The organism is Myxococcus sp. AB036A (assembly GCF_006547355.1).
Classification (GTDB): domain Bacteria; phylum Myxococcota; class Myxococcia; order Myxococcales; family Myxococcaceae; genus Myxococcus; species Myxococcus virescens.
Genome location: NZ_VHLC01000057.1, coordinates 1 through 54645, shown reverse-complemented (window position 1 = coordinate 54645; position 54645 = coordinate 1). Strand labels below are relative to the sequence as shown.

Annotated in this window: 54 protein-coding genes, 1 tRNA gene and 3 pseudogenes; 34 read left to right on the top strand and 24 right to left on the bottom strand. The window is 67.5% G+C overall.

Going from position 1 to position 54645, the window contains the following annotated elements:
* From FL344_RS22735 to FL344_RS22705, 7 genes and pseudogenes are all read left to right on the top strand, one after another.
* Nucleotides 1-474: pseudogene (locus FL344_RS22735) on the top strand (DNA primase); the annotation flags it as partial.
* Between the two features lie 92 nt (nucleotides 475-566).
* On the top strand, nucleotides 567-2693 hold the full coding sequence (gene rpoD / locus FL344_RS22730) for an RNA polymerase sigma factor RpoD (RefSeq protein ID WP_011555174.1): 2127 nt from the start codon (nucleotides 567-569) through the stop codon (nucleotides 2691-2693).
* A gap of 120 nt (nucleotides 2694-2813) precedes the next feature.
* Nucleotides 2814-3161 carry an MGMT family protein gene (locus FL344_RS22725; RefSeq protein ID WP_228565286.1) on the top strand — a complete coding sequence of 116 codons (348 nt, stop codon included), beginning with the start codon at nucleotides 2814-2816 and terminating at the stop codon, nucleotides 3159-3161.
* A 78-nt stretch (nucleotides 3162-3239) separates the two neighbouring features.
* A tRNA-Ile gene (locus FL344_RS22720) sits at nucleotides 3240-3312 on the top strand.
* 524 nt (nucleotides 3313-3836) lie between these two features.
* On the top strand, nucleotides 3837-4583 hold the full coding sequence (locus tag FL344_RS22715) for a 3-oxoacyl-ACP reductase family protein (RefSeq protein WP_141619986.1): 747 nt from the start codon (nucleotides 3837-3839) through the stop codon (nucleotides 4581-4583).
* 23 nt (nucleotides 4584-4606) lie between these two features.
* Entirely contained in the window at nucleotides 4607-4924 is a 318-nt protein-coding gene (locus FL344_RS22710) for a multidrug efflux SMR transporter (RefSeq protein WP_141619985.1), read from the top strand.
* Complete coding sequence (locus tag FL344_RS22705; RefSeq protein WP_141619984.1) at nucleotides 4921-5547, top strand: TetR/AcrR family transcriptional regulator; 627 nt, start codon at nucleotides 4921-4923, stop codon at nucleotides 5545-5547. Before FL344_RS22710 ends, FL344_RS22705 begins: the two co-directional genes overlap by 4 nt.
* A gap of 108 nt (nucleotides 5548-5655) precedes the next feature.
* On the opposite strand, the gene FL344_RS22700 is transcribed toward FL344_RS22705, so the two are convergent.
* Both FL344_RS22700 and FL344_RS22695 read right to left on the bottom strand, forming a co-directional pair.
* Nucleotides 5656-7116, bottom strand: a complete 1461-nt coding sequence (locus tag FL344_RS22700; protein WP_141619983.1) for a HAMP domain-containing sensor histidine kinase — start codon at nucleotides 7114-7116, stop codon at nucleotides 5656-5658.
* Nucleotides 7113-7787 carry a response regulator transcription factor gene (locus FL344_RS22695; RefSeq protein WP_141589235.1) on the bottom strand — a complete coding sequence of 225 codons (675 nt, stop codon included), beginning with the start codon at nucleotides 7785-7787 and terminating at the stop codon, nucleotides 7113-7115. Before FL344_RS22695 ends, FL344_RS22700 begins: the two co-directional genes overlap by 4 nt.
* Before the next feature lie 159 nt (nucleotides 7788-7946).
* Here FL344_RS22695 and FL344_RS22690 point away from each other — a divergent pair, with 159 nt between their 5' ends.
* Nucleotides 7947-9104: an alpha/beta fold hydrolase gene (locus FL344_RS22690; RefSeq protein ID WP_141619982.1), complete on the top strand. Its 1158-nt coding sequence runs from the start codon at nucleotides 7947-7949 to the stop codon at nucleotides 9102-9104.
* 23 nt (nucleotides 9105-9127) lie between these two features.
* On the opposite strand, the gene FL344_RS39820 is transcribed toward FL344_RS22690, so the two are convergent.
* The 3 genes from FL344_RS39820 to FL344_RS22680 form a co-directional block, all read right to left on the bottom strand.
* Nucleotides 9128-9253 carry a hypothetical protein gene (locus FL344_RS39820; RefSeq protein ID WP_255508240.1) on the bottom strand — a complete coding sequence of 42 codons (126 nt, stop codon included), beginning with the start codon at nucleotides 9251-9253 and terminating at the stop codon, nucleotides 9128-9130.
* A gap of 5 nt (nucleotides 9254-9258) precedes the next feature.
* Entirely contained in the window at nucleotides 9259-10176 is a 918-nt protein-coding gene (locus FL344_RS22685; protein ID WP_141619981.1) for a M14 family metallocarboxypeptidase, read from the bottom strand.
* 207 nt (nucleotides 10177-10383) lie between these two features.
* Complete coding sequence (locus FL344_RS22680) at nucleotides 10384-11886, bottom strand: glycosyltransferase family 39 protein (RefSeq protein WP_141619980.1); 1503 nt, start codon at nucleotides 11884-11886, stop codon at nucleotides 10384-10386.
* Between the two features lie 391 nt (nucleotides 11887-12277).
* Here FL344_RS22680 and FL344_RS38605 point away from each other — a divergent pair, with 391 nt between their 5' ends.
* On the top strand, nucleotides 12278-12580 hold the full coding sequence (locus FL344_RS38605; RefSeq protein WP_194863212.1) for a hypothetical protein: 303 nt from the start codon (nucleotides 12278-12280) through the stop codon (nucleotides 12578-12580).
* 302 nt (nucleotides 12581-12882) lie between these two features.
* On the opposite strand, the gene FL344_RS22670 is transcribed toward FL344_RS38605, so the two are convergent.
* The 6 genes from FL344_RS22670 to FL344_RS22645 all read right to left on the bottom strand — a co-directional run bounded on the left by FL344_RS22670 (nucleotide 12883) and on the right by FL344_RS22645 (nucleotide 18823).
* Nucleotides 12883-14382, bottom strand: coding sequence for a DUF488 family protein (locus FL344_RS22670; protein WP_141619979.1), 1500 nt, complete (start codon nucleotides 14380-14382; stop codon nucleotides 12883-12885).
* 18 nt (nucleotides 14383-14400) lie between these two features.
* Complete coding sequence (locus tag FL344_RS22665) at nucleotides 14401-14760, bottom strand: cupin domain-containing protein (protein WP_228565285.1); 360 nt, start codon at nucleotides 14758-14760, stop codon at nucleotides 14401-14403.
* A complete protein-coding gene (locus tag FL344_RS22660) occupies nucleotides 14757-15569 on the bottom strand; it encodes a succinate dehydrogenase/fumarate reductase iron-sulfur subunit (protein ID WP_141619978.1) in 813 nt (270 codons plus the stop codon). Before FL344_RS22660 ends, FL344_RS22665 begins: the two co-directional genes overlap by 4 nt.
* Before the next feature lie 79 nt (nucleotides 15570-15648).
* Nucleotides 15649-16122: a carboxymuconolactone decarboxylase family protein gene (locus tag FL344_RS22655; protein ID WP_141589229.1), complete on the bottom strand. Its 474-nt coding sequence runs from the start codon at nucleotides 16120-16122 to the stop codon at nucleotides 15649-15651.
* Between the two features lie 83 nt (nucleotides 16123-16205).
* Nucleotides 16206-18119, bottom strand: coding sequence for a fumarate reductase/succinate dehydrogenase flavoprotein subunit (locus FL344_RS22650; protein WP_141619977.1), 1914 nt, complete (start codon nucleotides 18117-18119; stop codon nucleotides 16206-16208).
* Between the two features lie 2 nt (nucleotides 18120-18121).
* Nucleotides 18122-18823: a succinate dehydrogenase cytochrome b subunit gene (locus FL344_RS22645; protein ID WP_141619976.1), complete on the bottom strand. Its 702-nt coding sequence runs from the start codon at nucleotides 18821-18823 to the stop codon at nucleotides 18122-18124.
* A gap of 958 nt (nucleotides 18824-19781) precedes the next feature.
* Here FL344_RS22645 and FL344_RS22630 point away from each other — a divergent pair.
* Nucleotides 19782-20525, top strand: a complete 744-nt coding sequence (locus FL344_RS22630; protein WP_228565284.1) for a hypothetical protein — start codon at nucleotides 19782-19784, stop codon at nucleotides 20523-20525.
* A 120-nt stretch (nucleotides 20526-20645) separates the two neighbouring features.
* On the opposite strand, the gene hflX is transcribed toward FL344_RS22630, so the two are convergent.
* Nucleotides 20646-22076: a GTPase HflX gene (gene hflX / locus FL344_RS22625; protein WP_141619973.1), complete on the bottom strand. Its 1431-nt coding sequence runs from the start codon at nucleotides 22074-22076 to the stop codon at nucleotides 20646-20648.
* A 168-nt stretch (nucleotides 22077-22244) separates the two neighbouring features.
* Here hflX and FL344_RS22620 point away from each other — a divergent pair, with 168 nt between their 5' ends.
* The 5 genes from FL344_RS22620 to FL344_RS22600 all read left to right on the top strand — a co-directional run bounded on the left by FL344_RS22620 (nucleotide 22245) and on the right by FL344_RS22600 (nucleotide 28917).
* Entirely contained in the window at nucleotides 22245-23516 is a 1272-nt protein-coding gene (locus FL344_RS22620) for a DEAD/DEAH box helicase (protein ID WP_141619972.1), read from the top strand.
* 213 nt (nucleotides 23517-23729) lie between these two features.
* The gene (locus FL344_RS22615) at nucleotides 23730-24638 is read left to right on the top strand and encodes a CPBP family intramembrane glutamic endopeptidase (protein WP_141619971.1); all 909 of its coding nucleotides are present in this window, start codon (nucleotides 23730-23732) and stop codon (nucleotides 24636-24638) included.
* Between the two features lie 126 nt (nucleotides 24639-24764).
* Nucleotides 24765-25664, top strand: a complete 900-nt coding sequence (locus tag FL344_RS22610; RefSeq protein ID WP_141619970.1) for an RluA family pseudouridine synthase — start codon at nucleotides 24765-24767, stop codon at nucleotides 25662-25664.
* 552 nt (nucleotides 25665-26216) lie between these two features.
* On the top strand, nucleotides 26217-27950 hold the full coding sequence (locus FL344_RS22605) for an FG-GAP-like repeat-containing protein (RefSeq protein ID WP_194863211.1): 1734 nt from the start codon (nucleotides 26217-26219) through the stop codon (nucleotides 27948-27950).
* Between the two features lie 376 nt (nucleotides 27951-28326).
* Nucleotides 28327-28917: a GrpB family protein gene (locus tag FL344_RS22600; RefSeq protein WP_194863210.1), complete on the top strand. Its 591-nt coding sequence runs from the start codon at nucleotides 28327-28329 to the stop codon at nucleotides 28915-28917.
* Between the two features lie 416 nt (nucleotides 28918-29333).
* On the opposite strand, the gene FL344_RS22595 is transcribed toward FL344_RS22600, so the two are convergent.
* Entirely contained in the window at nucleotides 29334-30008 is a 675-nt protein-coding gene (locus FL344_RS22595; RefSeq protein ID WP_228565283.1) for a hypothetical protein, read from the bottom strand.
* A gap of 497 nt (nucleotides 30009-30505) precedes the next feature.
* Here FL344_RS22595 and FL344_RS22590 point away from each other — a divergent pair, with 497 nt between their 5' ends.
* Both FL344_RS22590 and FL344_RS22585 read left to right on the top strand, forming a co-directional pair.
* Entirely contained in the window at nucleotides 30506-31156 is a 651-nt protein-coding gene (locus tag FL344_RS22590) for a LysM domain-containing protein (protein ID WP_228557745.1), read from the top strand.
* Nucleotides 31157-31762: 606 nt separating this feature from the next.
* Nucleotides 31763-32302 carry a hypothetical protein gene (locus FL344_RS22585; RefSeq protein ID WP_141619967.1) on the top strand — a complete coding sequence of 180 codons (540 nt, stop codon included), beginning with the start codon at nucleotides 31763-31765 and terminating at the stop codon, nucleotides 32300-32302.
* A gap of 68 nt (nucleotides 32303-32370) precedes the next feature.
* On the opposite strand, the gene FL344_RS22580 is transcribed toward FL344_RS22585, so the two are convergent.
* Nucleotides 32371-32601, bottom strand: a complete 231-nt coding sequence (locus FL344_RS22580) for a transposase (RefSeq protein WP_228565289.1) — start codon at nucleotides 32599-32601, stop codon at nucleotides 32371-32373.
* A gap of 141 nt (nucleotides 32602-32742) precedes the next feature.
* A pseudogene (locus tag FL344_RS22575) lies at nucleotides 32743-33033 on the bottom strand (ferritin-like domain-containing protein); the annotation flags it as partial.
* A 35-nt stretch (nucleotides 33034-33068) separates the two neighbouring features.
* Here FL344_RS22575 and FL344_RS22570 point away from each other — a divergent pair.
* Both FL344_RS22570 and FL344_RS22565 read left to right on the top strand, forming a co-directional pair.
* A complete protein-coding gene (locus tag FL344_RS22570) occupies nucleotides 33069-33263 on the top strand; it encodes a hypothetical protein (RefSeq protein WP_141619966.1) in 195 nt (64 codons plus the stop codon).
* A gap of 107 nt (nucleotides 33264-33370) precedes the next feature.
* Entirely contained in the window at nucleotides 33371-33979 is a 609-nt protein-coding gene (locus FL344_RS22565; RefSeq protein WP_141589213.1) for a DUF417 family protein, read from the top strand.
* 5 nt (nucleotides 33980-33984) lie between these two features.
* Here FL344_RS22565 and FL344_RS22560 read toward each other — a convergent pair whose 3' ends face one another.
* Nucleotides 33985-34515, bottom strand: a complete 531-nt coding sequence (locus FL344_RS22560) for an RNA polymerase sigma factor (RefSeq protein WP_228565282.1) — start codon at nucleotides 34513-34515, stop codon at nucleotides 33985-33987.
* Nucleotides 34516-35113: 598 nt separating this feature from the next.
* Between FL344_RS22560 and FL344_RS39270 the strand changes: the two genes are divergently transcribed.
* A complete protein-coding gene (locus FL344_RS39270; RefSeq protein WP_228565281.1) occupies nucleotides 35114-35821 on the top strand; it encodes a hypothetical protein in 708 nt (235 codons plus the stop codon).
* A 220-nt stretch (nucleotides 35822-36041) separates the two neighbouring features.
* On the opposite strand, the gene FL344_RS22550 is transcribed toward FL344_RS39270, so the two are convergent.
* On the bottom strand, nucleotides 36042-37490 hold the full coding sequence (locus tag FL344_RS22550; protein ID WP_228565280.1) for a glycoside hydrolase family 43 protein: 1449 nt from the start codon (nucleotides 37488-37490) through the stop codon (nucleotides 36042-36044).
* Nucleotides 37491-38309: 819 nt separating this feature from the next.
* On the opposite strand from FL344_RS22550, the gene FL344_RS22545 reads away from it, so the two are divergent.
* From FL344_RS22545 to FL344_RS22525, 5 genes are all read left to right on the top strand, one after another.
* Entirely contained in the window at nucleotides 38310-39389 is a 1080-nt protein-coding gene (locus FL344_RS22545; RefSeq protein ID WP_228565279.1) for an MYXO-CTERM-anchored inactivated metalloprotease, read from the top strand.
* A gap of 322 nt (nucleotides 39390-39711) precedes the next feature.
* The gene (locus tag FL344_RS22540) at nucleotides 39712-40287 is read left to right on the top strand and encodes a putative immunity protein (RefSeq protein ID WP_228565278.1); all 576 of its coding nucleotides are present in this window, start codon (nucleotides 39712-39714) and stop codon (nucleotides 40285-40287) included.
* Nucleotides 40284-40691, top strand: coding sequence for a DUF1684 domain-containing protein (locus tag FL344_RS40080; RefSeq protein WP_228565277.1), 408 nt, complete (start codon nucleotides 40284-40286; stop codon nucleotides 40689-40691). The genes FL344_RS22540 and FL344_RS40080 overlap by 4 nt, the downstream gene beginning before the upstream one ends.
* A gap of 34 nt (nucleotides 40692-40725) precedes the next feature.
* Nucleotides 40726-41466, top strand: coding sequence for an alpha/beta hydrolase (locus FL344_RS22530; protein WP_141619963.1), 741 nt, complete (start codon nucleotides 40726-40728; stop codon nucleotides 41464-41466).
* Nucleotides 41463-42230: a glutathione S-transferase N-terminal domain-containing protein gene (locus FL344_RS22525; RefSeq protein WP_141619962.1), complete on the top strand. Its 768-nt coding sequence runs from the start codon at nucleotides 41463-41465 to the stop codon at nucleotides 42228-42230. Before FL344_RS22530 ends, FL344_RS22525 begins: the two co-directional genes overlap by 4 nt.
* A gap of 17 nt (nucleotides 42231-42247) precedes the next feature.
* Here FL344_RS22525 and FL344_RS22520 read toward each other — a convergent pair whose 3' ends face one another.
* Nucleotides 42248-42715 carry a hypothetical protein gene (locus FL344_RS22520; RefSeq protein WP_255508238.1) on the bottom strand — a complete coding sequence of 156 codons (468 nt, stop codon included), beginning with the start codon at nucleotides 42713-42715 and terminating at the stop codon, nucleotides 42248-42250.
* 33 nt (nucleotides 42716-42748) lie between these two features.
* Nucleotides 42749-42937, bottom strand: a complete 189-nt coding sequence (locus FL344_RS22515) for a hypothetical protein (RefSeq protein WP_194863209.1) — start codon at nucleotides 42935-42937, stop codon at nucleotides 42749-42751.
* 72 nt (nucleotides 42938-43009) lie between these two features.
* Here FL344_RS22515 and FL344_RS22510 point away from each other — a divergent pair, with 72 nt between their 5' ends.
* Entirely contained in the window at nucleotides 43010-43447 is a 438-nt protein-coding gene (locus tag FL344_RS22510; RefSeq protein WP_141619961.1) for a YciI family protein, read from the top strand.
* A gap of 166 nt (nucleotides 43448-43613) precedes the next feature.
* Nucleotides 43614-44402, top strand: coding sequence for a DUF4163 domain-containing protein (locus FL344_RS22505; RefSeq protein WP_228565276.1), 789 nt, complete (start codon nucleotides 43614-43616; stop codon nucleotides 44400-44402).
* Nucleotides 44403-45028: 626 nt separating this feature from the next.
* Here the strand turns inward: FL344_RS22505 and FL344_RS22500 are convergent.
* Nucleotides 45029-45388: a DUF3175 domain-containing protein gene (locus FL344_RS22500; protein WP_141619988.1), complete on the bottom strand. Its 360-nt coding sequence runs from the start codon at nucleotides 45386-45388 to the stop codon at nucleotides 45029-45031.
* Nucleotides 45389-45848: 460 nt separating this feature from the next.
* Between FL344_RS22500 and FL344_RS39810 the strand changes: the two genes are divergently transcribed.
* Nucleotides 45849-45983 (top strand): hypothetical protein, encoded by a 135-nt coding sequence (locus FL344_RS39810; RefSeq protein WP_255508237.1) that lies wholly within the window; start codon nucleotides 45849-45851, stop codon nucleotides 45981-45983.
* 130 nt (nucleotides 45984-46113) lie between these two features.
* Here FL344_RS39810 and FL344_RS22495 read toward each other — a convergent pair whose 3' ends face one another.
* The gene (locus FL344_RS22495; protein ID WP_141619959.1) at nucleotides 46114-47034 is read right to left on the bottom strand and encodes a hypothetical protein; all 921 of its coding nucleotides are present in this window, start codon (nucleotides 47032-47034) and stop codon (nucleotides 46114-46116) included.
* Nucleotides 47035-47275: 241 nt separating this feature from the next.
* Between FL344_RS22495 and FL344_RS39265 the strand changes: the two genes are divergently transcribed.
* Together FL344_RS39265 and FL344_RS22490 are read left to right on the top strand one after the other, a co-directional pair.
* Nucleotides 47276-47506, top strand: a complete 231-nt coding sequence (locus FL344_RS39265; protein ID WP_228565275.1) for a hypothetical protein — start codon at nucleotides 47276-47278, stop codon at nucleotides 47504-47506.
* Nucleotides 47507-47539: 33 nt separating this feature from the next.
* Nucleotides 47540-48538: a hypothetical protein gene (locus FL344_RS22490; RefSeq protein ID WP_228565274.1), complete on the top strand. Its 999-nt coding sequence runs from the start codon at nucleotides 47540-47542 to the stop codon at nucleotides 48536-48538.
* A 261-nt stretch (nucleotides 48539-48799) separates the two neighbouring features.
* Here the strand turns inward: FL344_RS22490 and FL344_RS22485 are convergent, their stop codons facing one another.
* A complete protein-coding gene (locus FL344_RS22485; RefSeq protein WP_141619958.1) occupies nucleotides 48800-49129 on the bottom strand; it encodes a hypothetical protein in 330 nt (109 codons plus the stop codon).
* Nucleotides 49130-49725: 596 nt separating this feature from the next.
* On the opposite strand from FL344_RS22485, the gene FL344_RS22480 reads away from it, so the two are divergent.
* Together FL344_RS22480 and FL344_RS22475 are read left to right on the top strand one after the other, a co-directional pair.
* Nucleotides 49726-50277 (top strand): RNA polymerase sigma factor, encoded by a 552-nt coding sequence (locus FL344_RS22480; protein ID WP_225887953.1) that lies wholly within the window; start codon nucleotides 49726-49728, stop codon nucleotides 50275-50277.
* Between the two features lie 56 nt (nucleotides 50278-50333).
* A complete protein-coding gene (locus tag FL344_RS22475; protein ID WP_141619957.1) occupies nucleotides 50334-51275 on the top strand; it encodes a cation diffusion facilitator family transporter in 942 nt (313 codons plus the stop codon).
* A 411-nt stretch (nucleotides 51276-51686) separates the two neighbouring features.
* Here the strand turns inward: FL344_RS22475 and FL344_RS40075 are convergent, their stop codons facing one another.
* Nucleotides 51687-51896 carry a hypothetical protein gene (locus tag FL344_RS40075; RefSeq protein ID WP_368667446.1) on the bottom strand — a complete coding sequence of 70 codons (210 nt, stop codon included), beginning with the start codon at nucleotides 51894-51896 and terminating at the stop codon, nucleotides 51687-51689.
* A gap of 50 nt (nucleotides 51897-51946) precedes the next feature.
* A pseudogene (locus FL344_RS22465) lies at nucleotides 51947-52159 on the bottom strand (acyl-CoA dehydrogenase family protein); the annotation flags it as partial.
* Between the two features lie 151 nt (nucleotides 52160-52310).
* Here FL344_RS22465 and FL344_RS22460 point away from each other — a divergent pair.
* Both FL344_RS22460 and FL344_RS40070 read left to right on the top strand, forming a co-directional pair.
* Nucleotides 52311-53831 carry a M20/M25/M40 family metallo-hydrolase gene (locus tag FL344_RS22460; RefSeq protein WP_141619955.1) on the top strand — a complete coding sequence of 507 codons (1521 nt, stop codon included), beginning with the start codon at nucleotides 52311-52313 and terminating at the stop codon, nucleotides 53829-53831.
* 13 nt (nucleotides 53832-53844) lie between these two features.
* Entirely contained in the window at nucleotides 53845-54162 is a 318-nt protein-coding gene (locus FL344_RS40070; RefSeq protein ID WP_368667445.1) for an alkaline phosphatase family protein, read from the top strand.
* Nucleotides 54163-54645 lie beyond the last annotated feature (483 nt).

Here is a 54645-nt window from a genome sequence, read left to right as displayed (position 1 = left end):
CCCCTGGAGAAGCCGCCCCCCGCGCTGGAGTGCTTCTACGTGGGCGCGGTGTTGAAAGAGCCACGGTTGATGGCGCGGGACACCTTCCGCGTGTGTGACGAGCTGTCCCACATGGGCCTGCGCATGGCGCTGGCGCATGCGACGTCGGGACACGGCGCAAACGATGCGCTCTTTGAATCCTCGGAAGCCGTGAAGCGCGGCATTGAAAGCGCGCTGCGGCAGCTCCCCTCGGAACCTGTTCCCCTGGAGGCGGCGTTCCTCTCCATCTGCAGGGAAATCATGGTGCGGCGCATCGACGAGCGGCTCGTTTATATAAAGCGGGCGACGGAGCAGACGCCGGGGGCGTTCGACCTGACAGAGGAGACGCGCCAGCTCCTGGCGGAGCGCGTGGAACTGTTGGCGCTCAAGAAGCGTGTCCTGGAGGAGCTCAAGCCTGCCTCCTCGGGAACAAAGGCGCCCATGCAACCGGTTTGAGTTCGCGTTTGTAAGAAACCCTGACTTTGCGGTAGATCGGCCGGCTCGCCCAGGCCTCAAGCCCCTGAATTTGCTCAAGGAGAAGTACCCGAATGCCGACGCAGAAGCCCTCGAAGGCGTCCGTGAAGCCGACCAAGAAGAAGGTGGATCCGGTGATCCGCAAGAAGAAGGCTCCGGACGGTGCCGCGGCGAAGGGGGCCAAGACGGGCGCCGAGGAGAAGGAAGAACTCGTCGCGAGGGACGTCGTCGCCGAGGCGACGGAGAAGCTCAAGAAGAAGAAGAAGGGCGTGGCGCCGGCCATGGGCGATGACGTGGACCCGGAGGAGGCCGCGGAAGAGGCCGCCGCCGCCGTCCAGGTCGACCCCGACGCCGTCGAGGACGACATCGAGGAGGATCCGGTCGCCGAGCGCAAGGAGGTCAAGGACCTGCTCGCCGCGGGCCGTGAGAAGGGCTTCCTCACGTACGACGAGGTCAATGACGCGCTCCCCGCCGACATCGTGTCGTCCGATCAGATCGACGACGTGATGAGCATGTTCGGCGACAACGACATCGAGATTGTCGACGCGCAGAAGGCCGCTCAGAACAACGAAATCAAGCCCACCGTCACCGTCGAGGAAGAGAAGGAAGACGCCGACGAGGACGAGAAGGACGAAGACGACGAGCCGGGCGGCAAGTCGAACGACCCGGTGCGCCTGTACCTGCGCAAGATGGGCAGCGTCAGCCTGCTCACCCGCGAGGGCGAGGTCGAAATCGCCAAGCGCATCGAGGATGGCGAGAAGGAAGTCCTCCGCGCGCTGCTGGCGTGCAAGGTGGCCGTCGAGGAGATACTCGACATCGGCAACAAGCTGAAGACGGCCAAGCTGCGCGTGCGCGACGTCATCAAGGACGCGCCGGAAGAGACGCAGTCCGAAGGTGCCGAAGAGGCGCCCGAGGAGGTCGGCGAGGGCGACGCTCCGGCGCAGCTGGCGCAGAGCGAGCTCAACAAGATTGAGCAGATCTGCAAGCAGATCGAGCGCTTCCGCAAGTTCGCCCAGGACTGCGACGTCTTGGAGGAGGAGCTGTCCTCCAAGAAGAAGCTGACCGAGGTCCGCAAGAAGGAAGTGAAGCAGGAGATCAAGGACCTCCGGACCAAGATGATGGAGGTCCTGGAGGAGATGCGGCTCAACAAGAAGCAGGTGGACCGCATCGTCATCAACCTCAAGGCCCTCATCGAGCGCGTCGACAAGGCCGAGGACGAGCTGCGTGATTTGGAGCGTCGCTACGACTGCTCCATGAAGGAGCTGCGCCCGCAGCTGAAGGAGTCGCGGGAGAACCCCAACATCGGCAAGAAGCTGCAGAAGCAGCTCAACCTCACGCCGGAGCAGTTGGAGGTCCTGGATCGCGACGTGCGCACGGCGGTGCGGAAGATCAAGAAGGTCGAGGAGGAGGCCAACCTCCCCGTCGAGTCGCTGCGCCGCAACTACGACGCCATCCGTCTGGGTGAGCGTCGCGCCGAGCGCGCCAAGAGCGAGCTGGTGGAGGCCAACCTGCGCCTCGTGGTGTCCATCGCGAAGAAGTACACGAACCGCGGCCTGCAGTTCCTGGACCTCATCCAGGAGGGCAACATCGGCCTGATGAAGGCCGTGGACAAGTTCGAGTACAAGCGCGGCTACAAGTTCTCGACCTACGCCACCTGGTGGATTCGTCAGGCCATCACCCGCGCCATCGCGGACCAGGCCCGCACCATCCGCATCCCGGTGCACATGATCGAGACCATCAACAAGCTCATCCGCACCAGCCGCTACCTGGTGCAGGAGATTGGCCGCGAGCCGACGCCGGAGGAGATCGCGGAGAAGATGGAGCTGCCGCTCGACAAGGTCCGCAAGGTCCTGAAGATCGCCAAGGAGCCCATCTCCCTCGAGACGCCGATTGGCGAGGAAGAGGACAGCCACCTGGGCGACTTCATCGAGGACAAGAGCCTCGTGTCGCCGGCGGACGCGGTCATCAACATGAACCTGGCGGAGCAGACCCGGAAGGTGCTCGCCACGCTGACGCCGCGCGAGGAGAAGGTGCTCCGCATGCGCTTCGGCATCGGCGAGAAGTCCGACCACACGCTGGAAGAGGTGGGCCAGGACTTCGAGGTGACGCGCGAGCGCATCCGTCAGATTGAGGCCAAGGCGCTGCGCAAGCTGCGCCACCCGAGCCGCTCCAAGCGCCTGCGCTCCTTCGTGGAGAGCTGAGCTGGGCTTGAGCTGAGCCGAAACGTGGGCCCCCGCTCCATTCGTGGACCGGGGGCCTTCGTGTTTCTAGAGTCCGGGGCCGTGGCGCTCCGAGCGAAGACGAAGACACCAAGGGCAGAAGTGAAAAAGGCTCCCCTCCCCTTCTCCAAGGCGGTGTGGAAGGCGGTCCGGGCCATTCCGCGCGGGCAGGTGCGCTCCTATGCCCAGGTGGCGCTCTATGCGGGCCGTCCTGGGGCCGCCAGAGGTGTGGGCCGGGAGATGGCCACCCTGCCCCAGCAGCCCGAGCTGCCGCTGCCCTGGTGGCGCGTCACGCGCTCGGACGGGACGCTGGCGCCCCAGGTGGCGCAGGAGCAGGCACGGCGACTGAGGACCGAGGGTGTGGAGGTGACGCAGCGTGGGGACACCTTCCGCGTGAAGGTGCCCCGCGAGGCGCCGGCCCCTGGACTGGCAACGAAGCGGAAGCGCTGAAGCCGGGTAAACGACGCCACTTGCCAGGACTGCGCGCCCGGCGATATGCAATCCGTCACGCGGTTGGTTGGCACATGAGGGCCCTTAGCTCAGCGGTTAGAGCTGTCGGCTCATAACCGATTGGTCCCTGGTTCGAATCCAGGAGGGCCCATTTCCCTCAATGCCTCTCAATTCCTTGGGAATCTCTTCAAGGGCGTCTGTCCATTGAGCGGCATCCGCGGTGTTCCGCACCACCGGCGCCACCACCTTGGCATTGAGATAGGACGGGGCGCGCTTGGACACCTTGCGCCGGGCGGACGGCAGCCGCAGGGTTGCCGCCCTTCCAGAGCCCGCGCTGGATGGCCTTGGAGAAGAGGCCCTGTGCGAAGCCGCACAGGTTGTTGATCGGCTTGGGCGAGAGCTCGGCGGGCTGCGGTTCACCTCGGGGAGCGTCAACGCACCCAGGCGGGGCCGAAGGTGAGCATCACCCGCTTCTTCCTAGTCGCTGCCTCAAGCCCCTCGCTCGCCTCCTCCTCACCTGCTTGAGGGACCTGGCTCACTCACCTTGGCGGAGAGAGCGCGGGCTCTTTCCCCCAAAGGGCTCTGCTGGGGACATATGAACCGGTCATTAAGAAAGTCTTGACGAAGACACCCTCGCTGCGTAGACATTTTAAACGACCGGTTTCAAAGTAGAGGGTGGACATGATGGCGTTCAGTGGCAAGGCGGCGTTGGTGACAGGTGGCACGCGTGGCATCGGCGCCGCCATCGTTCGGCATCTGGCAAAGGGGGGGGCGGACGTAGCCTTCACCTATGCGAACTCTGGCGACAAAGCGGCCACGCTGGTCGGTGAACTCAAGGCACTCGGCCGACGGGCCGTGGCCATCCAGGCGGACAGCGGAGACCCCGACGCCGTCCGTGGCGCAGTCGACCGCGCGGCGTCCGAGTTGGGCCGCCTGGACATCCTGGTCAACAACGCCGGCATCTTCCCTTCCGGACCGTTCGAAAAGGTCACACTCGAGGAACTCGACAGGACGCTGGCAATCCACGTTCGAGGCGTGTTCGTCGCGTCTCAAGCCGCGCTCGCGCACATGCCGCAGGGTGGCCGCATCATCTCGATTGGTTCCTGCTTCGCGCAGCGCGTGCCCTATGGCGGAGTCACGCTCTACTCGATGAGCAAGTCCGCCTTGATCGGCCTGACGAAGGGCCTGGCACGGGAAGTCGGCGAGCGCGGCATCACAGTGAACGTGATCGACCCCGGGTCGACGGATACCGACATGAATCCGGCGACCGGGCCCGCCGTCGCGGCCGAGTTGGCGCTCATGTCCCTCAAGCACTACGCGCAGCCCGAGGACATCGCCGCCACCGTCGGGCACCTGGCGGGTGCCAGCGGGCGATTCATCACAGGCACCTCCATCGCGGTCGATGGTGGCTTTTCGGCTTGAAGCCGCGACATCAAGAGCCGTTCATGGCATGGATTGTGTTGATAGTGGCCGGGTGTCTGGAGATCGCCTGGGCGCTCGCGCTCAAGCGAGCCGACGGCCTGACCCGGTTCTGGCCCAGTGTCATCGGCATCGGCCTCGCCATGGTCAGCCTGGTGCTGCTGTCGCTCGCCTTGAAGCAACTGCCCGTCGGAACGGCCTACGCTGTCTGGGTGGGGATGGGCATGTGCGGCGTCGCGATCTTCGGCATGCTATTTCTCGGCGAACAGGTCTCGGCACCACGTATCTTCTTCCTGATGATGATCGGTATCGGCGTCGCTGGCCTGCGGGCAATCGAGCGATGACTCCGCGCAAGGTGAAGACGAAGAAGCCCTCCGCTGTGATGGGCCGCCCCCGCGGGTTCGACCGCGACGAGGCACTCGTGGAGGCGATGCGGGTGTTTTGGGCGCGCGGCTACGAGGGCACGTCCATCCAGGATCTGGTCGATGCGATGGGCGTCAACAAGCCCAGCCTCTATTCCATCTTCGGCTGCAAGGAAGAGCTCTTCCGCGAAGCCGTTGAACTCTACGACCGGCTCGAAGGCATTCACACCACCCGCAGCCTGGAGGATGCTCCGTCCGCACGCGCGGCGGTGGAGGAGATGCTGCGCGCCAATGCGCGGGCCTACACCGCCAGCGACAAACCTCGGGGGTGCATGATCGTCCTGTCTTCGCTCCTGGGCTCGCCGGAGAACGAGCAGGTCAGGACCTTCCTCGCGGAGAATCGCCTCAGGGGTGAGCGTGCGCTGAAGCAGCGACTCGAGCGAGGCATTCTCGATGGAGACCTCCCTGCATCCGCCGAGGTGGGGAAGCTCGCCGCGTTCTACACCACGGTGCTGGAGGGCTTGTCGATACAGGCTCGCGATGGCGCCTCCGCGAAGAAGCTCGCCGCCATCATTGATGCCGCGATGCTCGCTTGGCCGACATGAGAGAAGACATCTCACGCTTCTTTGCCCCAACGAAGCTCACGCGCAGTACAGGGGGACGCCCCACATTCTGAAGGCCATCAATCCGCCAGGAAGACCCGCGCCTGACTTCTATAGCCAAGGGTCGATGCTTCTTCCTGCGGGAGCTCTTCGCACCCGCATCCGGAATGTCGCGCCGCCGCCTTCTGTGGGCAGGTGCTGCAGGCTACCGCCGTGGCCTTCCGAGATGCGGCGGGCGATGGCCAGACCCAACCCGGTTCCACTCCACTGACCTTCCCGGCGCCAAAAGGGCTCGAAGATGTTCTCTCGGTCGGACTCCTCGACGCCGGGGCCGTGATCGACGACGTCGACCGTGACGCTGGACGTGCTGGCTTCCATCCTGACGATCACCGTCCCGCCAGCGGGCTCGGCGCGCAGCGCATTGTCGAGCAGGTTGGCCAACGCCGACCGAAGGCCATCGGCCTGTCCCAGCACCATCTCGGAGGGCGATGCGGCTTCCAGGGCGATGGCTCGTCCGCTCCGCAGCGCCAGCGGCGCCATGTCGCTGATCAGATCACGCAGCTGCTGGACGAGATCCAGCGCTCTCCAATCCGCCGGGGTCTGTCCCTGCATGCGGAAAGCCGCGAGCAGTTGGTCGACCATCAGCCCCAACCGCGTCGCATCGCGCCGCAGGTCGCGCGTGGCGGGGCTGTCGCCCAGGGAGTCGAGCCGGGCGCAGAGAATCGCCACAGGGGTGCGCAACTCGTGCGCGGCATTGGCGACGAACAGTTGCTGGCGGGAGACGCCGCGCTCGAGCCTTTCCAGCAGCTGATTGATGGCCGTGACGAAGGGCTGGATCTCCTTGGGCACGCCATCGGGCGACAGCCGCTGGTCCAGCGTCTCGAGGCCGATGCCGGATGCGGCGTTGGCGGCCCTCGTGAGGGGTCGTAGCGCGCGACGCAGCATCAGTGGCAGCACGAGGACGGTGGCTAGGACGGCCGAACCAAACAGCTTCATCACGCGCGGAATCAGCGTCAGCAGCGCGGTTGGCAGGTCATCCAGTCCGAGGCGATTGCCGCTCGTCACGACGACCGCGGTCCCGATGCCGTGGACCGGGAACATCGAGACGTTCGCGCGCTGGCCCTCTCCGAGGGCGATCACCGGATCTCCGCACTCAGCGAGCAACTGCACACACTGCAGGTCGGGGAAGTACCGGTACAGGTCGGCGAGGGTGGGCGCCGGTTCGAGGTTCGCGCCAAGTACGGCCCAGCCGCGTGGAGCGATCGCGTGGGCAAGCTGCTGCGATGATCCGGGCACCAGGCGGCCGTCCAGGTACACGGCGTAGGCCAGCTGCGGACGTCGTGCCTGATAGGCGCGCAGAGCGCTCGAAGGCTCGATGCGAGGGGCGCCTGCCGGGTCCAGCGTGATCGACTCGGCAACGCGACGTTGGGAGGTCGCGGCGGACAGATCGTCGTGCGAGACGGAGTGGGAGAACACCATCCAAAACAGCATCAGCCCGGTGATGACGATGAGCTGCGTTGCGAGGACGGCCGCGATCAGGCGCGGCGCCAGGGAGTCCGTGAGACGCTTCATGGCTCGTCGATAAGATAGCCGACGCCCCGGACCGGGTGCAGCACCACGCCCGCGCCACAATCCTCGAGCCGCCGTCGCAGCCTGGAGATGTGTGCTTCCAGGGTGTTGGCACTGGGCTCCTCGTCGAACCCGTAGACCTCCTTGATGAGGGTGTCGCGCTGGACGACCCGCCGCGCGCGGCGCATCAGGGCGGCCAGCAGCGAGGCCTCGCGCCGGCGAAGCAGCAGCGGCCTTCCCTGCACCGTCATCTGCCTGGAGCCGAGGTCGTACTCGATGGCGCCGCAGCGCACCGGCTGCAGCTGTCGCGCCTGTGCAGGCCGTCGCAGCACCGAGCGGATGCGCGCCCGCAGCTCGTCTGCATGGAAAGGCTTTTCCATGTAGTCATCCGCACCCGCATCCAGGCCTGCGACTCTCTCCGGGACATCTCCCATCGCGCTGATCACCAGCACGCCCGCCTCCGGCTGCATGGCACGGAGTTCGGGAATCAGGCACAGGCCGTCGCCATCGGGCAGGCGGCGGTCCAGAAGCACGATCGCGTAGGCGCCCAGGTGGATCGCGCTACGGGCCTCGGTGACCGAAGCCACGGCGTCGACCGAGAAGCCCTGGGACGTCGCTTCATTTGCCACCAGCCGCGCGAGTTCCGGCTCATCCTCGACAAGGAGCGCACGCATGAGTCCCCTCCGTGTCGGCGGACGCTACTCCTCCCGGGGCGAAGGCGCCGCGACAATCAGCGACTGTCAGGCTCGTGCAAGCCTGCGCTGCCAGAAGGGAATGGAAGGAGGTGGGCGATGCCCCCTATGCGAGCACCTGCGTACTGTCCCGGGACCGAGATGACGAACCTCTTCCGTAATTGCTGCCTGGCCGTCCTCCTGACGAGCTGTGCGGGCACCCCTACGGCCAGGGAGCAGGCTGGACCCGGCAGCCGGCGCGAAGCGACCGCCATCGTCGCCAACCTGCGCCGGATCGTGACCCCCATGGGTGTGGAGCGGCTGGAGAAGGTCCACATCGGCGGGATCGACCAATGGGTCTCGATCCGCGGCGTCGACCGGGCGAATCCCGTGTTGCTGATGCTCCACGGAGGTCCCGGCTTCGTGTCGATGCCGACGAGCTGGTACTTCCAGCGGGGGTGGGAGGAGTACTTCACCGTCATCCAGTGGGATCAGCGCGGTGCTGGAAAAACCTACCTGGCGAATGACCCCTCCGCGGTCGCGGCGACCATGACGGCGGAGCGGTTGATCGCCGATACCGAGGAGATGATTCGCTGGGCACGCAACGAGTTCGGCAAGGAGAAGATCTTCCTGCTCGGACATTCATGGGGCAGCTACCTCGGCCTGTCCGTAGCGCAACGTCACCCGGAATGGCTGCACGCGTATATCGGAATGGGACAGGCGACCGATGTTCTGGAGAGCGAACGGCGCGGATGGCGCTTTGCCATGGACAGGGCACGCGCAGCCGGAAACGAGGAGGCGATCAGGGAGCTGCAATCGATTGCGCCGTACGCGGCGCATGGCGCTGCGCTCGAGCTGCCCGTCGTCGCGATCCAGCGCAAGTGGCTCGGCTTCTATGGCGGCCAGGTGCACGGGAGGACGGGTGGCCAGGCCGAAGCGGAGGGCTTCGCACTCTCTCCGGAGTACACGGATGCCGAGCTGGCCTCGGTGTGGACCGCCAACGAGCTCTCCGAGGAGAAGCTGTTCCCCGCCGTGTTGCGGGCCGACTTCAGCAACGTGACCCGGCTCGAGTGCCCGATGCTCCTCTTCAATGGCCGGCACGACTACAACGTGTCGGCAAGCGTCGCGGCCGAATGGTTCGAGCGCCTTCACGCCCCCATCAAGCACCTGGTCTGGTTCGAGAACTCGGCTCACGAGATCATGAACGAAGAGCCGGGCAAGATGCTGCTGTCGCTGGTCAGGTACGCCCGGCCCATCGCCGAGGCGGCAGGCGATGCACCGAAGCCGGCCCCCCGGGACGCGGCCACCGGGGCGCGATAGGCACGACATGCCACCCTGAAGTCCTACTCCCACGCCAGCGGGCCCTGCGCCGCGGCCACCGGCGCCGCCTGCGTCGGCTCGCCCACATGAGCCGTGACGGCCACGAGGTCGAGCGTGGCGTGCGCTCGACGTCGAGATTGGATTGGCACGTCCCCTACGGATGCGCCAACGCGTAATCGAGCGCCGCCGTGACCGCCGCCACCTGCGCGTCGCTGCACTGGGCGGGCGTCGCACGCGGGCTGTCGGGGTAGACCTCGGTGGTCGTCACGTAGCGGGCGCGCGTGATGCCAGCGCACAGTCCGAGCTGGCGGAGTGCGTAGTGGATGACGCCCGGGGCGACGACGGGAGAGCCAATGATATTGCCGTCGGCATCGGGCGGGGCGATGTGGGTGACCTTCGCGACCGCTGCGATGACCGCCTGCTGGAAGTCGAGCCGCGGGTTCTCGGTGTCGCCCACGACGTAGAATCCGTCGGGGGTGTGGCCGGGCTCGAAGGGCTTGCCGTCGCGCGCGGCCAAGGCGGGGCGGAACTCCGCCTCGTCCGAGTCGGTGGTCTCGTGCAGGTCCACGTGCACGAGCACGCGGTCGCGCAGCGGGGCGACCAGCCGCATGAGGGCCGCCGACTCCTCCGCGGGGCTGGGCTCGCGGAAGGAGCGGTTCGGGTCGATGGCATTCATGTTCCAGCGGTGGATCCGCTCGTAGGCCCACGGGCTGACGCACGGGACGACGAGCAGGTTGAAGCGGCCCGCGTAGCCAGCCGCATGCCGCTCGACGAACTGCAGCGCGCCGTGGACGCCGCTCGTCTCGTAGCCGTGTACTCCACCCGTGACCAGCGCCACCGGCAACCCGTCGCGCCAGTCGCGGCTCGCGAGCGCGAACAGCGGGTACGTGTCCGGCGAGTAGTCCAGCAGGCCGTACTGCACCACGTCGAAGCGCGCGCGCAGGCGCTCTATCGCGCTCAGCACGTCGGCCGCGTAACTGCGCTTGCGGGTCTGGCGGGACCGCCAGGCCGTGACTTCCGCCTCACCCCAGGGGCTTCCGGGGGAACCAATCGGGTACGGTGCAGTGCTCATATCGGCGATTCTAGAGCAGGTTGCGGGCCGCTACCCGGGCTTCTCGTGTGTGACATCAGGCATAAGACGGATAGGGACCCTCAACACCGCGCGGCCTTGGGTGGCCGTCGCGCCAGGGGCAGCCTTGCACCCGCAGTGGGCAGTCCCGGTGCTTGAGAGTCGCTCGCCCCTTCCAGCTTCCTTCCGGCTTGGGGAATCCGCGAGACTTCACTCAGAAGCACGCCGCCAGAAGAGCCCTTCTCGCACGAAGTGCTCATGGACCCAGCGCTCGCTGGCGGAGGACAGCTGCCATTCGCCACGTCCCTCAAGGACCAGGATGTCACAGCGCGCAAGCATGGGGAGCATGGTCCGCTGCGAGCGCTCATCCTCGAAAGCGGCTCCTGCGTGAGCGAAGCGCCCCGGGGTGCCCAGTGCATCATTCAGCATGAGGCCATAGGGGTCGACGAGGATGGGAGTCCCCTCTGGGATTCCGGGAAGCCGCCCGGCGGCGATTGCCCAAGCCGGTTCGAAGGTGCAAAGGGCAGAATCCGGGGGGACGGAGGCCCGGAGTGAGCTCCCGAGCGTGAGCAGGAAACGGTCTCGCTGATTCGCAGAGCGGATGGCCGCCGGCAACGGAGAGAGTGCGATGAGCATCACCGTGGCGGTGATGAGCGCGGCTTGCGTGCGCGAACGTGTGTCCGCCCAACTCAACACCACGGAGGCCCCCAACCCCGCGAGGACCGCCATGGTGGGCGCCAGGTGGGCGTTGTACTGGGCCCAATAGCTCTTCGACGACAAGAAGGTCACGACCGTCAGGACCCAGGCGGCCGCGAAGAGTCGCTCGGCGACGGCCTCCCTTCGACGAGTTCGGGCCAGGGCCACGACCAAGCCCCAGACACAGAGGACGGAGAGGCCCAAGCGCCCGTCTCCCAGAATCATGAGAAGCCGGCGCCAGACGTCTGACTCGCCATCGGGTGGGCGGAGCAACTGGAACCGAAGAAGGCCATCGAGCATCGCGGCGGGGGCGAGCGCGAAGAAGGGGCCCAGCCAGACCAGCCCCACGGCTGCCGCGACAAGCACGACGCGTAGGGCACGCCGTCCCTGGCCCGCCATGCCGCGAGCCCACACCGCAGCGATGACCCAGGCGCCGGCTGTCAGCTTGATGGCGCACGCGGTGGCAAGTAGGGCTCCGGCCAGCAAATCCCCCTTCCACCGAGAGGCATCGGCCCCATGCCGCAGCCAAACCCATGCCATGCCAAGACAGGCGAGGTTGAGCAGTGGCTCCAAGAAGGGCCCGCGCTCGGTGGCGGCTGCTTCTGGGAAGACGGCATAGGCGAGCGCGGCCACGACGCCTGCCCTGACGCCCCATTGCTCCTGAGCGATGCGTCCGCACAGGAGCGTGCTCAGTGCCCCGATCCCGGGGACGAGCCAACGGACCACCGCGAATGCCAGCGCTGCGTCGAAGCCACGCGCGAGCGCGGCCACTGGCGCCAGCAACATGGCAATCCCAGGAGGGTGGACGAAGAAGTAATCACGGTAGGGCAATACACCATGGGCGAGAAGTGCGGCGGCACTGAAATAGACGCCCTCGTCGTAGTCCACGGGATGCCCGAAAGCGCCTCCCCGGTGGAAGAAGCCCGCGATGCGCAGCAGCCACGCCCCTGAAGCGATGAGCACCAGGGGCCACCAGGGCAGTTGGAGACGGGGCGTGGAGAGATTCGAAGAACGCACCCGGACACGCGTACTAAAGGCATCCCGGCGTGTCGAGAAGGCGCAAGTCAGTTCATGCGGCGCGCATCGCCAGTCGAACTCCTGACTTGACTCACTGAATCATCCGGAGACATGACTCTTTTTAATACTGACAGGTTCCGTGTGTGGCGATTCAGGCGTCCCCATTCATGGGAAGTGCTCATGCACAGCCGATGCATCGGCCTCGTCTTTGCGCGTCTCATTCAAGGAGACTGCGCACTGACAACCCTCGTCCGCTTCTCCGTCCAGGAGACTCGACGCCTGTTGCTGGCACTCTGGCGACGTCACCACCAAGCCGGCGCCAGGCAATGCCACTACCGGGCACGCGGCGCCAGACTCAAACTCCACCTGTAGGTTCTCCGCCTCCCGCGGAATGCGGACCCTCTGCTCCTCGGTAAACCTGCTCTTCCTCACGACCGACCTGCCTCCTGGCCGCGAGGACTCTCACGCGTCAACGTGTCCGAAAGTTGGGGAGCAGACCATCGAGGAGCGCGCCCATTCCTTCGCACCCGACTCAGATCGACTGACGATACCCGAAGAACTCGTGATCTTCATCGTAACCGCCGTACCCACCTCCCACTTCGAGGAAGTCAGCGACGAACTCGATGCCAGCAATCCACTTCACTTGCTTGAAGCCGAGCTGAACCTCGTTGCGCAAGCAGCCAGACCAGGTTGAACCAACGGTTCGCGCCGATTCGCAGGCGAGGGGCGATACCGAAGGCGGCCGGAATGGAGCCGGCCCAGGTCTTCGGATCGACGACGTCCTCGCCCTTGGTGAGGCGCTCTCGCAGCTCCTTCACCAGCTCCGGTGAGACGCGGTCGGCTCCAGAGGGCGGTGGTGGCGTGGCGGTCGGTTTCGGTGGGTCTGCCATTTCACGGGCTCCTGAGCGGCGACTCGGCTTCGCGCGGCGCCCCTAGAGCAGAGCGACCCGCCTCCTCTGCATAAGTTGCACATCGGCAGGCATCGCTGCGTTGACCTCAATGGTGCGACTCCGACGCGCTGATAAGGCTTCGCCGTGGCCCAGCGTCGGCGACATGAATGAGGCCTCGGGCCAAGAGCGCGCTACCGAGCGAGCAGAAATACAAATATCCACGCTGCTCGCCGAAGCGGCGGATCAGGCGCTCGAGAGCAGGTCCCGGCTCGACATGCATCAATCCCGAGAGCCCGCGAATGACCCCGACATCGCCCTCCGGGAACACGTCCAGCCGGCCCAAGCCGCGCAGGAGAACCAAGGCCGCGCTCCAGGGACCAATACCGGGGAGCCCCGTGAGCATCCGCATCGCCTCGGCGCTGCTCATTCGCGTGAGCATGGCCTCTGTCACATCGCCCGCTTGGACGGCGGCGGCGGCCGCGCGGAGCGCCTCGGCCTTCCTCGCGCTCAAGCCACAGGAGCGAATCGCATCGAGCCGCGCCTCGGCGAGCGCAGCAGCAGTCGGAAAGGCGTACCGTTCTTGCCCCTCGTGCGGCAAGGACCGGCCGAAGCGCTCTACCAAACGGCGAACGACTGCGACCCCGGCGTCCAGGCTGACCTGCTGGAACGGGATGACGTTCGCGAACGTCTCGAAGAGGCTGGGGAACCGTGGCGGCCGCATACCGCGCAGCGCGAGCGCAATGGGGCCGAGCTTACGCTCGGCTTGGAGCAGCCGATCGAGCGGCTCCGGGTCCACATCGAGTCCGAGCACCACCCGCAACACCCGAGAGATCTCGGCATGCGCGCCGCGCGAGTCATCCCCATCGAGCACGCGGAACCGGACCTGCGGCTCGTCCACCGTCCCCTGATTCGAGACCTCGACCAGCACGAGTCCATCGGAGACCGTGAGCGCTCGCAGGTACCGTCCGTCCTCCCAGACGTTGACGAGGTTCGTCGGCCGCCGCTGCAGCACGCGCACGGTCGCCTCGAGGTGAAACGGCGCGCGCGTATCGAGGGATGAGCCGAGTCCCGCCGGATACGTGAGCCGCGTGCCATCGACATGAGCGAAGTCGGTCATCCGGTGCGGCGTCGACCGGGTTCGGCTGGTGATGTGCTCGACCTTCGTACCGCGAACTGTCAGGGCGTCTGCGACCAGGGATCGATGGCAACGCCAGGGCACGGATTCGGCGCACATCAACGCGACCGTGCCTTCCACGACCAGCTCACGCAGCTCGGCCAGCCCAGACTCGAACTCGTCCGTCAGCATGTAGTCCGCGTACCCGCGGAAGCTCGCATTGCGCCACCCCGTGTTCGGTGAGTCACCGCGCGCGTGCCGCAGCCCTCCGAGCGCGGGGAGATGGACGTAACGGAGCTGATGCCGGCGAAGCGCGGAGCGAAGCGCCTCGCGTTCGAATTGCGGATTGTGGCGCGAGCGCGGGATCGTCCTGATATCAGCCACGGTGGAGACGCCGAACGGTCGAAGGAGCGCGACGAGCTCATCGAGCGTTCGCGTCGAGTGGCCGACGGTATAGAGTTGGAGGCCTCGCCAGCTCTTTGCCCCGCGCATCGACTTTCTACGCCTCCCTCATGGGCTCTTCCATCCGAGCGTGAGCAGGAACGCGCTCTCCTCGATCGCCTCCACGTCATGGCGCAGGCCTTTCTCGAGGACGAGCAAACGCCCGAACGGCAGCTCCACAATCTTGTCGGGCAGGCGCAGTCGCACGTGCCCGGAGAGCGCGTGGACCGACACGGTTTCGCTGGCGCGATGCTCGGCCATCCGTGCGCCAGCCTTCATCGCGATGAGGACGATGCGCAGGTCGGGCTCGCGCACCAGCGTCCGCGCCGTGTGGCCCTCCCGCAGGTAGGCGTCTTCTCGCCGCATTTCACGCTCGACTGCCGCCAGGTCGAACGTGGCCCCACCCCCGAGATGTGTCGGTTTGGTCATGCCGTTCCTCCTCTTTCTGGGTCTTGGCTCTGGGCGTCCGCCTCGGGCTCGCGCCACACTTCGCGTTGGGATGCGATCGATGCCCGGAGCCATTCATGGTTCATGAGCGCGATGGCATCGATGCTGATCGACTTCGGGCACGCCGCCTGGCACTCGCCGTGCCAGGTGCAGTTGCCAAAGCCCTCCTCATCCATGCGCGCGACCATGGAGAGCACCCGCCGCTCCCGCTCCGGTCGCCCCTGAGGCAGGAGCGCCAGGTGAGAGACCTTCGCGCCGGTGAAGAGCGCGGCCGAGGCGTTCGGGCAGGCGGCGACACAGGCCCCACAGCCGATGCAAGCCGCGGCGTCCATCGCCCCGTCGGCGTTCTGTTTCGAAACGGCCCGCGTGCTCGCCTCGGGCGCGGCCCCCGTTGGCACCGAGATGAACCCGCCAGCGCCGATGATTCGGTCGAGCGCGCTGCGTTCGACGATGAGATCCTTGAGCACAGGAAACGCCCGCGCGCGCCAGGGCTCGATCACGAGCAGCGCGCCGTCCGGAAAGCGGCGCATGTGGAGCTGACACACCGCCGCGCCGCCGAGGGGACCATGCGCCGCGCCATTGATCATCACGCCGCACGTCCCGCAGATGCCCTCGCGACAGTCGCTCTCGAACGCGACCGGGGCCTCGCCTTTGGCGGCGAGTTGCTCGTTCAGGACATCGAGCATCTCGAGAAAGGACATGTCGGCGGTGATGTCAGAGACCTCGTAGCGGCGAAAGGCGCCCTGGGACCGCGACCTTTCCTGTCTCCAGATCTGCAGAACGAAGCGCACGCTGTTCTCCTTCCCCCCTTCGCCCACGAGCGCCTCGGTATGGAGGTACTCGTCGCGCGGGTGTTCAGCAGATTTCCCATCACGGATGCGACGCCGCGCGAGCCGGCGGTTGGTAGCTGCCGGGCACGGAGCGGAACGGGATGGCGATCCGGTTCCAGCCGTTGATGGTGATGACCGCCATTGTGAGGCTGACGAGCTCTTCTTCGCTGAAGTGTTGGCGCACGCGGTCGTACAGCTCATCCGTGACATCGCTCTGCGAGATGAGCGTCAGAGCTTCCGTCCATTCGAGCGCGGCGCGCTCGCGTTCGGTGTAGAACGGCGTCTCGCGCCAGGCCGACAGCGCGTAGAGCCGCTGCTCGGTTTCCCCAGCGACGCGGGCGTCCTTCGTGTGCATGTCGATGCAGTAGGCGCAGCCGTTGAGCTGCGACGCCCGAGTCTTGACCAGATCGAGCAGGGGGTGCTCGAGCCCACAGTTGCGGACGAAGCGTTCCAGGCCGAGCATCGCCTGATAGGCATTGGATGATTTCTGGAGGAAATCGAGTCGCTGTTCCATGTCGAAGGTCTCCTATCGGTTCCGGCGGCAGAGAACACGCGGGCGGCTGCGCACCCAGGTCCGGGCCACCTTTCGGTTCGTGCTCATTTGTAGCTCCTGGTCTCGGCCGCGACCGACTCGAAGGAGAGTGGCTCCTTGTGGAGCTCGGGAGGTCGATCCTGGCCGCGGTATTCCCATACCGACACATGGCAGTAGTGCGCGTCATCTCGGCGAGCCTCACCTTCCGCCGTTTGAAACTCCTCGCGGAAGTGCGCTCCGCACGATTCGCGCCGCTCGAGCGCGTCGCGGCACATCAGCTCCGCGAGCTCGTAGTAATCGGCGAGCCGCCCTGCTCGCTCGAGCGAGTCGTTCAGCTCGACGCCGGTGTCCGGCAACCGGAGATCTCGCTCGAACTCGCCCTGAAGCGCCTGGATGCTCTCGAGCGCGGAGGACAGCCCGCGCTCGCTGCGCGCCATGCCGCATTGTTCCCAGAGGAGGCTACCCAGCGCGCGGAAGTGGTCCTCGACGGTTCTCGTTCCTCGCGAGGCGAGCAGGCGCTCGAGCTTCACCTGCACGATGCGCTCGGCGTCTCGAAACGCGGGATGGTCAAGGTCGACCGGCCCTGGCCCGAAACGCGCCAGCTCGTCAGCGATGGTGTTCGGGACGATGAAGTAGCCATCGGCGAGCCCCTGCATGAGGGCGCTCGCGCCGAGGCGGTTCGCGCCGTGGTCGGAGAAGTTCGCCTCGCCGAGCACGTAGAGGCCCGGCAGGGTGCTGCGCAGGTCGTAGTCCACCCAGAGCCCGCCCATGGTGTAGTGGACGGCGGGGTAGATCCGCATCGGCGCCCGGTACGGGTGCTCGCCCGTGATGCGCTCGTACATCTCGAGGACGTTCCCGTAGCGTTCGCGAATGGTTCCGGCCCCGAGACGCGCAATGGCATCACCGAGGTCCAGATACACGCCGCGCCCGCCAGGGCCGACGCCCCTGCCCTGGTCACAGATTTCCTTGGCCGCGCGCGAGGCGATGTCACGCGGCGCGAGGTTGCCGTAGGTTGGGTACCGCCGCTCGAGGAAGTAGTCCCGTTCGCTCTCCGGGATATCGCGCGGTGTTCGCTGGTCCCCCTTGAGCTTCGGCACCCAGACACGCCCGTCATTGCGCAAGGACTCACTCATCAGTGTGAGCTTGGACTGATGGGGCCCGCTGACCGGGATGCAGGTCGGATGGATCTGCGTGAAGCAAGGGTTGGCGAAGCCGGCGCCCCTTCGGTACGCGCGCCAGATCGCGGTCGCGTTCGAGCCTCGCGCGTTGGTCGAGAGATGGTAGATGTTGCCGTAGCCTCCTGTCGCGAGGATCACGGCATCGCCGGCGAACGCCCTCAGCTCGCCCGTCCGGAGGTCGCGCGCGATGATTCCCCGCGCCCGTCCCTCGACCATGACGAGATCGAGCATTTCGGTCCTCGGATGCATGCGAACCTGGCCCGCGCTGATTTGCCGCTCGAGCGCCTGATAGGCGCCGAGGAGAAGTTGCTGCCCGGTCTGTCCACGCGCATAGAAAGTGCGCGAGACGAGCGCGCCCCCGAAAGAGCGTGTGGCGAGGAGCCCTCCATATTCGCGGGCGAAAGGGACTCCCTGGGCCACGCATTGGTCGATGATGCGGTTGCTCACCTGGGCAAGCCTGTAGACATTCGCCTCGCGGGAGCGGAAGTCGCCGCCTTTCAGCGTGTCGTAGAACAGCCTCCACACGCTGTCGCCGTCGTTGCGGTAGTTCTTCGCGGCATTGATGCCGCCCTGCGCGGCGATGCTGTGCGCGCGCCTCGGCGAGTCGTGGAAGGAGAAGCAGTGCACACGGTAGCCAAGCTCGGCGAGCGTCGCCGCGGCCGAAGCTCCCGCCAGCCCGGCGCCAACCACGAGCAGTGTGTACTTGCGCCGGTTGCTCGGACCGACCAGGCGTCCTTCGCGCAGTCGGCGCTCCCACTTTTGCTCGAGCGGCCCGCTCGGAATCCTCGCGCCGAGATCCATGGCTAGCGCACACCGACGAGCCAGATCGTGAGCGGAACGCTGCTGAAGCCGCCCCAGAGCACCAGGGCGAGGATCCACGCCACTGGTCGCCGTTTCGGCCGAGGCGAGGGACGCGACCTCCCGAGGCTCCGCAGCGAGGCCCATGCACCATGCCAGACATGCATCCCGACGAAGGCCAGCGCGCCGAGATAGATGGCCACCACCCAGGGGACGCGGAAGCCCTCCACGACGTTGTGGTAGACGTCATGCTTCTCGAACGGCACCGGCGCGATGGTCCCAGTGGTCAGATGGAGAATGTGGAAGACGATGAACCCCGCGAGCACGACGCCCGTGAGGCGCATCGTCCGAGCGGGCACGGTCGTGGCTCGTGGCCTGAGCCGGCGGTAAGCCACTGGGCGCGCGAAGCGGTCACGATTCCAGAGCAGCGCCGCCGCGCCGATGTGGATGACGGCGGAGGCAAGGAGCACCGCGCGAGCGGCCCATAGGAGCGGGGGCTCCCGAACGAGAAACGCGGAGTATTCGTTGAGGGCATCCCGCCCTCGGTAAACGAGGAGATTGCCGAGCAGGTGGAAGATGAGGAACACGACCAGCACGATGCCAGTCGCGGCCATGAGCACCTTCAGTCCGACTGTGGACCGCCACGGATGCCGGCGTCGCGAGGCGTCATGCGGGCGATCTTCAGTGAACTCACCGATGGATTGCATGCGCTCCCCTTCGCAAGGCTCGGCGGCCCGTGTCTCGCGGGCGGCTCCAGCGGCTGGCGAACATCAATCATCCGGCACCTTCCGCAGGCGTTGGTCCGCGCCCCTGGCAAAGAGGTGAGTTGGGCACGCAGGCCACTCACTGCAAGCCCAACGCCCCGTATGTCCCGCGAGTGCACAACGCCCATGTCGAGTCTGCGACGTAGGTGTGGCGTAGCGCCTCATCGAGCGCGATTTGAACGTCACAGAAGCGTCCGCGCGAGCGCGGCAAGAGCTCTCGGGTGACGATGCCCACCGCGTCCCCTGCTTCATGCGCTGCATGCACGGCCTTTCCTTGAAGGTGGGACCTGCGCCAACGGCCGTTGCGTGGATCCGCCCAGTACATCAGGCTCGCATCAAGACGAATTGAGACTCAGTTGAGGGTGGCGTGCAGGAGCAGAGTGGACGAGGAGGGCAGCTGACGGGGGGCGTCCGAGCTGTGTGCCAGGCCGGTGGAGAGGCCGAGCAGCCCCCTTGGGGTACACGCCTGTCCAGGCCGCCCTCCCACGAGGGGCGCGGCAGGGGCCTGGGTCTGTTGGCGATGGCTTGAGCCTCAACACCACGCGGCCTGGGGTGGTCCTCGCGCCGGGACCAGCCTTGCACTCGCCGTGGGCAGTCCCACGTGCTCCAGAATCGCTCGCACCCCGCCCTCCTCCTTCACGTTCGCCAGCACCCTCAAACCTGCCTCCACACCTCACGCAGGCCAAGACCTCGAAGTTGAAGGTCCTCCTCAGCAGTACCTCCTGCTTGGGGGAGAAGCAGTCCCAGGTTTCGAGAAACGCCCGCGACAGGCCCGTCCCGAGACTTCCGAGGGCGGGCCTTTTCGTGTCAGGATTGAATGAGCAACCGGCGCACGCGTCGATGCGCCACTCCGCCGGACTTCACCAGCGCGGACCCATTCCTCTTCCTAGGAGCAAACCTCATGAAGCGGCTCATCCAGGGGCTGTCCCTGACGTCTCTGTGTCTCTCTCTGGCGGCTTGTGGTGCCAACAAGTACTACACGCTGCCCGTCGACTCGCATGACGCCTCGACGACCAAGACGTCCATCGGCGTCTGCGCCCTGGAGAGCGGTCTCGAGTCGCAGTCCATGGACAACACGGCCATCGCCGTCACCTACGACGCGACCTCCATGATGTATTTCCGTTACAATGGGATGGACGCGTACACCTTCCATGTCTCCGTGGACGACAAGCAGGTTCCTCCGGAGGAGCTGGAGGCGAAGCTCGCCACGGTGCGCAAGAAGGGCGAGGAGCTGTACCTCTGCGCCCAGGACCGCATCAACCCGCGCTTCGTCGCCGCCCCGCCCCACGCGCCCGCGCAGACGAACGTCACCATCAACCTGAACGCCCCGGACGCGAACTCGCGGGACTCCCTGTCCGCTGGCGCGTCGGTGTCGACGAACACGAACACGGCCTCTGCCTCGACGACGTCCTCCTCCGCGTCGGTGGACCTGGGCGAGGGCACCTGCGCCCGCGCCGTAGACTGCTATGCACGGCTGGCCAAGACGGTCTGCGAGGGCGCGCAGGACTGCAGCTTCAAGGTGGAGATGTCCGGCAACGACGAGGCGGGCTGCCGTGACGCGCTGCTCCGCGTCCCGGACCTGATTCAGCCGTTCAAGATGATTCGCCCCAACCTCTCCGCGCCGGCCGTCTGCCGCGCCGAGTAGTCCGCTGGAACAGCCCGCCTCCGGTGCCGTGCCGGAGCGCGGGCGTCAGCGGCCTCCGGTTTTCCAGCCCGTGAGGCAGGCGGAGTGGACTCCCTTGGCTGGGGTGGCGCCGGGGAAGGCCTACTCCTGGAACGCCTGGGTGAGCTTCGCGATGGCCCCTGGTAGGCCCCGCACGCGCAGTCGGCTGCCGCTCTCGTCGTAGGCCTGGGACACCACCGTGGTGTGCTCGTACACCTCGCTGATGCGCCCCTGCCGGGAGTAGGGAATCACCAGGTCCGCCTCCACCATCGAGGACTCGAAGTAGGCGATGATGTTCTTGCGCAGCATCGCCACGTCGTCCGGCAGGTGCGCGGAGAGCATCAAGGCGTCCGGGTGCTTCGCGAGCAGCGCTTCCTTCGCCGCCGCGTCCAGCCGGTCCGCCTTGTTGAAGAGCAGCTTGCTCGGTACGGCGTCCGCGCCGATATCCCGGAGCACCGTGCGGGTGACCTCCAACTGCGCGGCCCACGTGGGGTCCGACGCATCCACCACATAGAGCAGCAGTGACGCTTCCAGGGCCTCGTCCAGTGTGGAGCGGAAGGACGCGACCAGGTCGTGCGGCAGCTTCTGGATGAAGCCCACCGTGTCGGAGACCAGGATGCGCGGACGGGTCTCCGGCTGCATCGCGCGCACCGTGGTGTCGAGCGTGGCGAAGAGCTGGTCCGCGACCAGCACCGTGCTGCCCGTCAACGCACGCATCAGCGAGGACTTGCCCGCGTTCGTGTAGCCCACCAGCGCCACCCGCAGCAGGTCCCTTCGCGCGTAGCGGCGGTGGTCCTGGTCCTTCTGGATGGCCGCCAATCCCTCGCGCAGCTCCGCCAGCCGGTCGCGAATCTTGCGGCGGTCCAGCTCCAGCGCCGAGTCACCCGCGCCACGCCCCTGCTGCCGCTCGCGGCCTCCGGTGGATTCGCGCAGCCGGGGGGCCAGGTAGTTGAGCCGGGCGATCTCCACCTGCATCCGCGCTTCGTGGCTCTTCGCGTGCCGGTGGAAGATGTCGACAATCACGCCCGCGCGGTCCAGCACCATCGCGCCAGTGGCCTTCTCCAGGTTGCGCAGCTGGCCGGGCGACAGCTCGTGGTCCACGACCACCACGGTAGGCCGAGGCCCCGCCTTGTCGTTTTCTTCCGAAGGCGGAGGCAGCAGCGCGTCCTCCGCCTCCACGTCGTCGGCCTCCTCTTCGACGGCCTCGCCCTCGGCGTCGGGCTCCGTGTTGGCGGCGGCCTCCCACTTCTCGCGAGCCTTCGACGTCCGGTCGCTCGCCCCGGACGTAATCACGCCCGAGCCTCCGGTGAGGGCCGCCAGCTCCTTGAGCTTGCCCGTCCCGAGCACCGTGCCTGTGGCCAGCCGTGTCCGCTTCTGGGACACGGTCGCCACCGTGTCATACCCCAGCGTGTGCACCAGCCGGCGCAGCTCCGCGAAGTCCGCGGCGTGCTCTTCGTCCGAAACGCCCGGAAGCTGGACACCGACGAGGACGGCACGCAGACGCTCAGGGAATGTGGAAATCGCCATGCGCATCCTCGTAACACGTCGGGCCGTCCCGCGACGGGGCGAGTCCACGCCCCCCGCCCCCCACTGGGTCCGGGCGATACCTTGCCTGGATGGGGAGGGGGTAGGAATACCGTGGGCGGACCTCTCGGGCAGGGTAGGGTTCCGCGTCCTCGCGCTACCCAAGGCTTTCTTCCCATGACATTCGCTTCGCTCGGCCTGTCGGAGGCGCTCACCCGCGCCGTGGCCGGACTCGGATACGACGAACCCACGCCGGTGCAGCGCGCGACCATCCCCGTGGTCCTGCGAGGTGGCGACGTCTGGGCTTCGGCGAAGACGGGCTCGGGGAAGACCGCCGCGTTCCTGCTGCCCATCCTGGAAGCCCTGCGGGCGCGTCCCGGAGGGTCGGTCCGACCAGTGCGGGCCTTCATCCTGGTGCCCACGCGGGAGCTCGCCGCGCAGATCGTCGATTCCATCCAGCGGTACGCCCAACACCTGAAGAAGCCGCTGAAGACCTGCATCGCTGTCGGTGGCGTCTCCGCCAACCCGCAGATGATGGCGTTGCGGGGCGGCGCGGACATCGTCGTGGCCACGCCCGGCCGCGCGCTGGACCTGGTGCATCAAAACGCGCTCCGGCTGGACCAGGTGGAGACGCTGGTGCTCGACGAGGCCGACCGGCTGTTCTCGCTGGGCTTCGCCGATGAGCTCAACAGCCTGCTGGCACTGCTGCCCACGCGCCGCCAGAACCTGTTGTTCTCCGCCACCTTCCCGCCCGCGGTGCGGAAGTTCGCGGAGCAACTGCTGCACGAGCCCACGCGCATCGACGTCGATGACGGGGAACTGCCCTCGACGGAGTTCATCCTCCAGCGGGCCCTCCAGGTGGATGTGCCCCGGCGCACGATGCTGCTGCGGCACCTGTTGGAAACACATGCGTGGAGCCATGTGCTCACGTTCGTGGCCAGTCGCTACGCGGCGGACCATGTCGCGCTGAAGCTGAACCGGGCCGGCATCGTCGCGACGTCCTTGCATGGGGAACTCAGCCAGGGCGCGCGCACGCAGGCGCTCGCGGACTTCAAGGCGAAGCGCGTGCGCGTGCGCGTGGCCACGGACGTCGCCGCTCGCGGCCTGGACATCGCGCAGTTGCCGGCAGTCGTGAACTACGACCTGCCCCGCTCGACCGCGGACTACGTGCATCGCATCGGCCGCACGGGGCGCGCGGGCGAAAAGGGCGTGGCGATCAGCTTCGTCAGCGCGGACACCGAAGCCCACTTCCGACTCATCGAGAAACGCCACCAGCTCGACCTCCCGCGCGAACAGGTGCCGGGCTTCGAGCCGACGGAAGTGGTCTCGACGACCACGCCGCCCCTGGATCCGAATGGCGGCGTGAAGGGTCGGCGCAAGAGCAAGAAGGACAAGCTGCGCGAAGCCGCCGCTGCCGCCGCCACTCGCCCTCCGAAACAAGGGCCGTAGCGGCTCCTGCTCCCCCGTGTCCAACAAGGCCACGTGCGATTTCGCGGCCATCAATGAGGATGCCACCCTTCCCTCCCCGAGCGTTCCCGTTGGAACACGTGCGTCGCATGAACGGAAGGCCGAGGAGGGCTCAGAAACCTGCGGGCGAAGCCGGTAGCGTGTCCGGAATCCCGCGAGGCCCCTGCCCCGTGGCCTGGACCGGAGGAACGCCCCGTGCGTCGTGATGTCGCCGTGCTGCTGGAGAACGCCCCGCCGCGGCGCCGGGCCCTGTCAGAAGCGGCGTTCGTGTTCCTCGCCGTCCTCGGGCCCTCGTCGGCGGGCCCCGCGGGTCGAGTCGTCCTGGCCGTGCTCGCGGTCGCGCTGCTCGCCTGGGGACTGGCCCTGCTGCGCCCCTGGGAGGCCACGCGCGCGGGCGCCTGGCTGGGCGTCCTGGGGCTCCTGGTGGCGCTGGGCGGCACGGGCGCGGGCGCCTGGGTCGCCACCGCGGCGGAGCAGGAGAAGGGCTTCTCCCTGTCCATGGCGCCCCTGTGCATCCGCGCACTGGGGATGATCCTGCTGGTGGCTGTGCTGGTGTGGCGCGACGGACAGGGGCCCGCGCAGGTAGGGCTGGCGCGCGAGGGCTGGGCGAAGGAGCTGCTGCTCGGCGTGCCGGTGCTCGTCGCCACCTACGCGGTGCACATCGCCGCGTCGGTGCCCATGGCGGCCGTCGCCGTGGCGTTGAAGCTGGTCGACAAGGAGATGCTGGCGCGCAAGGGCCTGGCCGCCGCGCTCATGGACACTGGCCTGGACGTGCCCGCCTTCGCGGCCATCATGGTGCTGGTGACAGGCTTCGAGGAGTTCGTCTTCCGGGGCTTCCTCGTACCCCGCCTGCGCGTGGTGCTGGGCCGCTGGGTGCCCGCGGTGCTGGTCGCGGCCGTGCTGTTCTCCGTGGGCCACTTCTACGAAGGCACGCTCGCCGTCTTCCAGACCTTCGTGCTGGGGGCCTGGTTCGGGTTCGTCTTCTGGTTCCGGGGACGCCTGCTGCCCCTGGTTGTCGCGCACGCGGCCTTCAACACCATCAGCTTCGCGCTGGTGATGTGGCTGTCGAAGTCAGGCTTCCTGGACAAGCTGCCGCCGCTTTGACGGCACCCCGGCCCCGGGTGAGTCCCCGTGGTGCCTCCCCTTCGTCGGAGGTGAGTCAGACGCGGAGTGCGGCGACCGGAGGTGGAGTGCCTCCCACCGCGAGCCCACGCGGTGTAGGGTGTTCGAGTGCTGCTCAACGACGGCTATGTGTATCGCGAGAAGCTCGGGCGCCGACCGGGCAGCAGCGCGCTCGCCCATATGACGGACAAGTATCGTCACTCCTCGGAGGAGGAGTGGCGGGCACGCTTCGCTCGGGGCGAGGTGCGACTCGATGACGTCACCGCCGACGGCTCGGAGCCGCTGAAGCCGGGGCAGTGGCTGTGCTGGCACCGCCCGCCGTGGGAAGAGGCGGACACTCCGCAGTCCTTCGAGCTCGTGTACGAGGATGCGGAGTTGGTCGTCGTCGTGAAGCCGAGCGGGCTGCCGACCCTGCCCTCGGGAGGCTTCCTGAAGAACACCCTGCTCTCCTTCGTCCAGGCACGATGGCCGGAGGCGGTTCCCATGCACCGCCTGGGACGCGCGACGTCGGGCCTCGTGCTCTTCACCCGCACCCGCGACGCAGCCGCGCGCCTGGCGAGCGATTGGCGCGAGGGCCGCGTGCACAAGCGCTACCGCGCACTCTCCCAGGGACTCGCCGCCCAGGAGTCCTACGACATCCGCGCGCCCATCGGGTTGGTGCCCCATCCTCGGCTGGGCGAAGTCCATGGTGCCAGTGCGAGGGGAAAGCCCTCACACAGCACGGCCCGGGTGCTGGAGCGGCGCACCGAGCACACCCTCTTTGAGGTGGACATCCACACGGGGCGCTCCGAGCAGATCCGCATCCACCTCGCCTTCATCGGCCACCCGCTCGTGGGGGACCCGCTCTTCGGCGTGGGCGGCCTGCCGCTGGCGGAGAACCCCGGCCTCCCTGGAGACGGCGGCTATCTGCTGCACGCGGAGTCACTCACCTTCCTGCATCCGCGCTCGGGCGAGCACGTTCAGCTTCAGGCGCCACCCCCGCTCGAGCTCCGCGTCCAAAGCACCTGACGGTAGCGCCCGGGGTCATCCCTCGAGCCACGCGTGCGCGCCGGCCATCGGGTGCCGCGCGGCGAGTCTTGGACCGTCGATTCCGGGCCAGTCCGAACGCCTACCTCGCAGCGATAGAGCGGGAGCTCAGGCGAGCTTTTCCGGCGTGGCTTTTGTGCCGCCGGAAAAATTGGCTGGAGAATTCAGAGGTTTCACGCCCAAGGCGAACACCGTTTTCGGGGTGGCGGCGGGATGTCGCGAACGTCATGTTCGGCACAGGCATGGCGCGCTGGCCTGATACAAAAACTGCCTACCCAGCCGCTGGAATTCGATAGAGCACGGAGGCGTATTTCTCCGAAGTCTCCCGGCCAACGGCGTGAGTGCAGTGGCACGTTCAGGGGCTTTTGCCTTTGTGCAGGGAATGGGCAGTCGTGCCTTCACCTTCACAGTCCCTGTGTCACGCGCTGCACGCCTCGCGGGCGGACTTCCGAGCTGTGCCTCACGACGCCTGGGGCATATGGTTTGCCTTTACAGGCCACGCATGGCCGGCCGGAGCCAACTGACCAGGGATGGATGATGCTTCAGGTGTATGAGCGCGGCCTCGTTGCCGCACTGTTGATGGGACTCCTCGTGGCGTGCTCCGGTTCCAGTTCGGAGGGTGGGGACAAGGACCCTCCGCCGAGGCCGGAGCCCGAGGTGACGACTCCAGGGCCACCGATGGACGTCCAGGCCACGCCAGGCATCCGGTCCGCGCAGGTGAGCTGGAAGGCGCCCACCTCGAACGGCGGCGGCGCCATCGTGAAGTACACGGTGACGGGCTCCGGGAGCATCATCGCCACGACGACAGGCGCCACGCAGGTGGTGGTGTCCGGCCTCTCCGACGGCACGAGCTATACCTTCCAGGTTCGCGCCACCAACGCGGCCGGAGATGGACCTGAGTCAAGCGCTTCGGTCGCCGTGACGACCCACGACCTGCCGAGCGCCCCCCGAATCATCGATGTCGTCTCCCTCAACACGGCGCTGCAGGTGAGCTGGGAGCCTCCGACCTCGGACGGACGGGCGACGGTTCACTCGTATTCCGTCGAGCTCCTCGCCGGGACGTTCCAGCGCTCCCTGTCCGCGCAGGGCACGAGCGTGGAGCTCACGGGGCTGAGACCGGATACGGAGTACCAGGTCGTGGTCCGGGCGGTGAATGCAGTGGGGATGGGGCCGCCCTCGGCGCCGCGACTGTCGAAGACACGCTGTGACCATGTCGGACTGACGAAGCTCCCACAGGTCTCCGTGGAGGCCGAGCTCCGGGGATTGGTGGCGGGGGACTTCGACAAGGACGGGAAGCTGGACCTCGCCGGGACGCGAATGGCCGAGAGGACCGTCGCCACCTTTCTCGGGCAGGGGGATGGGAGCTTCCGCAAGCAAGGGGAGTTCGCGGTGGGCGCGGACCCGAAGAGCGTCCTCACGGGGGACTTCGACGGCGACACGCTGCTGGACCTGGTGGTGCTCAACACCCGGACTCAGTCGGTGAGCGTGCTACCCGGCCTGGGGAATGGCGACTTCGGGGCGGGACGCAGCACCCTCACGGGCGCGGGCCCCTGGGCGATGACGACGGCGGACTTCGATGGAGATGGGAACCGGGATGTCTTCACCGTCAATACGAGCCTCACGACGGGGTCCTCGACGCTGAGCTGGATGAAAGGCAACGGGATGGGCTCGCTCACCCGGCTGGATTTCCCCCTGTCCTTCGCCGCGCTCACCGTCACCACCGCGGACTTCGACGGGGACGGTCACCTGGACGTGGTGATGCCCGCCTCGCTCGTCTCCGACTTCTATGTCTACTTTGGCGCGGGCGATGGCTCGTTCCGCGCGGCGTTCCGGTATCCCGCCCAGAACGCGCCCAGGCATGTGGCCGCGGCGGACTTCAACAACGATGGCCGGGCGGACCTGCTGGTGACCAGCAAGGGAGATTCCTTCAACGAGCCCGCGGTGAGCGTGAGACTGGGGCGCGGCGACGGCACGTTCGAGGCCGCGAAGAACTTCGACGTGCTGGGGGAGGTGGGTGAGCTGGCCGTGGCGGACTTCAACCAGGACGGTTGGTTGGACGTCGCCGTGACGAATACGGCCAAGAACACGGTCAGCTTCCTGCGCGGCATGGGCGATGGTTCGCTCTCGGCGAGACAAGACGTGGTCCTGGACGGCGCGCCGCTGGGGCTCGCGGCTGGGAACTTCAGCGGCGATGACAAGCTCGAGCTGATGGTGAGCCAGGAAGGCAGCGCCTCCCTCACGATGCTGACGACGAGCTGCCTGCCCTGACGCGTCCTCGGGTACGGCCCCCGCTTCGGTGGTGGCACCGAAGCGAGGGCTGCGCGGGAGCGGGGCTCAGCCCATGTGCGCACCCGCTGACTCCTGGTCCAGCGCCCGCTGGCGGGCGAGGTGCCGGTGGGCAAGCAATCCCGCGATGGAGTCGGCGTCGCATGCCCTCGAGCAGGGCGCTCACCTGCGCCCATGGGGTGTCAAAGCCCTCCTTCGCCATCAGGCGCGAGGACGCGGCGCCGTGCTTCGCCGCTGGCTTCGTGGACAGGCGCGGAGGTGAGGGGTATCCGGCTCGAGGCGTCCTGGTTGGACGATGACAGTTGCCTGCGGGTAGACGCGGTCGCCGGAGTTCACATCATGAGCGAGAATGCCCAGCATGCCACGCCCCGAAGACATCATGCGTCATTACGATGCCGACCCAGACGAGAACCCCTGGGTCAAAGGAAAACCCGCTCCTGAGAAAGTTGCAGTCGTTCCCTATGATGCCGGATGGCCGACGCGCTACGCGGAGCTTGCCGTGGCCATCCAGGGGGTGATGGGCGCATCGGCCGTGCAGGTCGAGCACGTCGGCTCGACCGCCGTGCCGGGCCTTCCCGCCAAGCCCATCATCGACATCGACCTCATCGTCGCCGACCCCACGCGCGAGGACGACTATGTGCCCGCCCTCGAGAGCCTGGGCTACGACCTCATCATTCGCGAGCCGTCCTGGCATCAGCACCGCTGCCTGCGGCTCGCCGCGCCACGCGTGAACCTGCATGTGTTCGGCCCGGACTGCCCCGAGGTGATTCGCCACGTCATGTTCCGCGACTGGCTGCGCGAGCACGACGACGACCGGCAGCGCTACGCGGCGGTCAAGTACACCTCCGCCGAAGGCATGGACGATGTAATGGAATACAACCGCCGAAAGGAGCCGGTGATCCGCGACATCTACGCGCGGCTCTTTCGCGCGGCGGGTTGGATTCGCTGAGGCGCGGCGCGTGCCGGGCGTCGTGGTGTTCGCCAGGCTCCGCCGGATTGAACCGCCCCCCAAGCTCCTGGCCGGGCGAGGCTGACCGGAAGCCCTGCTCTTGCCGGCCTGCCAGCGCCAGAGGTGCCCGGCGCTCCTTCCGGGAACTCATGGGTTCAGGGGCGCTGGGCGTCATCCTCGCCAGGGGCAGCTGGCGCTTCACCGCGAAGACGTAGCCCGTCCCGCCGGCCTCGTAGCGTTCGTGCGCATACGTGGCGCTCCCGCTCCCGATGCGTCCGCCGAACCGGGCTGCCGTTGGCACCCAGCCCTACCCCCTCGGCTCCTCCACAGACACTCCGCCCATCGCTACGCCGAAGGAAATGAAGCCGCTCATCCACCGCCGCAGAGGAGCTGCGTCTCATCCGCATCGAGGAGGCTCAGAAGCGCCCCGTCACCCCGACGAGCGCACCGCCTTGAGTCAGGCCCAGCACCGGAGCAGCCTGGGCTTCCGGCAATTCCGCGCGCACTGTCCCGTGCGAAGGGCTCGACGATCGCGAAAGCCAGTAGCCCGTGAACGAACCGATGAGAGGAGTGACCAGCATCCCGACAGTGCCAACCCTCGCCACGCGATCGTGGCGGCTGGTCGTGAGCAAGGCGAATGGAACCGCTCCCAGTGCGGCGCCCAGGAAGGTGGGGCCGAAGTTGCCCCTCCCGTTGAACTTGTTCCCCGTGAGGTAGATGGCCAGCGACGTTCCGAGCGTGGTCCCCAGGCTCATTGGAATGGCGAACGCGAATGTGTCTCCGCAGCGCGTCAGCGAGCAGTTGCCATCCAGCGCTGCGCCGACCAATCCTCCCACCAGCGTGCCAGTGAAGAGCCCGACGCCGCCCAGGAGCGTCCCGACGACCAGGTGCCCTCCAAGTGAGTAGTCATCATCCGGCACCACCCCGGAGCCCTGCGTCGGCGAGGCTGTGGACGGTGACGCGGTGGAGGACTGTGACGCCATGTCCACGGGAGGCTCGCGGACTTCCTCCTTGGGAAGCCCCTGTCCTCGCGCCAGCAGCGGCATCCACACCAGCCCCATGACCAGGACGCGCATCAGACGAGTCATCATCCCAATACCTCCGCGCAACGAGGAAACGAAGGACTTCGCTTCGCGCACCCTGGGCGGAGGTGGCCTTCATGAAAGGAATGCGGGTACGTCGGAGCAGGCTCCCCCACCGTCCGCCCTGGATACCATTCGATGGAACCATGGTTGCCGTGACGGAGTCGTGACGGCACCAGACGGCGTCCAGGCAGGAGGAACGTCACGGTGCCGGCTTTTCACGCCGGATAGCCGTCGCTCCAGCCATGGACGTCGCTGACCAGTCGCCGCATCAGGCGCAGAGGGGGCAGTCGTCAACATGCGGCGCGATGACCGCTCCACGGGAGGGGCTCGGCAGGAACCTTCGCCGAATGTCCGGCCCCTGGCACGCCATGGGTGCGCCCGCACATGGAGAGACGCGACCGACGCTCTAGGTGAAACCTGGAGGCTCCCCAAACAATCCAAGAATCTTGGAAGAGGGAAGCAACTCCGCCGGGGAAGTCCCGAGAATGGGGGTAGGAGCTACCATGTCCATCTACCGCATCCGTACCAACGATACCCTCTCCGGCCTGGCGGCCCGTTTCGGCACCACGGTGGAGAAGCTTGCCCGTGACAACAACATCACGAACCCCGACCTCATCTACGCGGGGAACACGCTGCGCATCGGGCACTCCGGTCGCGACAGCTTCGACGCCGGTGGCGGCCCTCAGGGCGTTCGCGGTGGAGGCTCCTCGGGTGGCGTGAGCGGTGGAGCCGACGTGGGCGGCCCGACGGGCGCTGGGCCCAGCAACGCGTCTGCCGCGATGCGTCGACTGGCGGATGCGGCCCGCTCGGCGGCCATGGGCATGGGCGGCTACAACAGCCAGGGCCTGTGCGCCACGGGCGTCAGCCGGGCCATCCGCAATTCCCTGGGCATTGGCGTGTCGGGCAACGGCAACCAGATTGACAACAACCTGCCGCGCGACAAGTTCAAGCAGGTCAACATGTCGCTGGAGGAGGCGCTGAAGATTCCGGGCCTCGTCCTCACCTGGGAGAGCACCTCCACGCGCCTGGGCAGCATCTACGGCCACACGGCCGTCACCCTGGGTGATGGTCACTCGTCCGCGAGCGACTTCATCGAGCGCAACACGACCAACAGCGGGCGCACGGGCTTCAAGGTCTTCATGCCCATCGTGTAGTGCCTGCTGCGCAGATGGCATCCCTGGAAGCCCCTGGCCCTGTAGAGGGTCGGGGGCTTCGTCGTTTCCAGCGGAGGGCGTGTCGAGGGTACCCCAGGGAAACCACGGAGAGCGCCCGGGTGTGTCAGGCATGAGCGCCACCAGCCGATACCGCAGTGCCATGGGTTCGCGCGTCCCACCACCTCATTTGAGGGGGAGGGTGTCAGGTCACACCAGGCCAGACAGAGAAAGGCATCGCGCTTCATGCCACTGAGGTGAGATGTGAATGCGGGCGAGTCCCCGAACACCCTCCACCCAGAGGGCCTCCGCTCTTGATGCGAGACATCATGCGAGACATCGGGTTCCCGCTCATGGGTCGTTGGACACCGCGTTCGGGGTGATGCCTACGCGACCCAGGCGCAGTTCGCTGAGTGGCAGCTTTCCACCGCTGGGGGCATCAAGGAGCGAGTGGATGCGTGCAGATTGCCCGCGAAGAGAATGGCTTTGCTGTTACCCTTCCCGCGCTTCCCCCGCGAGCAAAGGAGTCATTGCACGATGCGATTCTTCAAAAGGGCTGTCTATCTTTGTGCCGCAGTTCTCTTCCCTGCCTGCGGCGGAGAGGATGGGATGACCGGGCAGGACGACGCGCTGGCGCAGCAAGAGTCAGCGGTGTCATCCGTGTCGCTTGACGGATGCATCTACAGCATCTCCGCGTACCCGCAGCCGAACGTGACGCCGACTGTCTATGACGTCAAGCTCTTCCGCCAGCCCATCCCGACGTGTGTGTATGGTTACGGCAGCGTGACCCTGGGCACGTCCATCGTCTATGAGCCGACGCGGTCGGTGGCGGGGAATGCGCTGGGAATCGCCGCGAGCTACACCAAGAAGTCGAGCCTCAGCGGCAGCGCGCCAATCACCCTCAGCGTGCACCACGTGGACCCGGCCACACTGACCGTCATCCGGAGCAGCGGCTTGGGCGTCTACCTGGGGGCGGGCAACATCGTGTCGGAGAACGTGGCGATTGCCGCGGACGGCACCACGGTCACCGTCTCGGGCTCGAAGACCGGCGTCATCTCGGGAGAGAGCGGCAGCGGGAGCCACTACACAGCGAGGTATCCAGACTTCTTCACCAGCACCACGCCGCCGACGATCATGGCGTTCCCGTGAGGCCTCGCCTCGCACCTCGGGCCACATGAGGTTTGGGGCGGGAGAAACCTCGTCCGAGGACTCCCGCCTCAAGGCTCGGCCTGCGCTCCTGCCTGAGGGACCAGAAATGGCCGCAGTCTTGCGCCTGGAGCGCTGACGCCATGAAACCTCGTGAGGTTTGCCCGAGACGGAGGCACCAGGGACGCCACACGCCGTAAGAGCGCCAGCCCGGTGAAGAGCAGGTGCGTCGTGCCGTCCGGCAGCGAGCGCTTCCTGTGCCAAGCGATGCGGGCATCCTCCGCTCGTGACAAGCGCTCCAGCGCCAGCGCGCCACTCCCTCAAGGAACGGCTGAGGGAGGTGCTCGCGGACGTGCCGCCAACGTGAGCGGCACGAGCCTTGGGCCGATACGCCCCTGAGCAAACCTCGACTCCGTGGCCGCATCAGGGGCAGGCCCGACGCCTCAATTCCAGAGCTCCCGCGAGAGCAGGTCCACCATCGCGACGGCGGCCTCCGGTTCGGGCAGCCCGAGCGCCCGCAGAAGCGCCGCATCAGTCGGCGCGGAGACCTCTTCACGCAGCGCATCCACCGCCCGCCGACGTGCCGCGCGCACCGCCTCCTGCTCGGCGGACGGCAGTCGCTCTACCGCCCAACGGTCGATGGCCCAGGACAGGTCTGCGTGCCGGGTCTCGTCCTCGGCGATACGGACCATCGCCTCGCGCACCTCGTCGTCCTCCGCGTGCAGGGCCTGATGCATGGCACCTCCCCGGGAGACCGCGCCCACCCCAGGTGCTCGCGCCGCTCGAACAGTTTGCGCGCCGCAAGGAGCCGCGCTGGCAGCCGATCTTCGTCGCCCGCAGCGCGCGCAGCGTTCCTCCAGGCGAACAGGCGCTCGCGCCCACGAAGGAGCTCCCCCGGACACAGACGCGGCGCTGGTCGGCGCTGGTTGCCGGCGCGCTGCTCGTCGCCGCGCTCGCCTTTTGAATGCTCCGTGTAATGCCCGGGCGGGACGAAACCTCATGACGGCATAGCGCAAGCGTTCGAGTCCGAAACCGTGGGCTCGGGCGCTTCCCACAGCAGGAGATCCATCCTTGTCCCGTATCGAGTCGCTCCTCCGCCTCGCCGCCCGTGCCGACCGCATCGGAATGAACGTCCTTCGCGCCGGCCTGATCGTCGTCCTCGTCTGGATTGGCTCGCTCAAGGTCGCCGAATACGAAGCCGACGGCATCGTCCCCTTCGTGGCCAACAGCCCGGTCATGAGCTTCGTCTATGCATACGACGCCCCCGAATACCGGCAGCATATGAATGCCGAAGGCGCGCTCGTTCCCGCCAACCGCGCGTGGCACGAGGCGAACGGGACCTATGGGTTCTCCTACCTGCTCGGTGGCGTGATCGTGCTCTTCGGCCTGCTCATCGCCGCCCATTGGTGGCGCCCGGAGCTCGGCGCCATCGGCAGCGCCCTCGTGATCGGCATGTCGGTAGTGACGCTCTCTTTTCTCGTCACCACACCTGAGAGCTGGGTGCCGGCGCTCGGCGACGCCCACCACGGCTTTCCGTGGCTGAGCGGCCGCGGGCGGCTGGTGGTCAAGGATGCAATCATGATTGGCGCCGCCATCGTCACCATGGCCGATTCCGCGCGGGTCTGGCTGGCGCAGCGCAAGCCGCAGCCGGCCGAGCGGCTCCACCGCGCCGCCGCCTGAGAGCGCTACTCCTCCATGCACGCGCGGAGCTCACGCTTCGCGCGGTGCAGGAGCACGGCGACGTTTCCAGGTGTGGTGCCCAGGAGATCCGCCACACGGACGCCCGGCTGCTCCTCGAGCAGGCGCAGCGTCACCACCTGGCGCTGCACCGCGGCGAGCTTCTCCACGCATTGGAAGGCGAGCACATGCGCCTCGGCATGCTCGATGAGCGAATCGACGCTCTCCCGATCGTCGGCCAGGCTCTCGACCACTTCACGGTCGCTGAGATGCGGCCGTGCGAGTTCGTGGCGCCGCCGCTTGTTCCGCGAGTGGTTGCGCACGAGGATCGCGAGGAGGTTGCGGCTGTCGTCCTCCTCGTACGCGAGCTTCCGCGCGTGGGGCAGGCCGAGGAAGGTCGCGAAGGCGTCCTGGACCGCGTCGAGCGCGTCGTCTGCGAGCAGGCCCTCGTTTCGAGCCACCGCCGCGAGCGCGCCGCGATGGTCGCGCACCAGGCGGGTGACCCAGGAAAAGAACCCCTTCTCGTCGTTGCACTCCATCTCCAGCTCCTTTCAGCGGCAGATCCGGCAAGCAACCGTCGCCCCCTCGCGAAGCTTCCTGCACGCCTTTCGTTACGTCGAAAGGGCGCAACGTAGCCGATGCGCCGATGCGCATTCCACCCAACTTCCTGACGGCGACTACTTCCGTGGCTGCGTCGACAAGGCCGCGTGAAACCGCAACCGTGCCGAGAGCGAACGTGGCCATTTGTTCGGCCAACGCGACCTTCGTTGAGAGCATGGGGTGGCTACCTGGAGCAGAGAGACGAGGAGGGCCGCCAACGGTGGCGGCCGAGCTGTGTCCCAGTCCGGTCGAGAGGTTGCGCAGCCCCTTGGGGACACGCCTGTCCAGGCCGCCCGCCCACGAGGGGCGCGGCAGCTGACGGAGACAGGCATCTGCTCCCCACCGAACCATGGCCTCTGTCGCGCGGCGACGCCGCTTTCATCTGAAAGGGGCCATCTCTCCGGCGACCTCCAATAAGGGCCGCCCCTTCCCCTGGCCCAGTCGGCCCGCGAGCGCGCCCCCCCTGAGCGGTTAGGCCAGCCGCAGGCCGCCCACCGCGATAGGAACCTTCGCGCGTGTCCAGGCGTCCACCGGTGCATGGTTCCCATCCTGCTGCTCCTCACCCTTGCCTCTGTCGACGCGGAGCGCGACGCCCCCCTCCCAGAGCGGGCCTATGCCGAGGTGGTCTCCGAGTTGGAGTCCCGACGACACGCCTTCAGCACGCGGTGGCACCAGCCCGGCGCCGAGCGCATGGCCTTGCGTGACGAGGCCCGCGCAACCGTACTCGATGCCATCACCCGACACCTGATGCCGGCCTGGTACGGCACACCGTGGGAGTTCTACGGCGACAGCCAGACGCCACGCACAGGGAGCATCGCCTGTGGTTACTTCGTCTCCACGGTGCTGCGAGACGCCGGCTTCCGCGTCGAGCGTACGCAGATGGCCCAGCAGCACGCCGAGTACATCGTGAAGGCGCTGGCACCTCCGAAGAAAATCTGGAGGTTTCGCAACCGTCCCGTGTCCGGGGTTGTCGACCGTGTGAGGCGCGCCGGTGAGGGGCTCTACGTCGTCGGGCTCGACTACCACGTCGGGTTCCTCTGGAACGACAGCGCGCGGGTGTGGATGTGTCACGCGTCCTACCTGGGCGAAGCCACGGTCGTCTGCGAGGACGCGCTCACCTCCCCCGCGATGGTGTCGCGCTACCACGTCGTCGGGAAGTTGCTTGAGAACCGGATGATGGACGCCTGGCTGGAAGGCCAGGTGCTCCCTGTCTTCATCCCGCCGGGGCAGGAGCCGACCGACTGAGCTTCGGATGGTGGAAGAGAGACTCCGGCTCACGATGACGCCGATGTCCGCCCGGATGCTTCAACCGAAGGGCGTGGTCTTCCGCGAGCTGCGAGGTGCCTCGAACCATGCGGAGCTGTCGATTGCCTTCTGCGGGCAAACCGCCCTCCCCCGCCGCCGCGCACCTCCGCGCCGTGGCGCATGAGGCCGCGGCGCGGAGGCCGTCGTCACAGCGAAGCCGCTACGGCATGGGCCGCGAGCTCGCCGACGGCGCGGACGGAACCGAGGGCCAGCCATTGGGCCACGTGATTGCATCCACGAGCATCACCCGCGCCGTGTGGGCGCTGTTCCACGCGTGGTAGACCATGTACATGTCACCGCGCGGCCCAGTGACGACGGAGTTGTGTCCCGGCCCCACCCAGCCGCCACCCGTCTTGAGAATCGGCGAGCCCAGCTTGGTGTACGGGCCCAGCGGGCTCGTCGCCCGCGCGACGCCCACGGCATAGGTGCTGTTGTAGTACGCGTTACCGCTATAGAAGAGGTAGTAGTAGCCTCCCCGAGCGACGACCCATGGCGCCTCGACGACGCCGCCCTCCCACGAGAGGTTGTTGCTGATGAGCGTCTGGCGCGAGCCCACCAGCGACAGACCATCCGCTGACAGCGCCTGCCCGTAGATGGGCGTCGGCCGTCCCACCGCATTGCCGTCCGCCTTCCACACCAGGTAGGGTGCCCCGGTGGTGCTCGTGAAGAAGGTGGCGTCAATCATTCCCATCGCGGTGTCATGCACGAGCGGCCGGCCGATGTCCGTGAAGGGCCCGAGCGCGCTCGCCGACGTCGCCGCGCCGATGGACAGCTTCCCGTTCGAGTGCCGCGCGGTGAAGTAAGCGATGTAACGCGTCCCCACCTTGTGGATTTCCGGCGCCCAGAAGTCGCCCGTCGCCCAGGTGGGCTTCGACGCCGACGGGAAGATGGAGCCCGCGCTCGTCCACGTCACCAGGTCCGTCGACGTGCGCAGGGGGAACGCATTCGCCGCACCGCCGGACGTGCACGCGGCGACGTACCGCGTCCCATCACGGATGACGCCGGGGTCCGCGCAATCCACGGGGACCACCGGGTTCCGGTACAGGCCGCCGCACCCCGTGTAGCGGAAGGACATGCCGCACGCGCCCGTGCCGCTGAAGTACGGCCTCCACCCGTTGGAGAGCACCGCGTACGAGTTGCTGCCCTCGTTCGTGCAGGCCCGATCCCAGAACACGCGCCCGCTCACGTCGTCGTACTGCGCGGTGTGTCCCGACGGATGCAGCCACGACGCAGCATAGGTGACGCGCGTCGAGCACGCGGTAGCCCCGGCACAGTCCGTGTCGAGCGCCATGACACAGGCGTTGTTGCCGGTGAAGTACGGCCGCCAGCCGTTTGAGAGCACCGCATACGAGTTGCTGCCCTCGTTGATGCAGGTGCCATCCCACGTCACCAAACCACTCGCGATGTCGTACTGCGCGGTGTGCCCCGAGGGGCGGATCCACCGCTCGCCGTAGGTGATGCGAGTGCTGCACGCGAGCGACGCGTCGGCGGTGCCTACCGGGGCCTCCTCCGCGAGCGGCGTGTCGATACGCTCGTCGCCACAGCCGGATGCAAACGCAGAGAGGACGCACACCACCGTGAGCGCCAGAATGCGAGGGAACTTCCTCATGGAACCACCTCCAGATGGAGGGGCATGAGTTAGCACGAAATACCAGCAAAACAAGAAATACAAACCCTCTACATCCCGACCAATGTCCTTCAGTCGACCAGAGACAACAGCACTTGAACCTCCACCGGCATGAGCACCGGGACACGCATGCCTGGCGCGCTACCTATTCAATGGGGCCGCCGGAGCCGCCTCGGACGAGCACCCACGCTGATACGCATTCAGCGCCTGCTTGAACCGCGCTCGCTCTTCCTCGGGCCATGCCTTGGGGACCTTCGCCACCGCTTGCTGTTGGTCCGCGACCGCTTCCTGGCAATGGCCCTGATGGAAGGCCACCAGGGCCGAGGACTCGAGCGCATAGGGATTCTCGGGTGCGAAGCGTCGCCCCACCTTCGCCCCACCTTCGCCAAGGGCTCTGCTTCCGCGTACTTCCCTTCCTGCGCTCGCAGCCACACCAACTCTGTCGCGGGCCACCAGGCCTCGGGCGACAAGCGGTTCAGGGCGCGAAGTCAAGCCAGGCATCATCGCTTCCAGGAATTTGCGCGACACGTGCGCGAAGCCACCGCAACTCCTCCTCTTGGGACAGGTACTCCTCATAGCCAGTCGCGCTGAGCCTGAACGTGCGCGGATACCCGATGGGATGCCACGCCAGTTTCGCTGGCTCGCAGACGTGAGCGGCCAGCGCCTTGATGAATTACTCGGTCATGCCGTAGGGCGCGGATGGTCACCCGGTCCACCAGTGCCAACAGGCGCTCGGCGCCCGGAGGCAGGTTGGTGAGGGGTTGGGCGACAATCACCTGGTGCGCCGAATCCACTGCCGCTTTGTTCGACCTGAGCCGGAACTCGCGGCGTATCACCCGCACCGTCTATGATTTTCCGGACATGACCCCTGCCAGATTTTTTCTTCTCATTCCTCTCGTCGTCCTCGTCGGTGTGACCAACGCGCGGGCACAGCCATACGAACGTACACGATACGAAGGGCTGGAATTGTGCCGCGGCGACAGGACCGTGACCTATGCGATGACCACCTCGGGTGGCCCCCCGACCGCTGAAGAAAGGGCCGCAGTCACCGCCGCGTTCAACACCTGGAACCAGGCCGTGGCCAGTTGCTCGGACTTGGTGTTCACACCCGGCGAGGATGTGCCCCATCCCGCACCGCGACCTCTCGACGGGAAGATGCTGGTGACCTTCCGCCAGGTGAACTGCCCGGACATCGTCCCCGATGACGATGCCTGCTGGCAGAATGAATCCTGTCCCGACAAGTATGACTGTTGGCCCTTCGCGCCAAGGGACGTCGTCGAGGAGACGAGCTATTTCCAGCTGTCCACCGGTGAGATTCTCGGCACCGAGATCAGCCTCAACAACAGCAATGGCATGCTCACCACGCTGGATGGTCCCCCCTGCGACCAGGGAGTCATCGAGCCCGGCTGCGTCATCGGAGATGTCCAGAGCCTGGTGACACGCTCCATCGGCGAGGGGCTGGGGTTCGCCCTGCTGACACGCACCGATTCCACGATGTCTCGCGTCCTGCCATGGGGCGATACGCAGAAGCGCATCATCGACCCTGGTACGCTCCAAGGCATCTGCGAGACCTACCCTCGAGGGCTGCCAACCCCCGGGTGCGTCATCTCAACGGATGGCGGCGTCCCGGATGGTGGTGGCGACGTCCCGGATGGTGGTGGCGGCGTCCCGGATGGTGGTGGCGGCGTCCCGTCCGGCGATGGTGGTGTGTTGGAGGCTGACGGGGGTGTGGGTGTCCCGGACGCTGGTGCCAGCACCCCTGACGGCGATGGCGGCGCTCCGTCCAAGTCTGGCTGCACCACCACCTCCTCGGTGCCACTCCTAGGAGCGCTCATGCTCCTGATGGGGGCTCGACGCACTCGCCAACGCACACGGGGCTGAACACGGACACGGGCTCGGGGTTGTCGCTCCAGATGACAGATGGGTTCGGGCAGGGCTGGACGGTGGCCTACAACGGCGCGGGCACGGTCTATCCCGCGACGGCCACCCGGGACACGTTCTTCATCGGCACCAACGAAGGAACGATGGACTCGCTGGCGCAGGCGAACAGGTCCACTGCGAATCTCCTGCTTGAGCAGCCCCGCGAAAGTCCACTCGCGGCGTCCTGTCCATCCTCGGCTCCTGCCTCGCCGCCTCCTGGCGCCCCCTCCTCGCCTCCTCCTCGTCCGCGTGGGGGAACACGGCGCGACAGGAGGTCCCTGTCGTGCCGCCCATCGCCGACCCCATCGCGTCGACGAGGAGGCTGGGCGAGAATCTGGCGATGCCGATCCTGCCGAAAGAGCGAGACCCCAGGTTGATCACGATTCGTCGTGGCGGGAGCCTGACCGACGAGGACCACCACCTGCTCGCGGAGTGGGCTGCCCTCTGCGCGGAGCACGTCCTGCCCTTCTTCGAGAACGCGCGCCCTGAAGACGCGCGCCCCCGTGACGCCATCGCCGTGGGACGGGCGTGGATCAGGGGCGAAGTGAGGATGCGTGACGCCCACCAAACCGCGTTCGTGGCCAACGCCGCGGCTCGTGGGTTGCCGGACCCGGCCAGGTTCGCGGCTCTCGCGGCAGGCCAGGCGGTGGCCGTCGCCCACGTCGCTGCGCACTACTTGGGCGCGGCGGCGTACGCCATCCGGGCCGCCGCCGCGTCGGTCGCCGTGGGTAACGCAGAAGGGGCCCGTCTGCAGGAGCTCGGATGGCAGCGGGAACGGCTCCCCGCCACCCTCCGTGAGCTGGTCCTCGAAGACCAGCGGACGCGGAACGACATCTGCTGGGGCGTCTTCACGGGGTGACGCAGGCCCGAGGATTCACGCATTCGCGGTGCCGGGCCGAGTTGTGGTCGCCGGGGAGCCCGAGGAGCCGTCCGGCTCGGCGAGAACGTGCGCCCCCACCGGACGCTGGCCGTGCGCCTGGACGAGGTGTTCCGCCTCCAGGGCGAATTGGTGGCACGCGAGCGGCTGACGGTGCGGCGGGCGCAAACACCGGCTCGCGGCGATGCAGGAGGCGACGAGGCCCACCGCAACGAGACCAATGGCGCGGTGCGCGAGACCGTAGGGGCCCGGTGGTGCTGGACTACAACCGGGCCTACGACCCCACTTGCACCTTCTCCGCCTACAGCCTGTGCCCGCTGCCGCCGCGCCAGAACCAGCTTCCCTTGCGCGTGCAGGCAAGCGAGAAACGCCCGCAGAGTCAGTGAGCGCCGCGTCTCCCCTTCCGCTGTCGGAGGTCTGATGATGAAGCCCCTGCATCTCGCCGTGCTCCGGATGTTGCCTGCGCTCTGTCTCGCGTGTGCCCACCCGCCCCAGGCGCCCCGCGAGGCGCCGGTTGCTGCACCCGCGCTCACCTACGAGACCTACACCGTCGGAGCAGGCGAGCCCGAGTCGATGCTCGTCGCGCTGCACTACTCCGGGTCCACACCCGGGTTCTGGAGACCGCTGCTCGAGGACTGGCGCACCCCGACCCGCGTCGTGCTGCCGCGCGGCCCGCACCCGCGCAGGGAGGGCTTCACCTGGTTCGCCGCCGGCCACGAGCAGAAGACGACCGCGGAGAAGACCGCCGACGTGGAGCAGATGGCCGCGCGGCTCGCAGAGCTCATCCGCGAGCTGCGCGCCGCCCACCCCCGCATCCGCCGCGTCGCCGTGACGGGCTTCTCCTACGGCGGAGACCTTGCCTGGGCGCTCGCGCTGCGCCACCCCGGGCAGGTGGATGTCGCGGTGCCCATGGGCTCGCGCTTGCTCGGAGACCCCACGCCCGATGCACCGGCCACGCGGCGCGTGTGGGTGCTGCAAGGCGAAGTCGACCCCATCACCACTGCCCCGCAGACCGCGGCGCGCGTGGACGCACTGAAGGCAGCTGGTGTCCCTATCGACGTGAAGGTCTACCCCGACCTCGGCCACGACTTTTCACCGCAGCTCATCGAAGACTGGCGCACCTTCCTGCAGCAACAGCTGCGCACGGAGGCGCAGCAATGACGTGGACCCTGATTGGCGAAGCCGCTTCTCCCTGGTCCGAAAAGGCCCGCTGGGCGCTGGACCACCACCGCCTCGCGTATGCGTACCGCGAGCACTACCCGCTCATCGGCGAACTCTCGCTGCGGCTGCGGGCGCGGCGGCTGAAGGGCCGCGTGAGCACGCCCATGCTGCTCACGCCCGAGGGGCCGCTCATCGACTCCTTCCACATCGCTCGCTACGCGGACGCGCACGGCAGCGCGCCCACGCTCTTTCCGGCCGAGCACGCCGAGGAGATCGCCGCCTGGAACGCCCGCAGCGAGGCCGCGCTCGGCGCGGCGCGGGTGCGATACCTCGACCGGCTCGCGAACGACCGCGCCGCGAAGCTGGAGCAGCAACCACCCGCCTTCCCTGGCTTCGTGCGCCAGCTCTCGGTGCCCGCGGTGGACTTCGCCATGGCCTTCCTGCGCAGGAAGTACGGGATGCCGGACAGCAAGGCGGCGGAGGCCACGCTGGTATTCGAGTTGGAGGCGCTGCAGCGTGCGCTCGCGGGCGGCAAGCGCCACCTCGTCGCGAACCGCCTCACCTACGCGGACCTCGCGATGGCGGTGACGCTGCAGTTCGTGTCACCCGTGGACGGCGGGCACCTCGCGGTAGGCCCCGCCACGCGCGCGGCAGGCGTCCACCCGCAGCTGTGCACGCGCTATCCGGACATCGTCGCCTGGCGCGACACGCTCTACGCGCGGCACCGGCGCAGCGAGCAGCCCGCCGAGCCCGTCCGGGAGTAGCGTGCCTACGCCCACCTTCAGCGTCCGGCGTCGAAGCCCCCGAGCACGCCGGCCACGTTGAGGCCGAGGTCCTCCACAGCGTAGCCGCCCTCCCGCACGAACACCGTGGGCAGCCGCAGGTGCGCGAGGCGCCGGCCCATGAGGGGGGAGTGCTCGCGCTCGAGCGCGAAGGTGCTGATGGGGTCTCCCACGTAGGTATCCACGCCCAGCGACACCACCAGCGCATCCGGGCCGAAGCGGTCCACGGCGTCCAGCGCGGAGTCGAGCGCGGCGCTGTACTGCGCCCAGGTGGTTCCGCGCGGCAGCGGAAAGTTGTGGGTGACGCCCTCGCCGGCGCCGGCTCCGCGCTGGTCGGCGTAGCCGAGGAAGTTGAGGTACTCCGTCTCCGACGTGCCGTGCAGCGAGACAACGAGCACGTCGGCGTGCTCCCAGAAGATGTCCTGGGTGCCATTGCCGTGGTGGCAGTCCACGTCCAGCACCGCCACGCGCGCGGCCGCGCTCGCGCAGGTGCTGCGCCGTCAGCGCCGCGTTGATAACGATGGCGTGACGTGCTCAGCCGGGTACTCGCCCGCCGGGAGGTCCAGCTTCATCACGAAGCCGAGCACGTCCGCATGGAACGCGAGTGCCTTGGCCTGCTCGTCCACGAGCACGCTGCTCAGCGTCACCTTCATCGTCACCTCGGGGTGGTGGGATTGCCCTTCTCTCATCAACCGGAAAGTGGCGCCGCGTCAGCCGCTGCCTCTAGGGTTCCCCGCACCTGCTTCCCTAGGACCCTCACCATGACGCTCACGACCGCCCTGCTCCTGCTCACCCTCGGCGCCGCACCAGCCCAGCCCGCCGCGAAGAAGTTCGAGTTCGACAGGCACTACCTCGTCCTACTCGATCGCGTGCCTGGCGCCAAGAAGCTGCCGGAGGCCGAGCTGGCGCAGTTACAGAAAGAGCACCTCGCGCACCTCACGCGCATGGGGGAGAGCGGCAAGATGGTGCTCGCGGGCCCCTTCGATGAGCAGGACGACGTGGGCATGCGCGGCGCGTGCATCTACCGCACCGCCACCAAGGCGGAGGCGAAGCAGCTCGCCGAGCAAGACCCGATGGTGAAGGCGGGCCGGCTGAAGGTGCAGGTCATGGCCTGGTACACGGAGAAGGGCTACCTGGCGTTCCCCAAGGCCCCACCCGTCGAGGATGCCAAGGACGTGGCGAAGGACGCGGGCAAGTAGCGCCCACACAGGCGGGCCACCTCAGCCCTGCCCCCGCGGCACTCGCGGTGTCCTCTCCTTCCTCGGCCCCTGCCCCGCCCCGGGGTGCCATGCTCGCATCCTCCGCTTCCGCTTCGGGAAGCGCCTGACCCCAGAGCGGAATCCGGGCAGAATGGCGCGCATGCACATGAGCGCCCTGTTGATGGTGGCACTGCTCGCGGCTCCTGCCCAGCCGCTCAAGTGGAAGGTGACAGGAGCGGACGTCACGTTCGAGATGTCCGCGAAGGACCTACGCGCCCTGCGCGATGGCAAGGAGGTGTTCGGCCTGCAGTCACGCCAGGCAGACTTCCTCTCCAACTTCAAGGCCGAGGAGGGCACCAACACGTTCGGCTGGGAGGGCTCCCAGTCCATCAAGGTGCTGTCCGTGGTGGGCCCCTGGGTGAGCTACGAGAATTCGGACTCGGGCTTCACCGGGGGCGCGCACCCGTACGCGAGCACGTCCTACGTCACCGAGGACGTGACGAAGCCCAAGGGTGCCTTCTCGCTGCTGAGCGTGTTTCCCGAGAAGGACGTGGTCGCGGCGCTCAAGGCCGACCGCTTCATCCGCAAGCACATCCATGATGAGGCGGCATTCAAGAACGCCAGGACGGTGGAGGCGCTGATGCAGAGCCTGGAGCCCGGCGAGGACTGCGTGGGCTTCGACTCCGGTGGGCTCGAGTCCGTTAAGCGCTCGGTCGCGTTCCACCACATCGAGGGCAACAAGGTCGCCGTGCGCATCTCGTTCGGCTACGCCGCCGAGGCGTGCCGGGGGCGGAGCTTCGTGGTGGGCGTGCTGTTGACCATCCCCGCGGAACTGCGGCCAGCGCTCAAGCGCGCGGCCCAGCGGGAAGAGGGCTTCCTGATGAAGGATGCGAAGGCGGTGAAAGCCCCTTCCGTGCACTTCACGTGGGAGTCGCCCGAACCGAAGCAGGAGTGAGTGAGTCGGGCGAGTCCCATGGCGCCAGCCCTCGGCGAGGCAATCCAGATCCCTGGCGAAATCCCGACACGGCCAGCAGGAGCACCGCTGCAAGGGGCTCCTCGGCGGGTCGGAAGCGGAGCTGCTCCAGGCCCGCGCGCATGTCCGCGACGTCAAGGTGGCCGTAGACGCCAGCCGTAACGGTGGGCGAGGAGTGCCCGCTGATGCGCTGCACCACCGCCAGCGGCGCACGTCAGCCTTGGGAGCGTGCTCGACGTGTCCACAGCGGCGGCACTTGTGGCCCCCCCTCGACAAGCTGGACCCGGTTCATCGCTGACCGGAGCAGCGCGGCAAGGTCCACGTTCGGGAGCGCATCGAGCCATCCAGGCGAGGGAACACCAGCCCCGAGGGGCTCTCTCGCATCGCCTGGACGAGGAAGGGCCGCAGCTCGTGGTGCCCGCCTCCCAACTCCTCGTGACGAGGGTTTCCTCCTGCCCAGGGTCTACGTCCCCCTTCTAAAGAGCCACGAGTTCGCCCCGCCTCATTCCGGTATCGACGGCCGTGGCGCACAGGCACCGCCACTCGGGAGGGACCTGGGCAAGCACCGGCGCCACCTCCTCAGCCTTGAGATAGGACATGGCATCGCATCAGGCGGGTGGTGTGCCCTTCGTCGGCCGGCCGTAGAGTCTCCGGAGCTCATCCTTGGCTTGCTCAAGGGCCTGCCGCCTTTCCGGCGTCAGGCCGCGGCCCGCTCGGTTTTCGAAGAACGTGAGCATCGACATGGCGGACTGGAAGGGTGAAGCCTTCCGCCGGCTGCTTTGTTCCGCCGAGCGTTTCAGTGAGCGGGCCATGTCTTTCGGGTTCCGCGTGAAGACTCCCTCTTCGAGGTCGAGCGCGTTGCTTCGCTCCGTCACGTCGCGGGACCATCGGCGTTCCTGCTGACCTTCACCCGGCTCGCGCTGGTGACGCGCTGGTCTCGGGGCTCGCTGAGACGGCGGAGTGGGCATCCCGCGCGTTTCCGGGGACTTCGGACCGGGGCCCGCGACCTCTGCCTGGGTCAGGCGTGCCCGCCGGGATGTTCCCTTGCTTGTGCTCACGTCCAAGGACTCCGGAATGCGGTGTCGCCGTGGAGCACACGGGCCGCGCGGCCCGTGGCCTCCAAGCAGACGATGCGAGGTGGGTTGGCTGGTATCGCCGGGCCCTGGACGTTGCATCCCTCGGCCCGGCACCGGCCGGCCACACCCCGTCTGTCGTGACGCTGTTCATGGCGTGAGGCGTCGACAGGCTCGAAGTTCCGCGCGGCGCTGGAGCGGCCGACTCACGAGGGCCTTCAGAAGCGGCTGCCTGACTCGTCGGCCCGCTCGCTCAATGCGGTTCACGCCTCGCGAGGAGCCCACGCCAGCGTCGGCCGCGGGCAGTTGGCGCACGTGCGGGGCCTCCCTCTTCTGGGCCCCGCGCGACACGCACATGCACGACTGGCTCGGCATCGCGATGGGCGCCTTCGAGGGACCCACGAACACGACGATGGAAATGCACATCTTCGTCGAAGAGAAGGGCGACTCCTACGGCATCACCGATGGCTTGCCGCAACATGAGAGGTGATTGTTTTTGTCACTTCTCTGCCGAGCGCATATCGCGAATCGGTCGCTTCGCCTCCGGCCGGACGCGTCGCGCTCGCGATCGACTGGGGCAAGCAGCCCCGCGACCGCGAGCGCGCGTAGCGCCAGGGCGCTTACGGGGTCGGCGGCACAATCTCGCGTGCCGAGGGGTAGGCGAAGTCGACCCGCCGCCAGCCGTCCACGCGGAACGTCGTCTCCCAGCCGGCCCACGTGGCCGCCCGATTGTAGTGACCGGTGCTCTCGCCGTCGCGGTCGTGCCATTCGGTGAAGAGACGGAACTCGTTACGCGGCGTGCCGGAGGCGTCGAAGGGATTGGTGTCGAGGAACAGCAGGTTCCGGGTGCCACCCTCGACCAGATACGAGACCACCTTCACGCCGAGCCAGCGGCCTTCCTGCAACTGGTAGTCGAAGTGGGGCGTGAGCGAGAGGTGGTCGTAGGTCGGGTGGTCGAGCTCGCGGTAGGCCTGGGGCGAGGCGCCGCCGAACGGGACGTCCATGCCGACGCAGCTCGAGCGCGCTACCTCGGGCTTCGTGTGCTGGCCGCCGCGCATCTTCCAAGACATGGAGTGGTGCGTGCCGTTGTCCTCGTGGACGCGCACGTAGACGGTGGCCTCGAAGTTCAGGAGATCGTCGGGGCTGCCGATGAAGCCGTTCTCGAGGGCGCCGTCACGCCAGGTGAAGGACTGCTCGCCGCCGCCGGGACGGAGGTGGAGCCGCACCGTCTTTCCGGCGGGCTTGCCGCTCGCGTACGTGACGCGGTGGCCGGTGGTCGACCAATAGGGGACGCCGGATTCGAGGCCGGGCGTGGCCTCGTCGCCTTCCATGTCGAAGAATGGCTCGGAGTCGGTGGGGTCACCGTCGCCGAGGTGGAAGCTGCTGCCGGAGGGCTCGGAGGGGAACAGCATCCCCACTCCGTTCGGACCGACCTCCGCCACGGGAGCGGGAGCAGTGGCCGGGGCGGCGAGCGCCGGAGCGGCGGTGCCAATGACAAGCGCGGAGATGAACGAAGCTCTGAAGAAGTTTGGGAGCGTCATGGGCGGTGCGAACCGCGTGCGGTGACGAGATCATCCCGAACGGGGAGCGGCGGAGCGTGCGGATAGGCAAGCACGCGGCTCTATGCGCAGAGCCCGTTCGACTGACCTCCCGGGGGCGTGCGTGCTCCGTACAGCCGACGAGCCGAGCTTCTCACTCAGGGGCCACAGCGACGAGGTGGGCGCGAAAGCGCTGGTTCGCTGCCCCGGGCCCCTCGCCATCCCAGCCCTCAGGAGTCCCTACTTGTCGACCCAGTCGCTTGAGCGATCCAACTTCCGTCCCTCTTCCGAGCAGCGCAACGCCAGCCGAAGCGCGCGCGCCGCACTTCTTCTTGCTGCCGTCATGCACCTGGCGACGGCCAGCACGGCGTTCGCCGCGCCTTCGGGTGCGAACAAGAGCCCCGCCAAGGCCGACATCCAGACGGTCGAAGTCAAGATGAAGAGCATCACCAAGAAGTTCGAGAGGTCGGACTAGAAGGACCCCAACATTCTCGACGAGATCGCGAAGATGCTCGATGACGTCGAGACCCGCATCGCTCGCATCAAGGAGAGGGACAAGGACTGGGACACCTCGAGCTTCGAGACCTTCTTCTCGGAGTCCACCGCGAAGTGGAAGAACGCGAGCGAGGCGGTGAACGCGGCCCACGGCGAGATGCAGCTCGACCTGGAGCGCCGCGCCCGGTTCACGACCATCGGTGATCGCCACGGCGCCGCCATCCAAGCTGGGCTCATGGCCCGCGACGGACAGGTGCGAGGCGCGCTCGGGCATGTCCGGGAGGACATGGGGGCGATCCTCGCGGTCTCCGCCCTCGCCAAGGAGTGCGAAGACCGCCAGTACCCGACGATTCAGAAGTACTACGAGGACGAAGGGCGCGCGAAGCAGCCGAAGGTGGTCTGTGAGCTCGCCGGGAACCATCAGAAGATTGCTGAAACCTACGTGTCACTCGCGGCAAAGGCGCGCCTCAAGGTCGACCAGGAGGCGCTCACCGCGCTCGAGCAGGATGGCGCGCTCTCCAACGTCTGGCTCGCGCGCTTCAAGGATCCCACCGCGCACGCCAAGCAGGTCGCCAGCGAGTTCGCCGAACTCACCGCTTCGGCGAGCGTGACCATCGGCGCCGATCACTTCAAGCCGCTCGAGGCCCAGGCGAAGAAGTTCAAGGAGGTACTGACCGCCGCGGGCCGGGTTGATCGCTTCCCCAAGGCCTGGTCGACGAACGACGCGAAGCTCAATGGCTCGGTCTCCAGGCAGGTCAAGTCCTTCGGCGGTACGCTGGTGAAGCTCCGCACCTCCGGCACGACGATGGTCGAAAAGAACGACCTCGGCATCCCGCTCGCGCAGTCGACCCGTGGCGCGGCGCTCGTGCGCGTCGCGAGCGACGGCGGGTTCTGCCGGCTCTACGACGACGTAGGCTTCTCGGGGACCTACAAGGGAGGAGGGGCCTATGCCCCGCTCTCCTATGCCTCGGGGATCGAAGATGAGTTCAAGGTGACGGTCTGCTCGAAGTAGCGAGCACACCAACGACGCCCGTCGATGCGGTCCGGCTCCTCGAACCGGACCGCTCGCCGTCGTCTCGCCGCGCACGAGCGCCGCGCCCCCGGCCGCCACGAACATGCCCCGGCCGAAGACGGGATTGAAGACGCACACGGCGTCACCAACGATGCCCCGGTTCTCCGGGAAGCCCGCGAGGCGCTCGTAATGCCTCGCCAGGCGGCGTCAGAGCGGACATTTCATGGCGAGGGTCTGACGCGTGCCGTCCTGGTGAGAGACCTAATCGATGACGATTTCGCAGTCAGGGAGGCAGTACTGGACGTTGATGAGCGTGCGCGTGCCCGTCATGTTGGACTGACAAGCGGCGTACTGGGTCGAGGGCTTCCCGGGCTTGCGCGTGGTACCGCACTTCATCGTACAGGCCTGCACGTTCTCGACCCAGTAGATGAGGTCTCCGTTCGGGCAATGCGGCGGAATGCCCAGGCCCTGCTCGACGGTGGCGGGCGCCTCGCCCTCGGGGACATCCAGGGAGGCGTCTCCGCCTCCGCAAGCGATGAGGGAGAGGGAGAGCGCGGCGGCCCATGAGGCGGCGAGGCGGGAGACATTCATGCAAGGTTCCTTTCGGATGGTGAAGCCCGGGATGATGAATCACCCCTTCCTCGCGCTGAAGCACGCACCAGGTGTGGCGCGCCTTGGTGGCCCCATCCGTTGTTCTGAGATGTCCTCCAGGCCCGGGGGGCGCGCGGGAGGTGTCCCCCCCGCGGTGGGCGCCGAAGCATCGGATTTCCTCCGGGGGCTGCCCTCCAGGGCAGTTCGCTCCCGCTACCGGGTGGCTCACCGTCAGCGGGTTTCGGGCAGGCGAGGAAGTGCGCACATGCGCGTCGGGTTCTGGTGAGTCCTGGCTGGCCTGGGGGTGGCGGGCCTGGGGTGCGGTGAGGCCGTGGATTCGGCGGCAGTGGATGCGGAGAAGGAGACCTCGGAGGTGCCAGTGCAGGCCCTGGCCCGCGCGCCACCGGGCGCCGTCTACAAGGTGAAGGACGTCCTGCCGCCGGGTGCGCCGGTGCCATCTAACGCCTTGCCGGTCCCCGACTGGCTGACCTCTGACACGCGAGGCGACGCGCTGTGGGCCATTCCCGCCACCGTGGCCTTGTCCCACGCAGGAAGTCCACGCCCGCTGATGCACCGCGATGTGCGAGGCTGGAGCCATGTCCCCCGAGGTCCTCGCGCTCCTGCTCCAGAACCGCCAGCGCTTCCTCGCCTTCCTGACACCCCACGTCGGGAGCGTCGAGGCGGCGGAGGAGGTGCTCCAGGCCGCGCTGCTCAAGAGCGTGGAGCGCGGGAGCACCCTGCGTGAGGAGGAGCGAGCGGTGGCCTGGTTCTACCGCCTGCTTCGCAACGCGCTCATCGACCGCTACCGGCACGAGCAGCGCCAGGGGCGCGCCCTGCGGGCCTTCGCCGAGGAGAGCCCCCTGTCCACCGAGGACGCGGCCGAACTGGAGCGGACCGTCTGCGCCTGTGTCTCCACGCTCACCACCACCCTGAAGCCGGAGTACTCCGACGCGCTCCAGCGGGTGGACCTGGACGGGCAGACCCTGGCGGAGTTCGCGGAGGCGGCCGGCATCACCCACACCAACGCGAAGGTGCGCCTCCACCGGGCCCGGCAGGCGCTGGGCCGGAGACTGGAGCAGGCGTGCGGAACCACTTGCTGCCGCAAGGGCTGCGTGGACTGCCCCTGCGAGGAGGCGGGCGGACTGTAACCGGGGGCCCAGGCGCGTCGTCAGGAGGGAGAACTGGAACGAAGGAGCCGTTCTCCATGGCGGGACACTCGCACTCCCACTCGCACTCTCACGGACACGGGCACGCGCACGCGCACGCCGCGCCCGACTCGCACAGCCGGGCCTTCATGCTCGGCATCGGTCTCAACCTGGCCTTCGTCGGCATCGAAGCCACGTATGGCATCCTGTCCGGCTCGCTCGCCCTGCTGGCGGATGCGGGGCACAACCTGAGTGACGTGCTGGGGCTCGTCCTCGCATGGGGCGCGAGCGTCCTGGGCCGGCGCAAGGCGACGGAGCGCCATACCTACGGCTTCCGGAGCGCCACAATCCTGGCCGCGCTGCTCAACGCATTGCTGCTGCTGGTCGCGGTGGGCGGCATGGGCTGGGAGGCGGTGCGACGGCTGGGGCAGCCCACCACCGTGTCCAGCTTCACCATCATGTCGGTGGCGGGCGTGGGCATCGTCGTCAACGCGGCCACGGCGCTGCTCTTCTGGAAGGGCCGCGAGCGCGACCTCAACATCCGAGGCGCCTTCCTCCACCTTGCCGCTGACGCGGCCGTGTCGCTGGGCGTCGTCCTGGCGGGCCTCCTCATCTACTACACGGGTTGGGCGTGGCTGGACCCGGTGGTGACGCTGGCCATCGCGGGCCTCATCTTCGTGGGGACGTGGGGGCTGCTCAAGGACTCCGTCAACCTCGCGCTCCAGGCGGTGCCGGGACACATCGACGTGCGTCAGGTGCGCGAGCGGCTCGCTCAGACTCCGGGGGTGTCCGAGGTCCATGACCTGCACGTCTGGGCCATGAGCACCACCGAGGCCGCGCTCACCGCGCACCTCGTCATGCGGGAGCCGCGGCTGGACGACGCCTTCCTCGACGACGTGAAGCGGCGGCTCCATGACGAGTTCGGCATCGAGCACATCACGCTCCAGGTGGAGGAGGGGGCGCTCACGGGTTGCTGCCAGCTCGCGTTCGAGCCTGCCTGACGCGGCGGCCCGGAGCCGGCGTGGTGCCCACGGGCGTGAAGCCCCGGCCTCTGCGTGGAGCGGAGGCCGGGGGATAGGACGCACCCGGCCCCGGCTCCATTGGGGGCTCAGGCGCGCCGGGTGCCGTGCTTCACGGGGCACGTCTTGGGGAAGGTGCCCAGCGAGTCGACGGTGCAACATCAGCGAGCGGGCGAACAGGTGGACCAGCCGCTTGGGCGCGAGGTTCGAGGGCGGACAGGTGGTGAGCAGCGCATACGCCAAATAGGGACTCAGTTGAGGGTGGCGGGCAGGAGCGAAGCTGTGTTCCAAGCCGGTGGAGGCGCGCAGCCCCCTTGGGGTACACGCCTGTCCAGGCCGCCCTCCTACTAGGGGCGCGGCAAGGGCCTGGGCCTATTGGCGATGGCTTGAGCCTCAACACCACGCGGCGTGCGCTGGCCCTCGCGCCGCGGCCCGCCTTGCACTCCCCGTTGGCAGTCCCAGTTGCGCCAGAATCCCTCGCCCGTCTCCTTCACGTACCCCATGCCGCCGTGAAATGGCGTCCAGCCCGCATTGAATCGCGGCCCCGCTGATGGTCAGCTTCGCCAGGGAGATCTCCAACGCTGCTTCCTGGCCGCGGTCCATCTTCCAGTACGCCTGGTACAGCAGGAGCCGCGAGGCTTCGAGCCGCTGCTTCATCCGCCGACAGAGAAGACCAGCTCGGTGTCCACGCAGCCACGGCCCAAGGCCTCCATCACCCGGGCCGTGGTCAGCGTGTCCAGCCCCAGGCCGCCATGTGCCGTGGGGACGGAGAGTCCCAGAAATCCAAACTCACCACATCGCTGCCATGAGTCACGTGGCAAGACCTGACTGATAGACTTTGACGCCTCGGGGAACTGGGTTCGCGCGAACGCGAGAGCGCGGTCCTAAAGCTCCACCTGCTCGGGTGGCCAACTGAAGGTCATGGGTTCCTGGCGTTCCAAAGGATGACAGGACCGGGGGCCGCGCTTCGAACGCCTTGCCCACGCGCGCGGACTCGCCCCTCGGGGCAGAGGAAGGATGAAAGGAATACAGAAGAAGTCCGGCGTGCGCCTGCGTGGACCGTCAAAGACCTGTGAGCTGACTGCGTGGCGTGTGCATTTAATTAATGAAGACTACCATTACAGCATGCGCCTGCCCGAAATTGATGTGCAAGTGGTCGCGCGGAAGCTGTCGGAAGCCATCCGCCACCGGACCATTTCCTATCCAGTGGGTTCAGACGAAGCGAAACTCAATGAATCACATCACGCGCTCGTCGCGTTCCGGGAGTGGCTGAGCAGCGCCTATCCCGCCTTCTGCGCGGTGGCGAAGCGCGAGGTGGTGGGGGAATACAGCCTTCTGTTCACCTGGCAGGGGTCCGATACCTCGCTCGACCCGGTCCTGTTCCTGGCGCACATGGACGTGGTGCCGGTGGAGCCGCGGACCGAACCTGACTGGTCGCATCCTCCCTTCGCTGGGGCCATCGCGGAGGACCAGGTATGGGGGCGCGGGGCGCTCGACATGAAGGGCGCGTTGGTGACACTGCTGGAGGCCGCCGAGCGCCTCATTCAGGACGGCCACCAGCCGGAGCGCACCATCCACTTCGCCTTCGGACACGACGAGGAGAACGGCGGCCTGGAGGGCAGCCGGCGCATCGCGGAGTTGCTCGCGTCCCGGGGCGTCCGCCTCTTCTTCAGCGGCGACGAAGGGGGCGGGCTCGCGGGCCCGATCTTTCCGGGCGTAGCCAAGGACATCGCAGTGATTGGCGTGGCGGAGAAGGGGCTCCTGGTGGTGGAGGTCTCCACCCGGGGGGAGGGCGGGCACGCTTCGGCGCCGCTCCCGTTCAAGCGGCTCGCCATCGGCAAGCTCTTCACCATCCTCAAACGCCTGGGAAGACTGAGGTTTCGCAACGTGATGGACCTGCCCACCCAGCGGATGCTCGAAGCGCTGGGGCCAGAGTCCGGCCCCGTGCTGCGCCTGCTCATCCGTTACATCCGGTGGACCCGTCCCTTCCTCCAGCAACTGCTGGGGCGCATTCCCGCCTCGTCCGCGCTGTTCCACACGACGCTGGCGCACACCGTAGTGTGCTGCGGCGAGAAGGAGAACGTGCTCCCGCAACGCGCCCGGGCGGTGCTCAATCTGCGCCTGCACTTCGTGGACACCGTGCTCGGCGTGTTCGAGCGCATCCTCCGGGTGGTGGGCTCCGAGGCCGAGGTCCGGGTGGTGGAGCCCTCGCGTGAGGCGTCCACCGTGTCCAACATGGACGGGGAGGCCTACCACCTGCTGAAGACGACCATTGAGCAGGCGAATCCCGGGACCCTGGTGGTGCCCTATCTGGTCTCCGCGTGCACGGACTCGGTCTATTTTCAGGCGCTCACAGATAGTGTGTTGCGCTTCACCCCACTACCCATTGGGCCGGGTGAACAGTCACTCATTCATGGCACGAATGAGCGTGTTGGAATTCCGCAGCTAGGGGCCGCGGTCACTTTCTACATGCGGCTGATAATGACCGCAGGCCGTTTGAGCTCGACCGACACAGTCATGGCCCAACTTGGTCGGTGATTGGCTGGTTTCCGTGCGAGCAGTTTGCGCTGGGCATGGAACGTTGCGTCGTCTTGGACTTGCCTGGGCTCTGTGCGAGGCACACGAGCCCTCGGCGCCAAACAGGCAGGCATTCGCGGGACAGGGGCGAATGGTCACGCTCCAGCCCGTCCTGCCGGCGCTGAACCGCACGATGCAGGCGACGTTCCTGACGGGGAACTACCCCAGCATCGTCGCGGATGGCTGGCTGCAGCCAACCGCGAACATGACCACCGCGGCCTCGTGGGAAAGCTCCATGAGGCCGCATCGTCACGGCAAGCGTGGACGCCGTCCGACCCTCCTCCCTGAATGAGGCGGCGCCCCCCGCTCCAGGCCAGGGACCGGTACGCCCGTCCCAGCACGTAGACGCTCCCGACCAGTGGCTGCCCTCTGCCGCGAGCAGGCACTCCGGCAGGTGGCAGCGGTTCGCCGCCCCCTGGCCGACGCACACCGGAGAAAGGTGAGGCGGCCATCTGGCGCGAGGTGCACTGGGGAAAGGAGGCACAGCGCCAGGAAGAGCTCCGCCGCCAGCAGCGCGAGGATGCACGCCGTGAGGAAGCACGACAGGAAGAGCGGCGCCGCCAGCAACGCGAGGACGCACGACGAGATGAGGCCCGGCGGGAAGCGATGCGCAGAGGCTGGTAGCACCACTGCCCCTGGGGCCTACTCACCCACCTGAAGCGCACGCCGCTGTAGCGGCGCCCTGGTGTCGCTGTGACGAGCCCAATGGGCAGTCCTAGCAGCTCCAGAATCCCTCGCCCCCCTCCCGCCTCCTTCTCGTACGCCTGCACCCGCC

Bases quoted from the DNA above. Each gene is read 5' to 3' on its own strand.
- rpoD (WP_011555174.1), top strand. From the start codon at position 567: ATGCCGACGCAGAAGCCCTCGAAGGCGTCCGTGAAGCCGACCAAGAAG.
- FL344_RS22710 (WP_141619985.1), top strand. From the start codon at position 4,607: ATGGCATGGATTGTGTTGATAGTGGCCGGGTGTCTGGAGATCGCCTGG.
- FL344_RS22705 (WP_141619984.1), top strand. From the start codon at position 4,921: ATGACTCCGCGCAAGGTGAAGACGAAGAAGCCCTCCGCTGTGATGGGC.
- FL344_RS22700 (WP_141619983.1), bottom strand. From the start codon at position 7,116: ATGAAGCGTCTCACGGACTCCCTGGCGCCGCGCCTGATCGCGGCCGTC.
- FL344_RS22695 (WP_141589235.1), bottom strand. From the start codon at position 7,787: ATGCGTGCGCTCCTTGTCGAGGATGAGCCGGAACTCGCGCGGCTGGTG.
- FL344_RS22690 (WP_141619982.1), top strand. From the start codon at position 7,947: ATGACGAACCTCTTCCGTAATTGCTGCCTGGCCGTCCTCCTGACGAGC.
- FL344_RS22685 (WP_141619981.1), bottom strand. From the start codon at position 10,176: ATGAGCACTGCACCGTACCCGATTGGTTCCCCCGGAAGCCCCTGGGGT.
- FL344_RS38605 (WP_194863212.1), top strand. From the start codon at position 12,278: ATGCGGACCCTCTGCTCCTCGGTAAACCTGCTCTTCCTCACGACCGAC.
- FL344_RS22670 (WP_141619979.1), bottom strand. From the start codon at position 14,382: ATGCGCGGGGCAAAGAGCTGGCGAGGCCTCCAACTCTATACCGTCGGC.
- FL344_RS22665 (WP_228565285.1), bottom strand. From the start codon at position 14,760: ATGACCAAACCGACACATCTCGGGGGTGGGGCCACGTTCGACCTGGCG.
- FL344_RS22655 (WP_141589229.1), bottom strand. From the start codon at position 16,122: ATGGAACAGCGACTCGATTTCCTCCAGAAATCATCCAATGCCTATCAG.
- FL344_RS22650 (WP_141619977.1), bottom strand. From the start codon at position 18,119: ATGGATCTCGGCGCGAGGATTCCGAGCGGGCCGCTCGAGCAAAAGTGG.
- FL344_RS22645 (WP_141619976.1), bottom strand. From the start codon at position 18,823: ATGCAATCCATCGGTGAGTTCACTGAAGATCGCCCGCATGACGCCTCG.
- FL344_RS22630 (WP_228565284.1), top strand. From the start codon at position 19,782: ATGAAGCGGCTCATCCAGGGGCTGTCCCTGACGTCTCTGTGTCTCTCT.
- hflX (WP_141619973.1), bottom strand. From the start codon at position 22,076: ATGCGCATGGCGATTTCCACATTCCCTGAGCGTCTGCGTGCCGTCCTC.
- FL344_RS22620 (WP_141619972.1), top strand. From the start codon at position 22,245: ATGACATTCGCTTCGCTCGGCCTGTCGGAGGCGCTCACCCGCGCCGTG.
- FL344_RS22605 (WP_194863211.1), top strand. From the start codon at position 26,217: ATGATGCTTCAGGTGTATGAGCGCGGCCTCGTTGCCGCACTGTTGATG.
- FL344_RS22600 (WP_194863210.1), top strand. From the start codon at position 28,327: ATGCCACGCCCCGAAGACATCATGCGTCATTACGATGCCGACCCAGAC.
- FL344_RS22595 (WP_228565283.1), bottom strand. From the start codon at position 30,008: ATGATGACTCGTCTGATGCGCGTCCTGGTCATGGGGCTGGTGTGGATG.
- FL344_RS22590 (WP_228557745.1), top strand. From the start codon at position 30,506: ATGTCCATCTACCGCATCCGTACCAACGATACCCTCTCCGGCCTGGCG.
- FL344_RS22585 (WP_141619967.1), top strand. From the start codon at position 31,763: ATGACCGGGCAGGACGACGCGCTGGCGCAGCAAGAGTCAGCGGTGTCA.
- FL344_RS22560 (WP_228565282.1), bottom strand. From the start codon at position 34,515: ATGGAGTGCAACGACGAGAAGGGGTTCTTTTCCTGGGTCACCCGCCTG.
- FL344_RS39270 (WP_228565281.1), top strand. From the start codon at position 35,114: ATGGTTCCCATCCTGCTGCTCCTCACCCTTGCCTCTGTCGACGCGGAG.
- FL344_RS22550 (WP_228565280.1), bottom strand. From the start codon at position 37,490: ATGAGGAAGTTCCCTCGCATTCTGGCGCTCACGGTGGTGTGCGTCCTC.
- FL344_RS22530 (WP_141619963.1), top strand. From the start codon at position 40,726: ATGATGAAGCCCCTGCATCTCGCCGTGCTCCGGATGTTGCCTGCGCTC.
- FL344_RS22525 (WP_141619962.1), top strand. From the start codon at position 41,463: ATGACGTGGACCCTGATTGGCGAAGCCGCTTCTCCCTGGTCCGAAAAG.
- FL344_RS22515 (WP_194863209.1), bottom strand. From the start codon at position 42,937: ATGAGAGAAGGGCAATCCCACCACCCCGAGGTGACGATGAAGGTGACG.
- FL344_RS22510 (WP_141619961.1), top strand. From the start codon at position 43,010: ATGACGCTCACGACCGCCCTGCTCCTGCTCACCCTCGGCGCCGCACCA.
- FL344_RS22505 (WP_228565276.1), top strand. From the start codon at position 43,614: ATGAGCGCCCTGTTGATGGTGGCACTGCTCGCGGCTCCTGCCCAGCCG.
- FL344_RS22500 (WP_141619988.1), bottom strand. From the start codon at position 45,388: ATGCCCACTCCGCCGTCTCAGCGAGCCCCGAGACCAGCGCGTCACCAG.
- FL344_RS39810 (WP_255508237.1), top strand. From the start codon at position 45,849: ATGCACGACTGGCTCGGCATCGCGATGGGCGCCTTCGAGGGACCCACG.
- FL344_RS22495 (WP_141619959.1), bottom strand. From the start codon at position 47,034: ATGACGCTCCCAAACTTCTTCAGAGCTTCGTTCATCTCCGCGCTTGTC.
- FL344_RS22490 (WP_228565274.1), top strand. From the start codon at position 47,540: ATGCTCGATGACGTCGAGACCCGCATCGCTCGCATCAAGGAGAGGGAC.
- FL344_RS22485 (WP_141619958.1), bottom strand. From the start codon at position 49,129: ATGAATGTCTCCCGCCTCGCCGCCTCATGGGCCGCCGCGCTCTCCCTC.
- FL344_RS22480 (WP_225887953.1), top strand. From the start codon at position 49,726: ATGTCCCCCGAGGTCCTCGCGCTCCTGCTCCAGAACCGCCAGCGCTTC.
- FL344_RS22475 (WP_141619957.1), top strand. From the start codon at position 50,334: ATGGCGGGACACTCGCACTCCCACTCGCACTCTCACGGACACGGGCAC.
- FL344_RS40075 (WP_368667446.1), bottom strand. From the start codon at position 51,896: ATGGACCGCGGCCAGGAAGCAGCGTTGGAGATCTCCCTGGCGAAGCTG.
- FL344_RS22460 (WP_141619955.1), top strand. From the start codon at position 52,311: ATGAAAGGAATACAGAAGAAGTCCGGCGTGCGCCTGCGTGGACCGTCA.